Origin of the sequence: Caecibacter sp. AF58-12pH5A (genome assembly GCF_027681725.1) — a bacterium.
GTDB lineage: Bacteria > Bacillota > Negativicutes > Veillonellales > Megasphaeraceae > Megasphaera > Megasphaera hominis.
This window is the reverse complement of sequence record NZ_JAQDBC010000007.1, coordinates 412-58082: the sequence shown is the minus strand read 5'-3', so window position 1 is coordinate 58082 and position 57671 is coordinate 412. Positions and strand designations below refer to the sequence as shown.

Genomic DNA, 57671 nt, shown 5'->3' with positions numbered 1-57671 from the left:
GTTTGTATCTCCTGTAGTGTTTCTGCCTGCTTCTGAGCCGTTTCTTCCAGGATAGTGCGTACATTCTCTACGCCATTTGTCTGGCTCGTATTCAGGGCAGATAGTGTCTCCTTTATCACGTCGTTTTCTTCCGTTCTCTGAGTTATCATTTGCTCAACTGCTGCATCCAGCTTAGCGCTCACACCTGCGACATGAGTACGCACATCCTGTATCAGATGTGATTGCTGTTGAGCTGCGTCTTCTTGGAAATGGCGTACATCCTGCAAACCACTCAAATGGCTGGCATCTATCGTACTGAGCATTTTCTGCAGCTCGTCGGCCTTAACGTCTCCTTGAGTCATAATCTGTGCTGCCGACGCGTCCATTTTAGCGTTCATACCTGCCATATCACTGCTAATCCCTTGCAGCGCTTCTGTCTGTTTTCGCGCCGTTTCTTCCAGGAAAATGCGTACTCGCTCTACACCTTTTGTCTGGTTCGTATCCACGGCAGATAGTGCCTCTTTTAGCACTCTGGTTTCTTCTGTTCTCTGAACCATCGTTTGCTCAACTGCTGCATCCAGCTTGACGCTCACGCCTGCGACCTGGGTACGCACGTCCTGTAGCAGGTGTGCCTGCTGTTGAGCTGCGTCTTCTTGGAAATGGCGTACATCCTGCAGGCCGCTCAAATGACTGGCATCTATCGTACTGAGCATTTTCTGCAGCTCGTCGGCCTTAACGTCTCCTTGAGTCATAATCTGTGCTGCCGAGGCGTCCATTTTAGTGTTCATGTTTACCATATCGCTACTAATTCCTTGCAGCGCTTCCGCCTGTTTCCGCGCTGTTTCTTCCAGGGCGGCACGCAGGTCTTCTACTCCCTTTGCCTGGCTCGCATGAAGAGCGCTGAGTACCTGCTGTAACCCTTCAGCTTTTTCTGATCCCTGAACCATGATCTGCGCTGCCGACGCATCTACATTAGTGCCCACACCTGCAATCTCCTGGCTCATGCCCTGCAGCGTTTCTGTCTGCTTCTTAGTCTCTTCCTGTAGCGCCTGATGCAGTTTCTGCAATGCGATAGTATGGCTGTCAACGTTTTTTTCTACGTCTGCCAGCTTAGCGCATAGTTCCGGTATCATATTAATGTTTTTCATTAGTTCTTTCATCGTCGTAACGATCGACATATACTCACCTCTGCTCCACTGCCCCAGCAGTGCCGGCAGCTTCTTCATTATTGTGCGTTACGCCACATAGATTTCTTGCTACAGCCACTCTGGCCTATTGGAAATACCAGTTAGCTGGCAGAAGTATTGCTCCTGACCAGGTTTTCCTTGCTCTTGACGTCGTTTACTTCGTCTAAATCATCCATGACCACGCCTAACAAAATCAGCTTAGCTGCATTGTCCAACGTGCAGATTTCTTCATGAATACGCTGCAGCTTTTCTTCCTGCGTCTTAGCCAAATCAGCCGACGCATCCTGCCCTGCCAGGATATCCTCTAGTGTTTTCGTCTGCTTGGTATTTTTATCTTGCAACTCATGCCGTAAACTCTTCAGCTCCCGTGCCTGGCTGTCTGCCATTTCTTCCAGTTCCTTCAGTTGAGACTGCAGTTCTGGTATGGTATTGATGTTCCTGAATAGTTCACGTACTTTCTCGAATAAGGACATTTCTTCACCTCCGGTCAAATGCCTACGTGGTCGCCTACGATTTCGTAAAGGCCATGCTTATACATGAGCTGCAGTTTCATGAGTTCCTGCTCTTCGATAGACTTGTTTTCCATATCCCGAATGGCCTCATAATCGGCAATCGCCTTTTTCATGCTGGCCTCAATTTCCTGAATGCGGTTCGTAATTTCTTCGCGCACCATTTTTTGCTGCTCCGCTACAGTCTTTTGTATTTCTACAACTAAGCTCTGTTTAGCACTTTCAAATAAATCTTCACAGAATTTCTCAAAATTTTTCGCCCGCTTATCATCATCTGCTTCCTTTAAAATGACGGACAACTCCTTATCCGTCATAGTCAGGCGATCATGGATGACACCGCCAATATGACCAACTACGTCGTGTGTCAGTTTTTCCTTTTTCCGCCTTATATTGGCAACGTTAATATCAAATTTTCTGCCACCAAAGTCCTTTTGGTTGACCTTTTCTACAGACGCAATAAAGTCATCCATGGCACTATTGATTTCTTTAATTATAGCGGCTTCTTCCTTGCGAGCTGACTTATCGTATTTTTCCTTCATAACAGCCAGTTCATTGGCTATTTTTTGCGCTGTATCCTCTGTCGTGTTACGGGACGGCGAATAGCCACAGCCACCGCCGCCACTGCTACTACCAAAATCGCCAATACAACAGTCAACAACACAGCAAAAACCACAATTGCCGACACAACAACCCATATCTATTTCCTCCTTTTGGCCAGCCGTCGTAAGCGGGCAGCCAATTTCATTTCTTCCTGATGGTTACGCCCATATCGTCCTGATACAGTTTCACCAGCTTTTACATCGTGTGAAACACCGCTGTTCCCCATGATGACAGCATGGGGGCCTACGTGTACACCCTCAGCTACACATGAACTGCCCAGGACCTTAGCATACTTTTCTACGGTGACACGGCTGGATATGCCCGCCTCTGATACGATGAGGCAATGTTCTCCCAGAGACACGTCATGGCCGATGACCACTAAATCACCAATGGCAGTGCCTTGTTCTACAACGGTATTGCTGAAGGTGCCCCGCTGGATCACAGTATTCACGCCAACGGACACGTTGTCATCTAATATGACCGTGCCAATTCCGGCAAAGGAACAAGGTACGTTGTCCTTATACGGAAAAAAAGGAGCCGTACCGATTCTGGCACCGGGCTTCAGGATGCAGTTTTTGCCAATCATGACGTCTGAGCCGATGCTGACGTTCTCGCCAATATAGGTATTATCTCCAATCGTGACGTTATCCCCGATAGTGGTAAAACCCTCTATACGGACGTTATGCCCTATGTGGCAGTCCTTTCCCAGGCGTACCATGTCCGGCGTCAACGTGTAGGCCACAGGCAGACCATAATCCCGGTAATAGCCAGCCGCAACGAGCCGTTCTGCCAGTTCTACAGCTGCCTCATACAGGCCATGAACCGTATAAACCACCATTTTATCATGCCGTTGCACGAGCAAATGAGTCAGCACTACCTGTGCCTCTGTCCGTTCTATTTCTTTTTCCGTAAAGGCAATGGCAATATCGTCAACGGCTGCACAATCAGCAAAGGTAATCCCTTGTATATCCCAGTCGCCATCACCGCTAAAGCAATAGTTTTGCTCCGGCACCAAATCCCGTACTTTCATAGTCTTTCACCTAAACACTATCTTTTCCAAAACTGTTTTACGCCGATAGAAACCTTATCTAAGATGGACTTTCTTTGTCGTACAGGTCTTTTGTTGACCGTTTTATGCACAGGCTTTTTCCCCTGGATTTTAGCTACCAGTTGATCCAGCATTTCATTCGTCCGTTCATCCACATTATCCAGAGTCTTGTAGAGTTCTTCCCGGCAAAATTCAATATCCGTGCAGTTTTGCTTTTGCGTTTCAACCTTCTTAATACGCGCATCTACATCAGCTGTAGCCGTATTGACGAGCTCTTCGCTCTGGGCCTTGGCTTCGCGGACTGTGCGTTTCAAATGCAGTTCAATTTCCACAAAGCGGGCTGCGATTTCTTCGCTGAGCATGACCTTGTAATTTCGGATCAGATGCTCCTGAATGATGCGGTGTACCGCAAGGATATTCGTTTTTTCCATGATAAAGGGCAGGCACGCCGGCAAATCGCTGGGATCAATATGGTCCGTATCCTCATAATTTTCTGCAAAATGCCGGAGCGTTCTCTTTTCGCGGTTATCCAGCGTGTCATAGTCCAGACAAAGATTGTAGATATACGCAGCCGAATAGAGAATATTTTCTCTGGCAATCTTCGCATCATCGAAAAAGGCCTTGCCGGAAAGCTGCTTGATCAGATATTCATACTGCTGTTGCCAATCTTCTTCCGGATTATTGAGCTGATCCCAATGGGTAGCTACGATGTGTACCTTATTCTTATTTTTATAGGAAAAGTCAAAAACGGAAGCAATGGTTTCCTTTTCTTCCTTGTACATCTTTTGAGCATCGACGCATACCAGGACGGCGTTGGCCTGCTTGATATAGTTTTTCGTAATTTCCGAACGATACGGTACAGGGTCAGAAAGGCCTGGCGTATCGACGAAAACGACATGCTGTGGGAAGGCCTTATCCAAATTAGAAATACCTACTTCAATTTCCTTAACAAAATAGTGTTCCGGGCATTGGGACGATGACCATTTCTTCAATTCCGGTTTGATGCCATCGTTAGTCACATAGCGGGTAATCACTTCATGACCGATCCATTGATCCTTATACTTATCTGCCTGGAGCTCTTCGTATTCCTGTGTAAACGTGCTGGCCGCCGACGTTACGGTACTCCACAATTGTTTCCATTCTTCCTGATTGTAAAAGGTAACCTTGACGAAATCCTTTTCACTGCTTCGGAACTTGGTCAACGCTGCCGTTTCCGGCGTTACTGCCATTGAGGCGTATTCCTTGCCCAGAAGGGCATTGATCAGGGTAGACTTCCCTGTTTTAATAGTACCAACAAAAGCAATCTGAAAATCTGCCGTCGTGCACAGCTGCAAGAAGTTGTCCATTTTTTCGACAACATCGCGCTGGCGGTCTTCTGCAATATCTTCTAAACCGTACAGCGCCTTGTATTGTTCTACCTTGGTCACGTATTTATCAGCCATGTGATCCCAGGAAATTTTCGTATGAGGCACATGCTTTAAATTTTCTATAATACGAGCCATTTTCTGCTCTGGAATTTTTACGACGGCCTTATCAGTCAGGTTGTCGCGCTGGAGAAAGCTGCCACATTTTGCACAAAAAAATCGTTTTTCTTTCGTAAACCTGTCTGCCTGTATTACATTTTGGTAATGGCATACGGGACACTCAATTGCCTGTTTATCTGCCATAAAAAGCACCTCACCTTATGCTTGCTGTAAATATGTTAGAAGATCCTGTTCTTTCAGGGTATATGCCAGAAGATTATAATAGCCTGTTTTTAAACCCTGCCCCTCCAATTTGTAATTTATACCATCATAATTAATGCCATACGTTGCCACCAGGCCATCTTCCTTGCTTAAACCTGCAATAGCCGCCTTAATAGTAGCTGGCAAATCATAGGATGCACGGATATACGGTTTCAGCAGAGCCTGCACGATTTCATTAATCGCTGCATCAGCACACCCCAGCATGGTGAAACTGATATCCGGGTAATGTTCCTGATCCTTGTCTTGCTTTACAGGTTCTAAATTGTACTCTGCTGCCAGTTCCTGAATGATATTGTGAATATCAGCTTTGGCACGCTTGATTTCATACGGCAGGACCGCTTCGCCATCAATAAAAAGTTGCTCATTATCGCGGTCTGCATCAAAGAGCCGGATTGTATCCCTGCCCAGAACAAATAAAAAATTCATACACGTACGCCTCCCACAGACTGTACAATCAGCCCAAATCTTTCAGCATCTTGTTAATTTCTGACTCTTCCATTTCCGGATGGAGTTTTCTTTCAACAGCCGTCATCTGGTCCAGCGTATCATAGTACTCTGCCTGGGACATTTCCTTGCCGTTCAAAATCTTGCTCAAAGAATCAATTAAATCCGGGTTGTTTTCAATGGCCTTCGCTAATTCCGTGAAACGTTCTGACGTGAAATATGCCTGGTTGTTGACTTTCGTAGCCGCTGTGAGCAAGCCTTCAATATCATTATCAGGGAATTTTTCCTGTAAGGCCTGGGCTGACGCATCCATACCGCGCAGGATTTTATGTTCCACAGGAATTTCCTTCGATTTTTCTTCGTCTACTTCAAAATCATCTAAGGCATCCAGATATTCTTTGTACGTATCAAAATCGTCTTTCGTAATTCCCTGTTCCTCAGCCTGGATTACGCGATCCCCTAAATCCTCTGCTTTTTCTTCCTTCGTTACGCCCAAGCTGTGTGATAAGGCAACGATAGCGTTAGCAACTACGGAAAACACTACACTTCCTACTTGTAAAGCACCGGCAATGGTACCAGCAATAGAGCCCACTACGCCCAATACACTGCCTATTGCTCCAGCTATTGCCCCGGCAATTGCACCCAAAAATTTCATAATTCATTACCTCCTAAAAATAAAAAGTATGTTATCTTAGACAGTCAAAGTATTACCCGCCCTGATGGTAGATGCTTCCTCTCCTTGTTCCCTGAGGAATTCTTCCAAAACATCACCTGTTAATGGCCCCTCTATATGCAGTACGTAGTGAAACAGTTTGCCTACCTGTTCTTGCCTAATTTCAAATTGCCCCAGATCCATCCGCTTAAAGCGCTGGCCATTTTTAATGTCCCGTAACAACAGCAGATTTTGCAAAAGCTCTTGCACATCCATCTCGTGTTGGGCAGCGTAGGTATTCAAGTGTGTTTTTAACACATTCAAGGTCCGCTTGATATCGGTCTCCCGGTTACCGATCGTGCCGATTTTGCCATTTAACGCCCGGCCTGCATGGTTCAGGTATTTCAGCAAGACAGATAAATTGCTGCTGCCATAGCAATCGCCAAGCTTTTCTTTGATCTGGCCAAAGCGTTCCTTTACATCACTTTCAGGAATATCTGCATCATCTGTATCACTGATTCTCTCAACATAAATATTAACCGGATTATCTGTATTTTCTGTAAAGACGATAGCATGACCAATATCCAAAGAAGACAAATATTCCTTCTGTTTATCATTCATGAGCATCGTATCGCCTACTGCTTCCTTGTCATCGCGGGCCAAAATGCGGTGAATGATCTTCGTATTCGTGTTTTTCAGCACATCCGATGCGAGCTTATTAGGAATCTGATCTACAATGATCAAGCCTTCACCGTACTTCCGCACTTCTGCCAGGAGGTCCGTAAAGGTTTCGACGGCTACCTTCTTAGCGCCGCTATCGTCAAATTCGACCTTAGAAAGCAGGCGATGCGCTTCTTCTACGAGCGTAATGTGGCGGTATCCTGTCTGAGCCCGGTGCAATTTCTTGATCACCTCAGACATCCGGCTAAGGATAAAGCCCATGATGAGTGATTTCTCTTCTGGTGAGCGCACGTATTCTAGTTCCAGGACGACATTGTGCGTAGCCAAATACTCAAAATCTACCGACCGGGGACAATCCAGCATCATACCCTTAGAACCTACGGTCAGATTGGACAAGCGGCTGACCAAAGAGCCCTTATAATCACCGGCCAGGCGGTCGCCAAAGCCCTTCGTATCGACGACCGTTTCCATAGCCGCCAATAAATCCGAAAGCTGAGGAAAACTGTGTACACCGGGTGCGAAGGGGTCGGCAAAAAGTTCATTCGTGTTGGTCTCAACGTTCCAGCCCATGACTTCGTAGCATTTGTACATAGCTTCTTCCAGGAGCTGCGGCATAGATGCTTCCATCGGGAAGGATGACGTGAACGTGGCCTTCAGCATATCTACATGGCTCGTAATAAGCTCCCCTTCTACAAGCTCAAAGGGATTGAGGCGGAACGGCGCCAGCTGTTCATTACCTAAAGTAAAGACCAAAAGCTCCTTACCGAAGCGGGGATTATGAATGAGTGCCCGGTACTCGGTCTTGGCCGGTTCGATGACCATGAAGGGCACATCGGCCCCAGCCAATAATTTTTGGCACGTTGTCGTCTTTCCGCTCCCCGTTACGCCGGCTATGAAGGTATGCTTGTTCAGACTCTTCCGGCTGAGTTTAAATCGCATGTTGTCCAGCTTGCGTCCTTGCTGTACCAATACGCCTAAATCGACAGCATCGTCTTCGAGATCAGCCTTTTCATTGAGGCCAAAGTTGACAGCCCGCTTCAATACCAAGCCAGGCACTTCTTTTTGTGGCATGCCGGCTAAGAGGCTGATTTCCCGCGGTGTTAAATACGTATTTAGACCTAGGAGCTGTTGTGTCACATCATAAGGCCGGCCGAGAAGGACGTATTTATCAGACGATGTGCCGGGCATAAAGGTATTGTTGTTCTGATACGTGTTCAGAATGCGATAGCTGTTAGCATCGTTTAAATCGATGAGGCTCGCCTGTAGCGGGCTGTAGCTGGGGTTATTTCCCTGAAAGAGGGAAATAATGCCCACCTTGAGCCGGTTTGCTACGACAGGCTCTTTTGCCATATAGTAAATAGATGATTTATACAGGCATTTGCTATAAGCCGTTTTAATGCGCTGCAACAGTTCATCGTCAATGTATTTCATCATTTCCTGTACGCATTTATTGGCCCGTTCTACCGAAACGGCCTGGGAAAAGCCTTCATTCTTGCTAGTGCTCTTCGACGTCCCATGAGATTGGCTATCACTGGTACCTTTGGAATGGCCCGTCGTCGTAGCGTTGCTGCTATTTTTCCCACGAGAGGAAGAAGAGCCGCCACTACTGCTGCTCCTGCCTTGCGTATCTGTATTGGAAAGATTTTCCCCTGAGTTAGTAGACGTAGAATGCGAGTCATTCGTGCCCGATGTCGTCGCAGACCCTTTGTTCAAGGAATTCTGCACGTTAAACTTTGCCCATGCCGATAACCGGTTGTAGAGGCTGTACACTTCATCCCGCAGTTCTGTCGTCTGTTCCTTCGTGACAGGTTCACAGACGATGACCAGACGCCATTCTTGCCCCAGCATGCTGTTGATCAGACGGTCGATTCCCTGAAAATCGTGACCTTGGCCGGCTGCTTCCTCATCAATAGAAGGAATACCCGTAATGATGCCGGCATATTTGTACATGGCCGGCGAGTTGATAACTAAGTCCTTCAGCCGTTCTCCCTTGACGGGTTCAAGCTCACTGCCGTTAAAATTTCCTTTAAACGCTTCAGCAATATTTTCACCATAGCGCACAGCTGTCATCTTGGTTCCCAGAACCGGCTTGTTTTCATTGGCATTCCGCACAGCGCCCACATAGAGTTCAATACCTTTTTGCGTTCCGTTCAGGATATAGACAAAGTTAAAGGCATCATCATCCAAGGAAAGCAATACATTTTCAAAAGCTTCCCGGCGGGGATATTCCTCGTCATAAGAAATCTTGTTGACTCTGTAAAAGCAACATTCGTTAGTGCCTAACTCTCTACTGCCCGGAAAAGGCGATGGAATAATATTGGCACATACATCATCGCTTTTCAAAACATGGGAATACGAATAGAGATCAAATATTTCTTTCACATTTGTTTCATCATTAATCTCGCTTGCCATATGACCACTTCCTTATGATTACACTTTTTTCAACACGAACAGCTGCTTATCATTTGCCACCTTGTAGACTGCTTATGTTAATTTTAAAAGAACCTCCTGGTTTATCTGTAAAACAGAAATGCACAAAACATGTTATTTTATACACTATCGATGCTAAGTAGTCACATGACGATTTAGCATCAATTCCTTATTACGCTAGTTCGAATAGTTTTATTATACAAGGTAATGACAAGACTTGTCTACCGCAGAAAAGCCCCAGTGAACGCTAAATAAAAATATGACGGACTTATCAATCAGCTCGCTTATCAGCTAAAGTTCTTGGGCCATTTTTCGCATTCCGTTGTCTTTCCCTGCGCCTTATAGATTGTTTCAAGGCTTTCTGCACATACTTTTTCAGCATCGCCATGGAGTTTGTACCCTTTTTCATAATATTCTATGTTTTTTGTATAATCAGGTTTAGCCCTTTCCCATATTGTTATATTCATAAGGATATTCTAAACCAAAAAATTGCATACGGCAAGAAACTCAGATGCCCGCATAGCTATTGCTGTAGCTAATCCTGCCCTATGCCGCATCCATATTCGCACTGTCATAGGATTAGCAAATAAGGCGTACGTTTTATGCGTACGCCTTATACGGGCCAGGAGTCAGGCCCGTCGATATATCAGGATTCGTTGTATTGTTCCTGCATTTTCTTGATTTCTTCCTTCATTTCTTCGACAAATTCCGGCGGTTCCAGGGCCGTTACGTGGCTGCCTTGGGAGAGGAGGAACATGTTGATGCCGATGCCGTAGGTTTCGGCTTCGATGATCTTTGTGTCGCCTTTTTTCTCGATGATTTTGGCAGTCGGAATTTTGTCCAGGATGGCCTGGACGGAGCTGCCTGTGTAGGAGAATTTGATTTTTCTGTATTTGCCGGAGAACATGAACTGGATTTTTTCGCGCAGTTCGCCTTCGTCAAAGTCGTGTTCCTTATCGAGGACGAAGTGTTTCCTGTGTTCTACGATGCCGGCAATGCGGTCGACGCGGTAGTACAGGGGTACCCAGTCCAGGGTGTCGCAGCGATAGGCAATGAGGTAAAAATAGTAGTCCGAAAAGGTGATGGCTACAGGCATGATGCGCCGTTCTACCAGGTCACGCGAGGCTTTATAGTACGTGAGGGTTATTTCGATCCGTTCGTAAATGCAGCGCGTCAGGGTCCAAATGTGATCAATGACGCTCTTGCAGTCGCTGTTGACTTCGTTGTAGTGGTACATTTCCTTGGCAATGATCTGGTCGAGCATGGTTCTGTCGTGGCGGGATGTGAAGTTTTTCAGTTTATCCACAATGTCCAAGAGTTCCATTTTGCTAAAGGCCCGGCAGCCGATCATCATTTTGATGACGGCAATGAGTTCCTTGCTCAGGAGGAAATTTTCAAATTCCAGATAATACGATTTCGAGCTCGCAGCGTATTTCAATTCCGTATTGTCTACGAGATCGCGATGGTCGTATAAGAATGTTTTAATTTCCCCAATGTCGCAGGAAATACTTTTTGATGATACGCCGTATTCATCGGCCAATTTTTTTACTGATACATTTTCGCCCTTCATGACACGGAAAAAAATTTCCAGCATGCGGCTCTTCTTCGTGCCTGTGCTCCCCATAAGCTTCAAGCTCCTTCCGTTATTCTCTGCATCTATTGTATCATATACAACAGACACAGGACTGTCCCACTAAAATTATTAGCTATATTTTTTAGAAATATTTTATTCAGCCCATCTAATGGGAAGCCTTGCGGACAAATAGCTTTTGGGCATGCAAAAAAGCTGTGGGAACATGAGTGTCTCATGTCTCCACAGCTTTTTATTTATGTGTTAGTTTCCACCGTGGTAATTTGCCACGTCTAAACGGCTCAATGCTCTTTTAAGAGCCGCTTCTGCCCGTACCTCATCGATACCAGCCTGATGTTCCTGCAAGCGTTTTTCTGCACGTTTGCGGGCTCGTTCGGCCCGTTCTACGTCGATATCCTCCGGCTTTTCTGCAGCCGGCGTGATGACCGTGACGACGTTGTTGTTGACTTCCATGAAGCCTTGCGCAACGCTGACGCAGTGCCGCTTGCCATCTATTTCATAATAGAGCGGCCAAATACGCAGGGAGGCGATGAGCGGTGCATGGCTGGGCATGACGCCCAGATCGCCATCGAGGGCACGAACGAGGACAAAATCCACATCTTCGCTCAATACAGATGCATCGGGCGTGATGATTTCCAGGTGGAGTTTTTTGCCTGTTTCTGCCATGCCTTATTCCCCTTTCAGAGTCTTGGCTTTTTCGAAGGCTTCATCAATGTTCCCTACCATGTAGAAGGCCTGTTCCGGCATGTCATCGCATTTACCGGAGAGGATTTCCTTAAAGCCGGCAATGGTGTCCTTCAAGGGCACATAGCGGCCCGGCTGGCCTGTAAACTGTTCAGCAACAGCAAAAGGCTGGCTCAGGAAACGCTGGATCTTACGGGCCCGGGCGACTGTCAGCTTATCTTCTTCAGACAGTTCGTCGATACCGAGGATGGCGATGATATCCTGAAGGTCGTTATACTTCTGCAGAATTTCTTGTACTTCACGGGCTGTCTTGTAGTGATCTTCGCCGATGATGTGCGGGTCGAGAATACGGGACGTGGAATCGAGCGGATCCACGGCAGGATAAATCCCCAATTCGGCGATTTCACGGGACAGTACGGTCGTTGCATCCAAATGGGCAAAGGTTGCAGCCGGAGCCGGGTCCGTCAGGTCATCGGCAGGTACGTATACGGCCTGTACAGATGTAATGGAGCCGTCCTTTGTCGAGGTAATACGTTCCTGCAGGGCGCCAACGTCTGTTGCCAGTGTCGGCTGATACCCAACGGCGGACGGAATACGGCCCAGCAGAGCCGATACTTCAGAACCGGCCTGGATGAAACGGAAAATGTTATCGATAAAGAGCAGTACGTCTTTGTGTTCTTTATCACGGAAATATTCAGCCATGGTGAGGCCTGTCAGGCCGACACGCATACGGACTCCAGGCGGTTCGTTCATCTGACCATAGACGAGGGCCGTCTTGTTGATAACGCCCGATTCCTTCATTTCATTCCAAAGGTCATTGCCTTCACGTGTACGTTCACCAACACCGGTGAATACGGAGTAACCACCGTGTTCTGTTGCGACGTTGTGAATCAGTTCCATGATCAAAACGGTCTTGCCTACACCGGCACCACCGAAGAGGCCAACCTTGCCGCCCTTGGAGTACGGTGCAATGAGGTCAACAACTTTGATGCCTGTTTCCAGGATTTCCGTACCTGTAGCCTGGTCTTCAAACTTCGGTACAGGCCGGTGGATCGGCCAATAGTCATCAGCCTTTACTTCTTCATCTACTTTATCTACGGTCTGGCCGAGAACGTTAAAGATACGTCCCAGTACGCCAGGACCAACGGGAACCTTGATCGGGCTGCCCGTATTTTCTGCAGCCATGCCGCGGACGAGACCGTCCGTAGAGCTCATGGCTACGCAACGGACGACATCGTCGCCCAAATGCTGCATTACTTCTGCTACCAGATCAATCGCCTGGTCTCCTTCGCCGCCTGTTACATGGATAGCCGTATAGATAGCTGGCAAATCTTCTTCTGTAGAAAAGCGGACGTCGATAACCGGGCCGATAACCTGGATTACTTTCCCAAATTTATTGCTCATGAAGAGGCTCTCCTCCTTATTTAGATTTCACACTCTGCTATTGCAGCGCATTGGCGCCACTGACGATTTCTGTCAGTTCGTTCGTAATGCCGGCCTGACGTACCTTGTTGTAATGGACGGTCAGTTTTTCGATGAGGTCGCTGGCATTATCTGTAGCCGAGGTCATAGCAGTCATACGCGCGCCCAGTTCGCTGGCAGCGGACTGAAGCAGGCCGTTATAGATAGACATATCGATGTACTGGGGCAGCAAGGTCGATAAAACCTGCTGCGCATCAGGAGCAAACAGATATTCTTCGGACGGCCCGTCTCCGGCTACGCTTTCCGGAGCGATGGGCAAAAGCCGTGTACGCGTTACTTCCTGCGAAAGGGCCGATTTGAACTTCGTGTAAATGAGATACACTTCATCGACGGTCCCGTCGAGGAATTTATTCGTCGCTTCCCGTGCCAAAGCCTGGGCATGCGTGAATTCAGGCTTATCAGAAAAGCCCGTCCGTTTGTATTCCGGCGTAATCCGCAAATGCTTCAGGTATTCGACAGGCTTGCGACCCGTCACAATAAGGTAGGACACGGCCCGGGGTTTATCCCGCAGCACTTCGACCATTGCCTTGTTGATATTGGAACTAAAGGCACCAGCCAGCCCTTTATCGGCACCGATGATGATATAGCACGTCCGTTTCACTTCCCTCGTCTGGAACAAGGGATTGTTTTCACCGGGCGTTGCCGCAGCCAGACGCTGCAGCATTCCTTCGAGCTGTTCAGTATAGGGGGCTGTTGCCAAAGCGCGATCCTGTGCACGGCGCAGACGTACGGAAGAAACCATCTTCATGGCCTTGGTGATCTGCTGTGTGTTCGTAACGGATTTAATCCGTCGGTTTATTTCGCGTGCACTCGGCATAGCTTATTCCTCCTCTTTGACTAATTGATGATTTGCACCAAACTGTTTAGTGAATTCAGCAATAGCTTTCTTGAGGGTTTCTTCTGTATCTGCGCCGAGTTCTTTCTTTTCTTTAATGTCCGCGCCGACTTCCGGATAGTTAGCATGCATGAATTTCAGCAGCTGGTCTTCAAATTCCGTAACATCTTCTACCTGAATCGGCATGAGATAGCCTTTAACGGCTGCATAAATCTGAATAACCTGGTCTTCTACCGCCATTGGCTGGTACTGCGGCTGAATCAGCATCTGCATGGTCCGTTCACCGGCATCGATCTGGGCCTTCGTGTTTTTATTGAGGTCCGAACCGAACTGGGCAAAGGCTGCCAGTTCACGATACTGGGCCAGGCTCAGACGGAGTGTACCGGCAATCTTCTTCATGGCCTTAATCTGGGCAGAACCACCAACACGGGATACGGAAAGGCCGACGTTGATAGCCGGGCGTACGCCGGAGTTGAAGAGTTCTGTTTCCAGGAAGATCTGGCCGTCCGTAATGGAAATAACGTTGGTCGGAATGTATGCCGAAAGGTCACCAGCCAGTGTTTCGATAATCGGCAAGGCCGTAATGGAGCCGCCGCCGAGTTCGTCGGACAACTTCGCTGCACGTTCGAGCAGGCGGGAGTGTAAGTAGAAAACATCGCCCGGATAGGCTTCACGTCCTGGCGGACGACGCAGTAACAGGGACATGGCACGGTACGCCTGGGCGTGTTTGGACAAATCATCATATACACAGAGGCAGTCTTTGCCTTTATGCATGAAGTATTCAGCCATAGCGACGCCGGAATACGGAGCCAGGTACTGGAGCGGCGAGCCGTCAGAAGCCGTAGCGGCTACGACGATGGTATACGCCATAGCACCGTTTTCTTCCAGTGTCCGTACGACACGGGCAATGGTTGATGCTTTCTGGCCAATAGCGACATAGACGCAAATAACACCGCTATCCTTCTGGTTAATAATCGTATCGATGGCAATAGCCGTCTTACCGGTACCACAGTCACCGATGATCAATTCACGCTGGCCACGGCCGATTGGGACCATGGAGTCAATAGCTTTGAGGCCTGTCTGCAGCGGTACTTTAACCGGCTGGCGGTCAGCAATACCGTGGGCAATGACTTCAACGCGGTTATACTGGGCGGCAGAAATAGTTCCTTTGCCGTCAATAGGTTCCCCTAAGGGGTTTACGACACGGCCGATGAGAGATTCACCGACAGGTACGCTCATAACCTTACCGGAACGACGTACGGTGTCGCCTTCTTTGATGGATTCGACATCACCGAAAAGTACGGCGCCAACGTTATCTTCTTCCAGGTTCATGGCGAGGCCGTATACATCATTAGGTAATTCCAGGAGTTCCCCGGACATTACCTTATCCAAACCGTATATATGCGCTATGCCGTCCCCGACTTCCAGGACGGTGCCTACGTCGTCGACGTTCATTTCGACATTGTAGTCTTCGATTTGTTTTTTAATTATGGCCGTAATTTCTTCTGGCTTCATTTTCATTGTTCGTCTGTCACCTCATTCATTACGTCAGACTGTAACAGCGCGTGCTGCATATCCTGCAGCTGCCGGCGCAGACTGCCGTCTATTAGTCGGTCGCCAATCTGGACTACCATACCGCCGAGAATATGCGGATCGATGGTATAGACCGGGTCGATATGCTTGCCCGTCATTTTTTCCAGGGACGCAACCAGTTGTTTTTCTTCTTCTGCTGACAAAGGCTTGACGAGACGGATCTTGGCAACTTCGATATTCTGAGCTGCACGGGACAAATCGATAAACCCGTCAATAGCCGCGACGATCGCTGCATCTCTGCGCCGGTCGATCATGACGTAGAGGAACTGCATAATGAGCGGCGTTACGTCATCAGCAAAAATTTGTTTTAACGTGTCTTTCTTCGCTTCCGGTGTAATGAGCGGATGTTCCACGAATTTTAATAAATCCGGATTCATCTGTAGCGTATCCCGGATGCTGCGCAGCTGCTGGCCAAATTCGTTTATCTTGTCTTGCTCTTTTGCTATGTCGAACATAGCCTGGCTGTATTTGCTGTAAACGATTTCAGGAATCATCCCTGTTTACCTGCTGCGGCTTGCTTATCAAAGCTCTTCAGACATTCGGCCACCAGTTTCTGGTTCATATCCGTATCCATGTTCTTTTGGAGCAGTTTTTCTGCCACAGCCATAGACAGCGTTACTACTTCATTTCTCATTTCACGAATAGCCGCTTCTCGTTCGTTTACGATTTCAGCCTGGGCAATTTCTTTTTCCCGTGCGATCTGTGCGCGGATAGCGTCGAGCTGTGCCTGTGCTTCTTTATCAGCCTGTTTTACCGCTTTATCAACGATAGCCTGTGCTTCCGTGTGGGCCTTCTGCAGCTGTGCTTCATAGTCTGCTTTCAGCTTTTCTGCTGTAGCACGGGCTTCTTCAGCGCTGCTGATATCCGTGGCAATTTTATTTCTGCGGTCTTCCAATACTTTTAGAATCGGTTTGTACGCAAACTTTGCCAGAATAGCAACGAGGATGAAGAAGTTGACAAATTGGAAAAGCAGTGTTCCATTAGGATCGATCAATGCATTTCCCTCCTTTTATCCTGCAAGTGTATGCACTTGGCGATTATTTGAAAGGATTAGCAAATACCAATACGATCGAAATAACGGCAGCGATGATAGGCATGGATTCGATCAAGCCTACGGAAATCAGGAAGTTAACGAGGAGCTTGCCGCCCATTTCCGGCTGACGGGCAAGACCTTCCAACATTTTCGATGCGGCATGGCCGTCACCGATAGCAGCGCCCATAGCTGCCAAACCGATACCAATTGCTGCGCCCATTACGGATAATGCTAATACAAATTCTGTTCCCATAATTTAAAATCCTCCTTGATTGTGCGTGATTTTGAATTTCTACTCTTCTCCCATAGAATCTTTCAGGTATGAAGTTGTCAGAATGGTGAAGATAAAGGCCTGGATCAAGCCAATGAAAAGACTAAAAGCAATCCAAATCATCGGTACACCGGCCGGTACGAGATCGTATAGTACTTCCAGCAGAATTTCACCGGCCAGGATGTTGCCAAATAGACGGAAAGCCAAGGTTAACGGCTTGGTGAACTCTTCCAGGATGTTCATGATGAGGAACGGTGCAAAAGGTTCCATATAGTGCTTTAAATGCTTCTTAAGCCCCATGTTTTTCAGGGCAATGTAGTGGACCATAAAGGTCGATACCAAGGCCAGTGCCAATGTCGTATTCAGGTCATTGGTAGGCGATGCCAAAATGTGCGGACTCGGCAAAAGCCCTAATTCATTACCCACCAGGATGAAGAGAAACATGGTCAAGAGAACGGAGACAACCTGCCCCCACTTTGGCCCTAATGTTTCTTGAAATTGCTTCAACAAGGCTTCAATGATCATTTCCATCACATTTTGGATGCCTGAAGGGACCAGGGAATGGCCTCTGGTCGCAGCAACTGTAAGAATAATAACTATAGCTGCCGTAAGCCAGGTCATGTACAGCGTATCCATATTGACGTTCATACCCAATAGTTGAACGACCAAATGGTGACCCGTATGCAACTCCATGATAAGCGCCTCCTTTCCTTATTTATTTTTTCCGTGTGATAAAGCGGTATAAAAGGCCTGTGCGTAAATGAGGACCCGATACGTCAAAATGCCTGCCAGAGCGGCCCAGTAATTAATTGCCGGGAATTGCAAAATGACAATAAACATTAAGACGATCATCAAGATGCGCAAAGCCGAACCGCCCCGTATCACTGCCGCCGCCTGGGCAGGATCGAGCTTGAGTGCCTTGACTGAGCGGCTGCAAAGCATAATAAAATACAGAAGGTTCAGTCCGCAGCCAATGAGCCAGCCGCTGACGTACTGGCCTTTTCCCACAAGCACCAAACAGGCTGTGACGAAAAAGGCCAGGCCCGCCAGCTGCACCAGCGTGCGTTTTACATAACGTACAAAGTCTTCCATGGTTCTGCGTACCTTCCCTTTCAGGAGTGATGCCGGTGTGAATCTTCGTTCATGTAGCGCAGAGCCTTCTTATAAAGGCCCCAAAAGCCTGTAGCAGCGCCGAAAAATCCACCGATAATGAGGCCCCATGGCGTGGTTCCTGCATGCGTATCAATCCAGTAGCCACAAAAGATGCCGACACACATACTGACAAAAAGTGTCATACCCATGGAACCTGCCGTAACGGCAATATTCCATATATCCATATTGTTGTGGTCCTTTCTTTTGTGCATACTGTTTTGTCTCCCGGCTTCTCATTCGTATTTCCACCTTGCAGATATGAATGAATCAGAAGCTGCCAGGTAGTTATCCGTGGACTAACTTTACTTTTTTTCATGCTTGCTTTTCATTTATTCATATCACTGCTATTTTATCATGACGTTTTCGTAAAATCAATAAACTTTAAGGAATCGGCAAATAAACGGAAAAATGTATATTTTTCATGTATCCTCTTAGCTTATATTATTGTGAAAGTCGTCACTTAAACGTTAAACTCATCAGGTTTTTCCGTTGCACCGGCAAAGGCGTACAAAATGGCCTGGACGATACGGCGCGAAGCCTGGCCATCACCATAGGGATTGACGGCGTTGCTCATGGCAGCGTAAGCACCTTCGTTCGTCAGGAGTTCCTTCGTTTCTTTATATACATTATCATAATCCGTGCCGATGAGGTGTACCGTACCGGCATCTACGGCTTCCGGCCGTTCTGTCGTATCGCGCAGGACCAGGACGGGCTTGCCCAGGGACGGTGCTTCTTCCTGGATGCCGCCAGAATCGGTGAGGACGAGACAGCTATGATGCATGAGGTTGGCAAAGGGTTCGTATTCCATGGGGTCGATAAGGTGGATACGGTCGACGCCGGCCAGCTCTTCTTCGACTACCTTGCGTACGAGAGGATTGCGATGAACCGGGAAGACGACTTCCGTATCCTTGATTTCTTCTACGATCTGGCGCAACGCCTTGTAGATATGGCGCATGGGTTCGCCCAGGTTTTCCCGGCGGTGCGTCGTCAAAAGGATAATGCGGTGGTTCTTGAAATCCACATCTTCCAGTCCTTCAGCCGCAAAATCGTAATCGTCGTTAACGGTCTTCATAAGGGCATCAATAACGGTGTTGCCTGTGACATAAATGTTGTCCGGGTTTACACCTTCGCGCAGGAGATTGCCCTGTGCCGTCGGCGTCGGTGAAAAATGGATGGACGAAATAGCGCCCGTCAGTTTACGGTTCATTTCTTCTGGGAAAGGAGAATAGATATTCCCGGTCCGCAGGCCCGCTTCTACGTGGCCTACAGGAATTTGCTGGTAATATGCAGCCAGCGCACCGGCAAAGGTCGTCGTCGTATCGCCATGCACGAGGACGAGATCCGGTTTTTCCAGTTCCATAACCGTCTTGAGGCCTTGCAGCGCCCGCGTCGTAATATCGTAAAGCGTCTGGCTCTGGCTCATAATATTCAAGTCATAGTCGGGGTGAATCTGGAAAAGCTCCAGAACCTGATCGAGCATCTGGCGATGCTGGGCCGTAACGGCCACTACGGTCTGGATCTGTTCCGGATGTTTTTTCAGTTCCAGTACCACCGGCGCCATCTTGATGGCCTCCGGTCTGGTTCCGAAAACAGTCATTACCTTTATCATACTAAATCCTCCTTAAATCGAACAAATTCTACTCATTGTTTATGAGTAGAATTTGTCGTTTTATGCAGTATTCCAATTCGTTTTGCGGAATAAATGATCACTGCCAAAACAATCGCTACGGTCAGGATGCCCGTTTTGTAGTTTACACTGGCTACGAAGAGCGCAACGAGGCCCAGGACAGCGCTGACGCAGTACATGATCAGTACAGCCTGTTTCTGGGTCAGGCCCAATGCTAAAAGGCGGTGATGCAGATGACCTTTGTCCGGCGTAAAAATGGGCACACCGCTCATCTTGCGGCGGACAATGGCAAATAACGTATCTAAAATAGGCAGGCCCAGGGCGATGACCGGTACGACGAGGGCGATCGTCGCCGCTGTCTTGACCAGGCCCAGCACGGCCGTAACAGCCATGGTGTAGCCCAAGAGCATACTGCCTGTGTCACCCATGAAAATCTTGGCAGGGTTGAAGTTGTACTGCAAGAAGCCCAGGGCGGCACCAGCCATCGAAATGATGATCATGGCCGGCAGGTATTGGTTCATGCTGACGGCCATTAAAAACATGGAAATAGACGCAATAAACGAAACACCTGCGGCCAGTCCATCGAGTCCGTCAATCAGGTTGACCGTATTGGTAAAGCCGATGATCCAGAAAATAGTCACCGGAATGGCTACGATTTCCGGCAGGACGATGAGTGTCCCAAAGGGATTGGTCAGCCATTCGATCTGAATCCCAAAGGCCACGGGAATACAGGCAGAAACGATCTGCCCTACGAGTTTGACCTTCGCCGGAATATTGCAGATATCGTCCCAAATCCCGATACAGACAATGGCCGAGCAGCCCAAAAGCAGGCCCAGCATTTCGTGATTTAAGGGCATGGAATACAAGACGCCTGCCATGAAGCCAAAGTAAATTGCCAAGCCCCCCAGACGGGGAATGGTATGGGTATGGACCTTTCTGGGATCCGGTTTATCAATAGCGCCCACTTTAATAGCCAGCTTTTTTACGCTGGGAGTCAGGGCATAGGCCACGATCAAGGCTATAAAGAAGGGCACAAAGTATACAAGCACAACACACGCCTACTTTCCATTTATACTGTGATACATACGAGCTTTAGTTGGTCAGGCTCCGCATGGGTGCTGGAATCCGGCCACCGCGGGCAATAAATTCATCGTTGCGGAAGGTATTGACCGCAATGATCGGGGCATGGCCCAAAAGGCCGCCAAATTCTACGACGTCGCCAACGGTCTTGCCCGGTACGGGAATGACGCGGACGGCTGTCGTCTTGTTGTTAATCATGCCGATAGCTGCTTCGTCGGCAATGATCGCCGAAATGGTCGCTGCCGATGTATCACCCGGTACGGCGATCATATCGAGGCCTACAGAGCACACGCAGGTCATAGCTTCCAATTTTTCCAGGCTCAGGCTGCCCCGTTCTACGGCTTCGATCATGCCCTTGTCTTCGCTCACAGGGATGAAAGCACCGGACAGGCCGCCAACGCGGCTGGAGGCCATGAGGCCGCCTTTTTTCACGGCGTCGTTGAGAAGTGCCAGGGCGGCTGTCGTACCGCAGGCACCGCAGCTTTCCAGGCCCATTTCTTCCAAAATAGCCGCAACGCTGTCACCTACAGCCGGAGTCGGCGCCAGGGACAGGTCGATAATACCAAAGGGCACGTTCAGGCGGCGCGAAGCTTCCTGGGCCACGAGCTGGCCTACGCGCGTAATCTTAAAGGCTGTTTTCTTAATCGTTTCGGCAACGACGTCGAAGGGTTCGCCCTTGACGCTTTCCAGGGCCCGTTTGACAACGCCCGGGCCGCTGACGCCAACGCTGACGCAGCTGTCACCCTGGGTAACGCCATGGAAGGCGCCGGCCATAAAGGGATTATCTTCTACAGGGTTCGAGAAGACGACGAGCTTGGCGCAGCCTAAGGCATCGTGTTCTTTCGTCAGTTCCCCGAGGGTTTTAAAAATACGGCCCATTTCGGCAACGGCATCCATGTTGATACCGGCTTTGGTCGAGCCTACGGCGACAGAGCTGCAGACAAGATCTGTCGTAGCCAGGGCTTCGGGAATGGAAGCGAGGAGCTTGCGGTCCCCTTCTGTATAGCCCCGTTCGACGAGAGCCGAAAAACCGCCGATGAAATCGATACCGATTTCCTTTGCCGCTTTATCGAGTGTCTGGGCGACGGACACGTAGTCCGTAAGGTCGCTGCAGGCAGCTACGATCGAAATAGGTGTAACGGCAACGCGTTTGTTGATAATGGGCACGCCAAATTCATTGCCAATATCATTGCCAGTCTGAACGAGATGTTCGCCATAGCGCGTAATCTTGTCGTAAATATTACGGCACAGCGTCTTGCCGTCACTGCTGCAGCAGTCGAGCAGACTGATGCCCATCGTAATCGTACGGACATCGAGGTTGTTCTTTTGAATCATCTGATTCGTTTCTAATATGTCGTGAATAGTCAGCATGTCTTCTTCCCCCTAGCCGATGCGATGCATTGCATTGAAGATTTCCATGTTTTGTGCCCGGATTTCTACACCCAGCTGATCGCCCTTTTCCTTGAGCAGCTGCTGCAAGCCATTGAGATCGACGGCGGAATTTTCCAAATCAACGATCATTGCCATATTAAAAATGTTGTCGAGTATTACCTGGTTAATGGTCAGGATATTCACCTGATTTTCTGCCATAATATTGCTGACAGCGGCAATAATACCCGTACGGTCTACCCCTACTACAGTGATAACAGCCTTCATAAAAATGTCCACTCCTTTTTCTCTTCTCTGGAACAATATAAGAATATCCCCTCATTGCTCATTCTTACACATTATACCATAGATATACGGTGAAATTCTATGCTTTTGTAAAATGCCGCGTACAGCAGCCCCTTCTAAAACTGCTGTACCACGGCCTGTGTTCCATTTGTTTTGCTTATTTTCCCAAAGCCTTGCTGATCAGGGCCTTGCCTTCATCCAGGAGCTGTGCCGCCTGTTCTTCCGACACGAAGCTTTCGGCGTAGAGCTTGTACATATCTTCCGTACCGGACGGGCGGGCTGCTACCCAGCCGTCTTCCGTGCAGATTTTGACGCCGCCAATAGCCATATCACCATAGGGCGAACGGGACAATACAGCCGTAATGGGACTGCCGCACAAGGTCTTTTCCGTTACGTCTGCTTCGGTCAGGCTGCTGATTTTGGCCTTTTCTTCGAGATTTGCCGGCGCGTCACTGCGCATAGTATAGGGGCGGCCCAGCTTTTCGCACAATTCATTATAGTATTCAATAGGCGATTTGCCGGTTACAGCCTTGATTTCTGCTGCCAAGAGGCACATGATCATGCCGTCCTTATCGGTCGTCCAAAGGCTTCTGTCGCGGGCAACAAAGGAGCCGCCGGCACTTTCTTCGCCGGAGAAGGCGATTTTACCATCCTTATAGAGGCCGCCGAAGTATTTAAAGCCGACAGGCACTTCATAGAGGGGTACGCCGAGGAGCTTAGCCGAACGGGCCAGGAGATCCGTCGTCACGACGGTTTTGCCAATACCCAGGCCGTCAAAGTGACGGTGTGTCATGAGGTAATGAGAGGCAACGGTCAAATAGGCGTTGGCCGTAATCATGCCTTCCCGGCCGGAAACGATACCAAAGCGGTCGTAGTCCGGGTCGTTGGCCAAAATCAGGTCGTACGCCGTATCTTCTTTGATAACAGCAGACATGACGTATTTAGACGAGCAGTCCATGCGGACCTTGCCATCGTGGTCGTAATTCATGAACGTAAACTGCGGATCGTACTGGTCGTTGACGAAGTCGATAGCCAGCCCATAGGCCTGGGCAATACGGTGCCAATAGTTCATGCCGGAACCGCCCAGGGCGTTGACCAGAATGTGCAGGTTGGCATCCTGAATGGCATCCATATCAATGATGGACGCTAATTCCGCTACATAAAGGCCTTTATAGTCATAAGGCGTAACGAAACGGCTCTTTTTGGCCTCTTCATAGGGCAAACGCCGTACTTCTTCGTTTTTGCCGGCCAGGAGACGATTGGCTTCTGTTTCAATGGCCTTCGTAATATCTGATTCGGCTGGGCCGCCTGTGAAGGGGTTGTATTTGATGCCGCCATGTTCCGGCGGATTATGGGACGGTGTAATGATCAAGCCATCGGCAAGGTTTTCCGTACGGCCGCTGTTATAGCGCAAGATTGCCCGGGATACAGACGGTGTCGGTACGAAATCGTCTTCACTATCTACGTAGGCCGACACGCCGTTAGCGGCGAGGACTTCGAGGACCGTTTCATAGGCCAGCTTCGAAAGATAATGCGTATCTTCGCCGACAAAGAGCGGCCCTGTGGCGCCAAACTCCTTGCGGAAATTGCAAACAGCCTGGGCAATCGCCGCTACATGTGCTTCTGTAAAACTGCCATTACCAGCCTGGCCGCGGTGGCCCGACGTACCGAAGCGTACTTGCTGTGCTGCATCGGTTACATCCGGAAAAATCCGATGATACGCGTCTGCAATAGCGGCTAAATCAATATAATCTTCTTTTCTCACCTTGGTACCTGCTAATTCATGCACTGCCATAACATCACCCTGTTCCCTTAGTTTTGACAACTATTTAAAATTTCTATACAATAACTTCATACAAGGCAGACTTCCATTGTCTACCATATATTGTATGTCTTTAATTATAGCAAATAATCTCAAAATATTATATAGTTTTTCCATACGAAAGGATGCTCATCATGAAATATATCTCTTGGAACGTCAACGGCCTGCGGGCTGTCATGAAAAAAGGCTTTATGGATACCTTTGCAGCCCTCGATGCCGACGTCTTCGCCCTGCAGGAAACGAAGCTCCAGGAAGGCCAGATCGACCTGGACCTGCCGGGCTATGAACAGTATTGGAATTACGCCGACAAGAAGGGCTACAGCGGTACAGCCGTCTTCACACGCGTCCAGCCCCTGTCCGTCCGGTACGGCATGGGCATTGACGAACACGACCACGAAGGGCGCCTGATTACGCTCGAATTTGACGACACGTACTTCGTTACGTGCTACACGCCAAACAGCCAGAGCGAGCTCGCCCGCCTGGACTACCGCATGCAATGGGAAGACGATTTCCGCGCCTACCTGACGGACCTGAGTGCCAAAAAGCCGGTCATTCTCTGCGGCGACCTGAACGTAGCCCATGAAGAAATCGACCTCAAGAACCCAAAAACGAACCACAATAACGCCGGTTTCTCCGATGCAGAACGGCAAAAGATGACAGATCTTCTGGCAGCGGGTTTCACCGATACGTGGCGCTACTTCTACCCGGACGTAACGGGCGTTTATTCGTGGTGGAGCTACCGCTTCAAAGCCCGTCAGAACAACGCCGGCTGGCGTATTGACTACTTCATTACGTCAAAAGCCCTGGACGACCGTCTGGAAAAGGCAGAAATCTACACGGATATTATCGGCAGTGACCACTGCCCTGTAGGCCTTACGATAAAGTAAAAATAATCTTGCGTCTTACCGCCAACCATGATAGAATAATTTTAGTTTTGTCATGCGAGTGTGGCGGAATGGCAGACGCGCCAGACTTAGGATCTGGTGTCTTATGACGTAAGGGTTCAAGTCCCTTCACTCGCACCAATAAAGGCACTGTCTACATTTGTAGGCAGTGCCTTTTCTCTTTTTCCAGGTGCAAAAAATATTTTATCGGACTCTCCACGGGTTTTCTATAGGCGTGATCATTCAAAAACGATATAGCCTAATATTCCTATGTTGCATTTCTTATGCCTATTTGTTTTAGTTAGTATGTACCAAAACCATACAAACTATATCGGCATACCTCCCGCCTTTTTGTCAGTCCCGTATGCAATAAGTGGATCATTGCATATACATGCACATATTTCGTCAGTAAAATTCATAATTAACAAAAAAAGTTTATTCTTTATTTTCATTTTACAATTTATTTTTTTCTTGCCCTATATCTCATTTTCTTTGCATTTCCTGACACAAAAAAACGCTATACCCTGGCGTATCTGCCAAAGGCATAGCGTTTTTTGCTCCCTATATAGATACTGTTGCTCTGCTTCCCTTCAGAGTACCTATTGCTGATCTAATGTATCGGCCAGCTCTTTGCCCAGGGCCAGATCAGACGCCGGGTTTTGGCCTGTAATCAGTTCCCGGTCGTGGACGATATGACTCTGAAAGAGAGGGCCTTCGATAACCGTAGCCCCGGCAATCTGCAAGGCCTGTTCCACATGGAAGGGCATTTCCGTACCGTGTTTGACTTCACCGGGCCATTCTTCCCCATCAGAGAAGACGGTCATCGTATAGCCTTTGTAAATCCAATCCTTAGCTGCAGCCATGGCGGCCTGAGGCTGGCGGCTGACGAGGGCCTGTCTGTACGCCGCAGCGTCAGGCAAAGCAGAGAGCGCCGCTACCGGACCGTGGCAGATAAAGGCCGTCGGTTTTTGCTGTGCGTGGAAGTAAGCAAGTATCTTCCCTAATTCCGGATCCTGCATAAGATCTGTCATAGGGGCATGACCACCCGGGACAAACACAGCGTCGTACGCGGCTACATGCGCCAAGGCCTCGTGCAAGGAAATGACGGGCAGGTCTTCCGTAAAGGCGTACGCCTTAGCCCGGGCCGCATCATCGCCGCCAAAGAAATTCTTCGAATTGGAGCCCTGGTCCATATAAGGCCGCTGGCCATCAGGTGTGGCCAATACGATCCGATAGCCCCGTTCATGAAGGTATTCTGCCGGTACGGCCAGCTCATTGAGGAAAAAACCGACAGACGATGTCGTGCCATTGGCCATGGTCATTTCCTTCTGGCTCGACGCGACGACGAGAATCGTCCCCTTAGCTGTCGCATAGGCCGTCTGGCCAAAGGTAAAAGGCAGCCATGCTGCCAGAGCTACCAAAATTGCTGCAATATAACGCATTCTACCAAAATCCCCTCTCTTATTCTGCTTTTTCGATACGATCACTCATATATTTTTTACCCCAGTCGCACATGGCCTGCACAATGGGAGACAACGTGCGGCCGTAGTCCGTCAGGCTGTATTCCGTCTTCGGCGGCACGACAGGGTATACTTTACGCACGACAATGCCATCGGCTTCCAGCTCGCGCAGCTGCTGCGTCAACATCTTAGGCGTTGCCTGAGGCACAAAGCGCCGCAGCTCGCTGTAGCGCTGGGTTCCTTCCATGAGGTGCCAGAGAATGATGCACTTGTATTTCCCGGAAATGAGGGAAAGCACAGCCTCAACGGGGCAATGGAACAGATCCGTCTTGTGATTCATAAAAAACACCTCCTTATATAGGTTTTACGGTTTTATTTTACTCTCTAGGGGCAGGATAAGGAAGAATGCACTATATAGTGCTATAGTATCAAAAAAGATACTGTAATGTACAGGGAAAAAGCCCTTGCCGTACGCAGTAGAGATACGGGCAAGGGCTTTCTCAATATATGTACCAAAAGGAAGGTTATACTTTGAGTTTCTTCAGTTCTTCTTCCAGAACCGGCAAGGCGGCAAAGAGGTCACCGACAATGCCATAGTGGGCAAAGCGGAAAATCGGTGCGTTCGGATCGTTATTGACAGCAATGATGAGGCCTACATCCTTCAGGCCCAGGCGATGCTGGATGGCACCGGAAATACCGAGGGCCACATAAATGCTGGCCTGGATGCTTGCGCCGGTAACGCCGATCTGCTGGTCATAGGGAGCCCAGCCATTATCGACGAGAGGCTTCGATACGCCCAGCGGTGCGCCAATAGCGTCAGCAAAGGCTTTTACTTTTGCCAGGCCTTCTTCGTCGCCAACACCGCGGCCGGCACCGACGACAAAGTCTGCCGTCGTAATATCGGCATCGGGATCAAGAGGCGGTAAGGCTTCAAATTTCGTAACCTTCAGCGTAGGCGCCGGTGCGTCGAGGGAAACGGCTTCTTCCATGACTTCCCCGGTCCGGCCCGGATCAAAGATATTGTTGCGGAAAATGCGTTCGCCAATCGTTGCCAGCTGCGGCCGTGTCGTCGTCAGGATCTTGACGAATACCTTGCCTGTATAAGCTGGCCGTACCCATGTGAGGGAATCGCCATTTTCATAGGAGCAATCAATGCAATCCGCTACGAGGCCCAGGTTCATGGCTGCCGACAGACGTCCGCCCAGATCGCGGCCATCGTGGGAAGCACCGATGAGCAGTACATTAGCTTCGTATTTGCTGATCACACTGCGTACAGCAGCTGTATAGAGAACGCTGTCGAATACATCCAGTTCCGGATTAGTCAGGATAAAGGCTACGTCTGCGCCATAGCCAATGACATCCTTCGCTGCGTCGGCAGCACCTTTGCCTGCCAGGAGAGCGACCAGTTTGTCATTGCGGCTATCGGCGAGCTGCCGGCCCTTTCCCAGTAATTCCAGGCTGAGCTGGCTCGGTTTGCCTTCGACCAGTTCGATAAAGACCCAAATATTATTTTTCAGTTCCATGGTCCGTCCCTCCTTATAATACTTTTTTAGCTGTCAGTTCAGCAATGAGATTGTGTACGGCTTCTGCTTCGTTAGCGCCGGTAATCATGGTACCAATAGCATGTTTTTCCGGTGCAAAGAGTTCCGTTACTTTAGTTGCCGAACCGGCAGTGCCTGCTTCGGCCGGATCAAGACCAATGTCTTCCAGGCGCCAAACATCGAAGACAGCCTGTTTGGCATGCATCTTGCTGCGGATATTCGGTGTACGCGGCGTATTGGCTGTTTCCATAACCGAGCATACAGCCGGCAGCTGGGCTTCGACGGTCTGGAGACCGCCGTGATTCTTACGCGTAGCAACGAGAACGCCGTCTTTTACCGTTACCGATTCAGCATAGCTGACGAGATTGACACCCAAATGCTGGGCAATAGCCGGCGGAATCTGCCCTGTATCACCATCAGACGACTGTTTGCCCGTCAGGACGAGATCGACGTCGCCTACCTTCCGGATCGCCCGGGCTAAAATTTTACCTGTAGCCAGCGTATCCGAGCCGGCCATGCGTTCATCAGAAAGCAGAATGCCGTGGTCGGCACCGAGAGCCATGCCTTCGCGCAGCACATCGGCTGCCATGGCCGTCCCCATAGAAATGAGGGTAACCGTGCCGGAACCGGCAGCTTCTTTAATGTCAATAGCTGCTTCTACAGCGTTCAGATCGACCGGGTTGAGCATAGACGGTGCGCCAACACGCACGAGGTTATTATTCTTCGAGTCTATATCTATGCTGGAAACCGCTGGTACTTGTTTGATCAAAACAACGATATTCATAAGATTGCCTCCTTCTCCGTACATATTGATATATTATCTACCCATATTATCTCATATCTTTTTTATTTTATCAATAGATAATTATTATTATCTACTAATTTTCTTTGAAATTTTTGACAACAAAAAAAGCATCCCCAATGGATGCTGTGTCATATAACTATGCAATTGAAAACGACCTACACGTAGCCCCGTTCACAGAGGCTGACGTAGTGGCCATCGCCGATGATAATGTGGTCGAGAATGGGGATTTCCATAATCTCGCCGGCTTCCATCATGTACTGCGTCACGTCCAGGTCTTCCTGACTCGGCTCAGGATTACCGCTGGGATGATTGTGCAGCAGCACGACCGACGCGGCGTTGTACTGCAGGGCGTAACGGAACACATCGCGGGCCTTGGCCAGACTGGCATTAATTGTGCCTACCGTAATGGTCTGAAAGGCCAGGAGCTGGTTTTTCGTCGACAAATAGGCAGCGGAAAATTGTTCCTGTGGCAAGAAGCGCATATCTTCCATAACGTACTCGGCAATGACCTGGGGCGAACTGAAATCGGGATTATCCCGGCGCACACGGTGCCGGGCAATACGCCGGCCCAGCTCGACAGCAGCACAGAGGGTTACAGCCTTATCACGGCCAATGCCCTTGATTTTGCACAGGTCAGCCACGCTGGTTTCACCTAAATGGCCCAGATTTTCTCCCGGCAGGGATTGCAGCAGGGCCCGGGCCACGTCGAGGACGGAGCTGCCCGCCAGGCCTGTGCGCAGCAAAATTGCCAACAGCTCCGGATCTGTCAAAGCCCGTGGGCCGTGCTCCAAAAACCGTTCCCGAGGCATTTCTGCTGCCGATAGTTCTTTCAAACAACTCATTCAATCACCTTTGCTTTCTGCAACAGGGTATACACCTGTGACAGAGGCAGGCCGACGACATTCGAATAGGAACCGTTGATTTTGTCTACAAAACAAGCGGCTTTGCCTTGAATGCCGTAGCTCCCGGCTTTGTCAAAGGGTTCCTGTGTTGCGATATATCGTTCAATTTCCGCATCTTTTAATTTGCGGAACCAAACTTTGGTTTCAACGACCTTGGTGTACGTTTTTTTATCCCGTACGAGCGCAATGCCCGTAAAGACAGAATGCTTGTGTCCCGACAATTCGTGCAGCATGCGGATGGCATCCTTTTCGTGCTTCGGTTTGCCCAGAATTTCATCGCCCAAAGCGACGGCCGTATCGGCACCAAGAACCCATTGTCCCGGGTACTGGGCGGCTACGTCACGGGCCTTGCCTACGGCCTGGGCCAGGACGAATTTGGCCGGATCCTTCTTTTTCGGTGCCTGCTCTTCATAATGACTGGGGCTTACCATATAGGCAACTCCGATCTGCGACAGCAATTCTCTGCGCCGCGGTGATGCGGAAGCTAAGATTAGCATACAGTTCCTCCTCTATCCCTTGGGGACAGCTAAATACGACGGAATATAAAGCACGCACAGATAATCCCTATGAGGCTCAGCAGATTCGGTGCAAAGTGAAGGCCAAAACGGATCTGCATGATATAGAGATTGAGGTCTACGTTTTGTATAGAAAAGATTTCAAACTGCCTGGTAAGCAGGGGCATGAGATTGCCCAGGCTGACGCCGGAGCCCGTAAAGAGGTCTCCTGCCATGCCGCCCATGATGCCGCCGACCAGGATGAAAAGTATTAAGATCAATACTCCCCGTGTGCCTGACGCTTTCATGATCAATCCTCCTACTCCGTTTTATTATACCGTTTCTACATCGTTGGTGCAATGCTATGACAGAAGAGAACCGACCTTCTCAGCAAACTCTAATCTTAGAAAAAGTCGGTTCTCAGCTTCTCATTCTATTTTAATTTCATTTTAATTTTATTTTAAGCTTCTTATTTCTTTTCTTCCTTTTTCTGCATCTTGGCCCAAGTGTCGCGCAGGCCTACAATGCGGTTGACGACCATGTGGTCCGGCGTTGAATCCTGATCGATAACGAAATAGCCTTCGCGCAGGAACTGGAAGTGATCGCCTGCTTTGTAATCGGCCAAGGCGGCTTCGGCCTTGCTCTGGTATACAGTCAGGCTGTCCGGGTTGATCTGATCGAGGAAATCCTTGCTCGCCGTGCCTTCTTCTTCCTCTTCGTCAGTGCCGTTGAGGAGATAGTCGTAGACGCGTGTTTCTACGTCGACAGCATCGGCTGCGTTGACCCAGTGGAGCGTGCCCTTTACCTTACGGTTGGCGTTAGCACCGCTGCCGCTCAGGCTTTCCGGATCATGCGTACAATGGATTTCGACAATATTGCCGTCGGCGTCCTTCACGACGTCTTCGCACTTAATGATATAGGCATATTTCAGGCGTACTTCCTTGCCCGGTGCGAGGCGGAAGAATTTCTTGACCGGTTCTTCCATGAAGTCCTTGCGGTCAATGTAGAGCGTACGGCTAAAGGTCATGTGACGCGTGCCGAGAGCTTCATTTTCCTGATTATTTTCAGCTGTCAGGACTTCCGTCTTATCTTCCGGATAATCCGTAATGACTACCTTAACCGGGTCAATAACGGTCATCAGGCGCGGTGCTTTCAGTTTCAAGTCTTCGCGGATGCAGTATTCGAGGAGGGAAATGTCGACCGTGCTGTCAGCCTTAGCAACGCCAATGCGGTCACAGAAATCGCGGATCGCTTCGGGCGTATAACCACGGCGGCGGATACCGGCAATGGTCGGCATACGGGGATCATCCCAGCCGCTGACGATGCCCTTTTCGACGAGGATGCGCAGCTTACGCTTGCTCATGATCATGTGCGTCACGTTGAGGCGGGCAAATTCGATCTGCCGCGGCAGCTGGCCTTCGGGATCGTCCCAGTCCTGGATGCACCAGTCATAGAGCGGGCGGTGGTCTTCGTATTCGAGGGTACAGATAGAGTGCGTTACCCGTTCAATGGCATCGGAAACAGGATGGGCAAAATCGTACATAGGATAAATGCACCATGTATTGCCTGTACGGTGATGTTCGTGATGGAAAATACGGTAAATGACAGGGTCGCGCATGTTGATGTTCGGGCTGGCCATGTCAATCTTGGCGCGCAGTACCTTTTCACCGTCGGCATATTTGCCGGCCTTCATTTCTTCAAAAAGGCGCAGGTTTTCTTCGACACTGCGGTTGCGATACGGACTTTCCTTGCCCGGTTCGCTGAAGGTACCACGGTATTCCTTCATTTCTTCCTTCGTCAGATCGTCTACATAGGCTTTGCCCAGCTTGATCAATTTGACGGCATAGTTATACAGCGTATCAAAGTAATCCGATGTAAAATGGAGACGGTCTTCCCATGTAAAGCCGAGCCATTTGACATCGTTCATAATGTTATCCACGTATTCGACAGTTTCCTTCGTCGGATTCGTATCGTCAAAACGAAGATTCGTTACGCCGCCGTATTTTTTTGCCAAGCCAAAATTCAGGCAAATAGACTTAGCATGGCCAATGTGCAGGTAGCCGTTCGGTTCCGGCGGAAAACGCGTCACAAAACGCTGGCCGTATCTATTTGATTTGAAATCTTCTTCAATAAAATTTTCAATAAAATTTTTGGTCGTCCCATTTTCCATTGAAATATCGCTCCTTACATTGACTGTATCTTAGTATTTTTACGTTTTACTATTACCGATTGTACCATAAAAGACGCTGATGCACTAGAAGAGTAACGTTCTTTTCCTGGAAATATGCAAAAAATAAGGTTTCCTGCAGGCTCTTCTCACGTGTGCTATAATAAAAATAATCATTTTTTTACACCTTTGGAGGAATACCAATTATGATGATCAAAAAATTAATTACCTTTGAAGATCTCGGCTTTGTCCAGTGGGGCGTCCTGAATGAAGACGAAACAGGCGTCTACAGTGCCATTGCCTTAGAAGAAGCTTTCTTTACGCCCTTGCCGGAAACGCTGGAAGAATTCATCCGTCAGGGAAACGAAGGACTCCTGGCCCTAGCCGACGCCCTGGAACAGAACGAAAAAACCGACGCCGTACCGGCCCGTCCGATCAATACAGTACACGTCCTGTCGCCGATCCGTCAGCTCGCCAAAAATATTTTCTGTGTTGGTGAAAATTACTCGGAACACATCGAAGAATTCCATAAAGAAAAGCTCAAGGAACTGCCCAAGTTCCCCCAATTCTTTACGAAAGCCCCAACGTGCGTCATCGGTCCGGACGACGACATCGATCCGCACAAGAACGTCACGAAGGAACTCGATTATGAAGGCGAGCTGGCCGTCATCATCGGTAAAGAAGGCGCCGACATTCCCGTCAGCGAAGCCATGAATTACGTCTATGGCTTTACTATCATGAACGACGTCACGGCCCGGGACCTGCAGCGCAATCACGGCCAGTGGTTCCACGGCAAGAGCCTCGATACATTTGCACCCTTAGGCCCGTGCATCCTCTTGCGCGATGCCGCTCCCGATGCCTTTACGATTGTCACCAAGGTCAACGACGAAGTCCGTCAGGATGCGTCGACAGAAGAATTCATCTTCCCTATTCCGACGCTTATTTCTACGCTCTCCCAGGGCACGACACTCCAGCCTGGCGATATCATTTCTACTGGCACGCCCTCCGGCGTAGGCGCAGGCTTCAATCCGCCGCGCTTCATCCATTCCGGCGACACTGTAGAAATCAGCATTTCCGGCATTGGTACACTGAAGAATCAGGTAAAATAAGGAATCATATTACGGACGCTGCGGCCATGGCTGTGGCGTCTTTTTGATTTATATATCCTTCTTTTATTGCCCAGCTCCGCAACGATCCTTGCAGGGACATTTTTTACTAGTACCGGCGGCCCTGGCGTGCTACAATAAGAAAGATACGATTCTTTGGTTTCATAGGAGCAAGAAAAAAATGAACTTAGACGGCATTACCTTACATGTCATAACAGACGAACTGATTTCTATTATCCAGGGCGGCTCCATCTCAAAGATTTACCAGCTTGATGCACGCTCCCTGTATTTTCGCATTTTCAATACGTCAGGTATTCACCACCTGATCATTACCCTCGACGATTCGCCGCGCCTGTACTTATCGGACCGCGTGCCGCCCACGCCTGACGTGCCAACAGGCCTTTGCATGTTCCTGCGCAAATACTACGAAAACGGGCGCATCGCCTCGATCCACCAGCTGCACTTAGACCGCCTCATCGACATCGACGTCGACGTCCTAGACGTATCGGGACGCCTGACGACGCGCAAAATCCACGTCGAGCTCATGGGCAAGTACAGCAACGTCATCTTTACAGAAGACGGCACGATCATCGAAGCCCTCATCAAGACGGCCAAGGGCAAGACAGCCGTGCGGACCATTACGCCCCACGTACCGTACGAATTTCCACCCAACTTCATGCGCATGGATCCCTTTGCCTTTACGCCGGCAGAGCTGCAGGAAATGCTCGACCTGCCGTCTGACGAAACGCTCTCGGCGTGGATGCTCAAGCGCTTCAACGGTATGAGCACCATCGTCCTGAACGAGCTTTCATGCCGCACAGACGTACCGAAAACGACGCCCGTCGCGGACCTTACGGAGACACAAAAAAAAGCGTGGACCGAGGCCATTGCCGCCTTCGGCAAAGAGCTCGAAAACGTCCACGGAGCCTGGGTCTACACGCAAAAGGATAATAAAGAGGTCATCTTCCCTTTGGTTCTGCAAAGCCTGGCTACGTGCCCACGGCGTCACTTCGACCTCATCGAAGAATACCTCAGTGACTACCAGCAGGCCCACCGCAGCCTGAGCGGCGAACAGGAAGAGCTGAAAAAAAAGGTCGGCAAGCTCATTGAAAAGCAAAAGCGCAAGATCAAGCGCATTGCCGCCGAAATGAAAGAAACGGACAAGATGGACACGTACAAGCTCTACGGCGACCTGCTCATGATCTACGCCTATGAAAAGCACGATCATGAAAAGAGCGTTACCGTCCAAAATCTCCTGTCAGAACAACAGGAAGCCATCACCATTCCCTTGGAACCTGCCTATTCCATGACAGACAACGCCAACCGCTATTACAAGCGCTATACAAAGATGCGCAACCGTATCCAGAAATCGAGCGAGCTCCACGAGGAAAACGCCCGTTACCTGGACTATCTCTACTCACTCGAATACGCCCTGGACAATACGGGCACGAAGGAAGAAATTGCCGACATCAAAGCGGAAATGCGGCAAATGGGCCTCATCCGTTCTAATAACCGCGACAAGATGCGGCGCGAATTTTCCCAGGATATCCTCACAGTCCACGTAGACGGCCTGGAAATCTGGGTCGGCCGCAATAACCGGCAAAACGATTTCCTGACCTTCAAAAAGGCCCATCCCTACGACCGCTGGTTCCACGCCAAGGACAAGCCCGGTTCCCATGTCATTCTCGTCTGCCACCGCGCCGAACCGACGGACAAGCAGCTCACAGCCGCCGCCGAGCTGGCTGCCTACTACAGCAAAGGCCGCAGCGACAGCAAGGTCGACGTAGACTGCACGCTCGTACGCAACGTAAAGAAGCCGGCCCACGCCGCACCGGGCTTCGTCATCTTCGAAGGCCAGACGACGTACCACGTAGCACCGAAAAAGTGGGAATAATCCTACTCTTCTAACAGGTCTTCGAGCTCGCACCACCGTTCTGTGAGCTCATCCACCTTGGCCTGGGCCTGACGCTGTTCTTCCATGAGCTGCGCCACCGTTTCGTAATCACTGCCGGCTGCGGCGACGGCGGCGTTCAGACCCTTCAATAAACTTTCATAGCGCGGCAGTTCCTGTGTGATCTTAGCCAGCTCTTCCTTTTCCCGGGCCGACAACCCCTTTTTTACGGGTGCCGGCTTGGGCTGCTGGAACGGCGCAGGAGCTGCTGCTTTTTCTTTCTTTTCCGGTGCCGTATCCGTACGGTGCCGGATTTTTTCATCGAGGTAAGCGCTGTAATCGCCATAAAAACGGCTCCACGTGCCCGCTTCCAGGACAAAGAGCTTGTCTGCTACGCGATCGAGGAAATAGCGGTCATGGGAAACGACGAGGACCACGCCCTGATAGGTATCAAGGTACTGCTCGAGGACCGTCAGGGTCGGTATATCGAGATCATTCGTCGGTTCGTCCAAGAGAAGGACGTTAGGCTGGCTCATGAGCAGGCGCAAAAGGTAGAGGCGGCGCCGTTCACCACCGCTTAATTTGGCAATGTACGTGTACTGCATTTCTTCCGTAAAGAGGAACTGCTCCAACAGGCGCGACGCAGAAATGGTTTCGCCGTACAGGTTGGTCACGTAATGGCCTGCTTCCTGGACGTAATCGATGACGCGCTGGCCTTCGTCAAATTCCGGCAGCTGCTGGCGGAAGAAGCCAAAGCGCACAGTCTGACCAACGACAAGCTGACCTGCACTGGGCGTCAGATCGCCGGCAATGACCTTGAGCAGTGTCGATTTACCAACGCCGTTGGCGCCGATAATGCCGATGCGGTCGTGCTTGACTACGTGATACGTCACATCGTGGAACAAGGGCTGGCCACCGGGATAGGCAAAGGCCACGCCGTCCATGTCGATGATGGTCTTACCAAGGCGCACAGACGTATCGAGGATTTCCACACTGCCTGAGGGCTTGTTCGTTTCCATAGCACACAGGGCCTCGTACCGTTCAATACGGGCCTTTTGTTTCGTCGAACGGGCCTGGGCACCGCGGCGGATCCACGCTGTTTCCCGGCGTATCAGATTGGCCCGGCGTGCAGCCGCCGCCTCTTCCCCTTCAATGCGTGTCTGGCGCATTTCCAGGAATTGAGCGTACGAGCCGGTATAGGAATAGACGTGGCCCCGGTCGAGTTCGATCATGGAGCTGGCCACTCGGTCCAGGAAATAGCGGTCGTGCGTACTAAGGAGGATAGCCGACTTGCTATCGTGCAGGTATTCTTCGAGCCAGAAAATAGTCTGGTCGTCCAAATGGTTCGTCGGTTCGTCCAGGATCAACAGATCGCACGGCACGATAAGGGCCCGCGCCAGGCCGAGACGCTTGCGCTGGCCGCCGGAAAGGGTGTCCGTCTTGGCCCTATAGTCCGTAATACCCAGCTCCTGCAGGATGACCCGTGCCTGCTGTTCGAGCTCCCACGCCTGGCTGGCGTCCATTTCTTCCGTGAGTTTGAGGACGGCAGCGGCATCATCGCGGGCTACAGCGTCTTCATAGCGGCGAATGACATCCATGACGGGCAGGTCGCCATCAAGGACGCTTTCAAGCACCGTCTGGCCCGGCTGGAACTGCGGTTCCTGCGGCAGAAAATGAATACGCGCCTTCGGGTTGCGCCAAATAGTACCGCTGTCCGCTTCGGCTACGCCGGCAATGATTTTGAGAAGCGTCGTCTTGCCGGCGCCATTGAGTCCGATGAGGCCCGTCTTCTGGCCGGCATCGAGAGAAATCGTTACGTCAGAAAAGAGGACGCGCAGGCCATACGCTTTGGACACGCCCTCTGTTGTCAGTATATTCATAGTTTATTTCCTTCTTTGTTTAGAAATCGTATCATTTCTATTATATAAGGAAGACTGAGGAAATGCCAGTCACGAGTGACGAAAATCACAGGTATTGTATCCTTTTTTTCTCCACTTTCCTTTAGAAACGTTGCTATATAGCTGTAGATAAGGTACAATAAATAAATGTACATCTTGTAAATTTTCTTATCAAAGGAGTCGTTTCCATGTTTCAGACTAATATTGTCGTACTGAGCGCCTTCGCCCTGTATCTGCTCATGATGCTAGCTATCGGCGCTTATTATTATCGTTCCCAGCAAGGGCTGAGCGATTATATCCTCGGCGGCCGTACCTTGGGCCCATGGATTACGTCTATGAGTGCCGAAGCCTCCGATATGAGCGGCTGGATGCTCATGGGCCTGCCGGGCTTTGCCTACTCCATCGGCATATCTGCTTTTTGGACGGCCTTGGGTCTCTGTCTGGGGACCTTCTTGAACTGGCACTTTGTTTCGCGGCGCCTGCGTAATTATACAGAAGTCGCCAACAACAGCCTGACTATGCCGGATTACCTGAAAAACCGCTTCCACGATGAAAAGAATATTATCCGCCTCATTTCGGCCATCTTTATCCTTATCTTCTTTCTCATCTACACATCGTCGGGCTTCGTTGCCGGCGGCAAGCTCTTCCAGACCGTCTTCGGCATGGATTACTTCTACGCCCTGCTCCTCGGCGCCGGCGTCGTCGTCATCTATACCTTCCTGGGTGGCTTCATGGCCGTCTGCTGGACCGATTTCATTCAAGGCTGCATGATGTTCCTGGCCATCGTCCTCGTACCTATCGTAGGCATGCTTTCCTTCGGCGGTGCCGATGCGGTCATGACCCGTGTCGCTTCCGATTCGCCGCAGCTCCTGCAGCTCGTGCCCGATACGTCCGTGACCGGCGTCATTGCCATCATCTCAGCCATTGGCTGGGGCGTAGGCTACTTCGGCCAGCCCCACATTCTCGTGCGTTTCATGGCTATTGGTGATCCGCAGGAACTGAATAAAGCCAAACACATTGCCATGACCTGGGTTATTATTTCCCTGGCCGCTGCCGTTCTCGTCGGCCTCGTCGGTAAGGTCGTCCTCGATACTCCGCTCCAAGGGGCCGATGCAGAAAAAGTTTTCCTCGTCATGAGTGAACAGCTCTTCCCGCCCTTCGTAGCTGGTCTCATCTGGTCTGCCGTGTTGGCCGCCATTATGAGTACGGCATCGTCACAGCTTCTGGTTACGGCATCGGCCATTTCCAAGGACTTCTACAATGCCTTCATCCGCAAGGATGCCAGCGACAAGGAACTGATTCTCGTGAGCCGCATTACGGTTCTCGTCGTCGCTGCCCTGGCCATCATCCTCGGCCTCGACCCGAACAACTACATCCTCACCATGGTTGCCTACGCCTGGGCTGGTTTTGGTGCCGCCTTTGGTCCGTGCATCCTCCTTTCCCTCTTCTGGAAACGGATGACCAAAAACGGTGCCCTGGCAGGTATTGTCGTCGGTGGCCTGACGGTCCTCATTTGGAAACAGTTTGCCTGGTTCGGCCTTTACGAAATCGTGCCGGGCTTTATCTTCTCCCTCATTGCCATTTACGTCGTCAGCAAGCTGGATGCACCGCCCAGTGCAGAAATCCAGGCTGAATTTGACCAGGCCGTGAGCTTGAAGCAAAAAATCACTCTCCTCAAAGGAAACGACGAAAAATAATAGAACTGCAAAACAGCCGTATCAGGCCCGTCCTGGTACGGCTGTTTTTTATATAGGCCCGGCAAATCCGCGCCAGGGAACATTAGAAAAAGGGTCCAGACTGCGAAGTCTGAACCCTTTCTGTATGGCACCTGAGATGACAGGAAAAAAAGTGATCACTATTAATATTCCGGTTCGATTAAGCCATATTTGCCGTGTTTCCGTTTGTATACGACGTTAATGGCTTCCGTTTCCGAATTGAGGAAAACAAAGAAATCGTGGCCGACGAGATTCATCTGCAGAATAGCTTCTTCTACGTCCATAGGACGGGCAGCGAATTTCTTGACACGGGCAATTTCAAAATCTTCTTCCGGTACAGCCGGTCCTTCGACCATAGCATCATGGAAGGAGCCGCCCTTCATACGGCGGGCAATCTTTGTTTTATACTTATGAATCTGGCGGATCATCTTATCGTACACCAGATCAATAGCGGCATACATGTCATCGTTGGCTTCTACACCACGGAGGACGACGCCGTCTACCTTCAACGTGATTTCTGCAATTTTACGATCTTTTTCGACGGAAAGAAGAGCCTGCACATTCACTTCATTTTCGAAGTATTTCGTTACCTTTTTTTCATGTTTCAAAACGTAATCTTTTAATGCCGGTGTAATTTCCAGATTCTTACCTCTAACGATTGTTGCCATAAAAAATCCCTTCCTTTCGCGAGGAGCCTCATTTTTCAAACCATCCATGCTTAAGATTTGAATACTTCGCTCCTGATATATATAGTATTCCACATCACTTTGTTAATTCCTGCTAATCCGAGGAAAAAAATTATAATTATTTTTTCTTTCTCGAACGGTATTCCAATTTAGATATTGACAAGGCCCTGTCCCCGTGCTATGATACAGGACAGTAATTCCATAGTGTATTCATCCAGAGCAATCGAGGGAATGGCCCTATGACGTTGCGGCAACCCCCTACGTGGGAAGGTGCCAAGTCCAGCGGAATGTATCCGGCAGATGAAATGATCGCAGTAATTCTACCGTCAGCATCTGTTGACGGCTTTTTTTATGAAATAACGATCACTAGGAAAATTAAGTAAGGAGTTGATCTTGTGATAACTTTTGAGAACATTACCAAGACCTACGGCGGCAAAACACACGTCCAGGCTCTAAAAGGGATCTCGCTGACCATCAACGACGGCGAAATCTTCGGCATAATCGGCAAGAGCGGCGCCGGCAAATCGACCCTCGTCCGCTGCATCAACATGCTGGAAAAACCGACAAGCGGCAAAGTCATCATTGACGACAAAGAACTGACGTCCATGTCCGACAGCCAGCTGCGGGCCGAACGCAAAAACATCGGCATGATTTTCCAGCACTTCAACCTGCTTTCGTCGCGTACAGTCTTTGATAACATTGCCTTCCCGCTGGAACTGATTGGCGCTTCCAAGGAAGTCATTGCCAGCAAGGTCGAATCCCTCCTCGAACTGGTCGGCCTGACAGACCGGCAGTACAACTACCCGTCCCAGCTCTCTGGCGGTCAGAAACAGCGTGTCGGCATTGCCCGCGCCCTGGCCAGCGATCCGAAGATTCTCCTCTGCGACGAAGCCACATCGGCCTTGGATCCGCAGACGACACAGTCTATTTTGGAACTCCTGAAGGATATCAACAAGCGTCTGGGCATTACCATCGTCATCATTACCCACGAAATGGCCGTTATCAAAGCCATTTGCGACCGCGTCGCCGTTATTGAAGGCGGCGTCATTAAAGAACAGGGCCGCGTTATCGACATCTTTGCCAGCCCTACGTCGGAAACGATGAAGGAATTTGTCAAATCTGTCGTCAATATGGAACTGCCCCAGGGCATCCGCAAGCTCGGCGTGTCTGACCAGCCTGCACCGGACCGGGATATGCTCGTACGTTTCCGCTTCAAGGGCCTGGTCACAAACGAACCGCTCGTCGTCAACATTGCCCGCAAGTTCAATCTTGACGTAAGCGTCCTCTACGGCAATATCGACTACATCCAGGATGTGCCCTTTGGCTACCTCATCGTCGTCATCATGGGCGATATGGAAGCACAGGCAAAAGCATTTGCCTACATCAAAACACAGCCTATTGAAAGCGAGGTATTAGGATATGTCCCCAGAACTCATTAAACTGATGATACAGGGCATTGAAGAAACGCTCTTCATGGTCTCTGTTTCTACTATCATTGCTGCCATCATCGGCATTCCCCTCGGTGTAACGCTGGTTATTACCGGCAAGGGCCATATACTGGAAAACCGGTTCATCAACCAGATTTTCAGCACCATCGTCAATATCATCCGCTCTATTCCGTTCATCATCCTCATGGTAGCTATCATTCCGCTGACCCGTCTCATTGCCGGCACATCCATCGGCACGACGGCTGCGTGCGTACCGCTGACCATCGTCGCCATTCCTTTCCTGAGCCGTCTCGTAGAAACGAGTATCCGCGACGTCGATTTCGGCCTCGTCGAAGCAGCCGAAGCCATGGGCGCCTCGCCCTTGCAGATCATCCGCAAGGTACTCCTGCCGGAAGCGCTGCCGACGATCATCAACAATATCACCGTGCTCATCGTCAACCTCATCGGTGCGTCGGCTATGGCCGGTGCCATCGGCGGCGGTGGTCTTGGGGATATTGCCATCCGCTACGGTTACCAGCGTTTCCAGGCTGACGTCATGCTGGCAACAATCATCATCCTGGTCATCGGTGTCAACCTGATCCAGGGCATTGGCGACTTTGCCTCCCACAAGAAGAATAAAAAATAAGTATATATAAGGAGTGTTTTCAGCTATGTTTATTTCTCTCAAAAAGGCCCTCGTTTTCGCAGCGGCCGCCTCTATTTGCCTCTTCGCTGCAGGCTGCGGCAATTCCAGTGATTCCGCTTCGTCATCTTCCTCTAAGGACGCCAACAAAGAAATTACCGTCGGCGTAACACCGGGCTTCCATGCAGACGTCATGGAACAGGTTAAGAAAGAAGCTGCCAAACAGGGCATCCTCATCAAAGTCGTCGAATTCTCTGACTATGTCACACCGGACGTAGCCTTGTCCAACAAGGAAATCGACATGAACTCGTACCAGCATAAGCCGTACATGGACAACATGGTCAAGGATAAAGGCCTGAAGCTCGTCTCCATCGGCCAGACCGTCGTCGCTCCTATCGGTCTCTACTCCCATAAGATTAAGAGCCTTGACGAACTGAAAGACGGCGCTGTCGTCGCCATTCCGAACGACCCGACCAACGGTGCCCGCGGCCTCCTGCTCCTGCAGAAAGCCGGCCTGATTAAAGTCAAAGACGGCGTCAAATATCCGACTCCGGCAGACGTAGCAGAAAACCCGAAACACCTGCAGTTCCGCGAACTGGAAGCCGCTCAGATTCCCCGTTCCCTCGATGACGTGGATTTGGCTGCTGTCAACACGAACTATGCTCTTGAAGCCGGCATCGATCCTGTCAAGGACGCCCTCTTCCGTGAAGACAAGGATTCGCCGTACGCCAATATCATTGCCGTTCACGAAGACGACAAAGACAACCCGACGTACAAGAAGATCGTCGAAATCTACAATTCCGAACCGATTCGCAAATACATTGAAGAACACTACAAAGGTTCTCTTATCCCGGCCTTCTAAGCCGGCTGCTCCGGCCTGCACCAGCGTGCAGGCCGGTTTTGTTCACCTGTAGACATCCGGAAAGTGTGTAGTATAATGAGTACATGCTCTTTCGAGCACCTGAGGAGGAACGACTATGACTACAAACGATATACAGAAACTTGAAACCTATGGGCAGGCCCATGAACAGGCCCTGCTCGACATGCTGACGCAGATTACGAGCCTGCCTTCGCCGACCGGCGCAGAAGCGGAAAAGGCTGCTTTTATCCTGGAATACCTGCACAATCTCGGTGCCAGTGACGCCCACATCGACCAGGCGGGCAACGTTGTCTGCCCGTACCAAATTACCGGAAACGGCAAACATCCCCTCTACGGGGCCCACATCGACACGGTATTTCTCCAATGCCCGGAAATTACGCCGCGCATAGAAGGTAACCTCTTTGCTGCCCCGTCGTGTGGCGACAACAGTGCCAACGTGGCCAGCCTGCTCTGCTTTATTACCATGCTCTATGAAGAACACATAGATCTCCCGGACGGCGCCTATTTTCTTTTTAATACAGGCGAAGAAGGCTTAGGCAACCTGCGCGGCATTCGCCAGTTCATGGCCGACCACAGCAGCGAAATCAGCGAAATGGTCGCCGTCGACTGCAACAGTGACACGTGTATCCACAAGGCCGTAGGCTCACACCGCTACGAAATCAACGTGGCGGCACAGGGCGGCCACAGCTGGAGCGGCTTTGGCAACACCAGCGCCATCGCCGGCGCCGCAGCCATTATTGACGACCTGTACCACCTGTCCGTACCGAAGGATCCCAAGACGACGTACAACGCCGGTACCATCGAAGGCGGTACGACTGTCAATTCCATTGCCGAACACGCCATGTTCCGCATCGACCTGCGCTCAGAGGATAAAGACGCCTTAGACGCCGTGGATAAGGAATTTCACCAGATCCTGAAGCAAAATGCAAAAGAAGGTATTGAAATCAGGGAAACGCTCATTGGCGAACGGCCCTGCAGCAGTGGCGTCGATACGACGGCTCTCTGCCAGCGGCTTGAACAGATTCGGGCAGCCCGCGGCCTTGCCACAGACTATCAGGCTGGCAGTACGGACGCCAATATTCCCCTCAGCCTGGGGATTCCGGCCATTTCCTTCGGCACCTGCATAGGCCGCCGTGCCCACACGGTCGAAGAGAATCTGGACATCGATTCTCTCGTGCCGGGCTTCATTCAGCTGGCCCAGTTTATCCTCTCCAGGCCGCACTAACGATATAACACCGAAAGGGGTCATTTCATGGTTCATAATATGACAGAAGGGAACCCGATCCGCCTGATTCTTATCTTTACGGTTCCCCTGCTCATTGGCAACGTTTTCCAACAGTTCTACAACATTGCCGACGTCATCATCGTCGGCCGCTTCATCGGCGTCCACGCCCTGGCGGCCGTCGGTGCTACGGCGCCGCTTTTCATGGCCCTCCTGGGCCTTACTATCGGCCTCGCTTCGGGCCTGACGGTCATCATGGGCCAGCGCTTTGGTGCTGGCGACAACGACGGCGTGCGCCGTTCCTTTGCCATGTGCGTCATCCTATCCGTGGCCATTACGCTGCTGCTCATGGCTGGTGCCGCTGCCTTCATGCCCTTTCTCCTGTCACTCATGAACATCTCAGCCGACCTTTACGCTGATTCGTACAGCTACGTCATGATCGTCGCCAACGGACTCATTGCTATGATGCTCTACAATCTCCTGTCCTGTGCCTGCCGGGCCTTAGGCGACAGCCGGACGCCTCTTTATTTTCTCATGCTGTCGTCGGTCCTCAATGTCATCCTGGCCCTGGTCTTCATCATCCGCTTTGGCTGGGGTGTGCCGGGCTCGGCCATTGCCCTCGTTGCAGCCCAGGCCGTATCGGCCCTGCTCTGCCTCATTTACATGCGCCTGCGCTTTCCCATGCTGCGCCTGAAACGGCAGGATTGGCACTGGGACACGGCTTTCGCCTGGCAACACCTGCGCATCGGCCTGCCCATGGCGGCCCAGTTTCTCATCATTTCCCTGGGCATCATTGCCATCCAGTCTGTGTGCAACACCTTCGGTGCCGAGACCATTGCCGGCTTCGTCTCGGCGACACGGATTGAACAGCTGGCCATGCAGCCCATGATTTCCCTGGGCATTGCCATGGCTGTCTTTTCCGCCCAAAACTACGGTGCCGGCCGGACTGACCGCATCCGCCGGGGCGTACGCCAGTGCTCCCTCGTGTCCCTCGCCTTTTGCGCCTTAGCGGCTATAGCCATGTTTACGCAGGGCCGGGAAATTATCGGCATCTTTACAACGGAACAGGACGAACAGCTCCTCGATGCAGCCTGGCTCTACCTGACCATGTCAGTACCCTTCTACGTATTTCTGGGACAGATTTTCGTCTACCGCAACGCCGTCCAGGGCATGGGCATTTCCATCGTCCCCCTGGCAAGCAGCCTTATCGAGCTGGTCCTGCGCGCCGCCTCAGCCTTTATCCTGGCAGCGTCGTGGGGCTATTTTGGCATTTGCTGTGCCAGCCCGATCTGCTGGATCGCAGCCTGCCTCTTTACGTCAGGCTGTTACTTCTACATTATGCACAACCTGCCCCGCTTCCGCTAAGGAACCGGTCCCAGTGTTGGCTGCACGCATAAAAGAGACCCCCATGCTCATACTGAGCATGGGGGTCTTTGCGTAGCCAGTTGCTATTCCATTAACGCCTTGCGGCATTTCAGGTCTTTGCCGCTTACGTCTTCGATGTAGCTGTAGAGCAATTGTTCCAGCAGGGCCAGGTCCTTGCGCGGCAGCTGCATAGGTGCTGCGTGCTGCCAGTCATAAGTGATGAGAGCCTGCCAAAGGCGGCGTACAGGTTCGCCGACAGGTACAAGCGGCATATTTTCTTCGTCGTGATCACTGAAGTAATAGCGTATCTGTCCGTCCGGTGCTTCGCCAGGATAGCGGTAGACGCGGACCGTTTCCGTATCAGGCTGAAAGCCGGCACAGGCCGTAAGCTGCCAGCCGGCAATGATCGTCGCCACGCGTACGTTGCGCGCAGCAATAGCCTCGATATAGCGCAAGATCAAGTCGTACATGCTATCGTCAGGCGCTTCCGGCGGCACTAAGGCCAGGACCATTTCCGTGAAGACCTGGGTATAGACGTAGCGATCCCACGAAAGATCGGCCAGGAGGCTGCTGCCACGGCTTTCGTATTCCGTAATAAAGTGGCTCCCTTGCCGTTCGTAGCCTTCAAAGGTCACAACCGAGAGCTCTACAAGACTGCCAAACCCCTGGTTATAGCCTTTTTTGCCCTTCGGTACGAGAAATTGCAGGAGCCCGGCCTGGCGCGTAAAAATCGTCAGGGAGAGCTGGCGGGAATAGCCCTTGCGCAGGCGCAGGATGATGCCGTCGTAGTGGTGCGTCTTCTGGCCATAAAAGTTAGTCCTCACCATGTTTTTCTTCCTCTGCTTCTGGTGGCGCTTCTTCCGGCATAGGCGTCGCCTTCAGGCGGGAAATGCGGAAGCCCTGGACCTCCATGACCTGAAAGCGGTACGAGCCGATACGCGTTTCTTCCTGAACGGCTGGCGTATGGCCTAAGAGGTAAAAGACATAGCCGCCGATGGTGTCGGCATCGACATCCTCTTCTACAGGAATGTGCAGCAGGTCCTGCACGTCTTCCAAGAGGACCGTACCGGCAAATTCGTAGGCCCCGTTTTCAAGGGGCTGGATTTCTTCCTTTTCCACAGTATGCTCGTTTTGGATATTGCCTACGAGCTCTTCCAAAATATCTTCCAGGCCGATGAGCCCGACAGAACTGCCGTATTCATCGACGACGATGGCCAAATATGTACGGCGCCGCCGCATGAGCTGCAGGAGCTGGGCTGCCGGCATGATTTCCGGCACCATGAGGATGGGCCTGTTGATAAGGCGCAGGTTGCTCCGCTTATGGATGTAGGCATCCATGAAATCCTTAATGTGCACGAGGCCAATAATGTGATCCTTATCGCCCTGGCAGAGGGGATAGCGCGTATGCCGCGACTGGCGCAGCGTCTTCAGATGCTGGTTCATGTTCTCTTCTACGTAGAGACAGACCATATCCTGCCGGGGCACCATGATTTCCTTGGCCAGGAGGTCGGCAAAGTCAAAGACGTTGTCAATGAGCTCGCTTTCTACCGTATCGAGCTTCCCTTCCTTATGGCTGGCCGTAACGAGCATGCGGATTTCATCTTCCGAGTGGACCATGTCGATTTCATTGGTCACATCGAGATTCTGCCGCCGCAGGATGACCTGGCCGAGCCAGTTACCGCAGGCAATAAAGCCATAACAGAGACGGCTGCACCAATAGAGAAAATGGCTCACCCGTTTGAGACTTTTTTCCGGGCTCTGGAGGCCTACGGACTTCGGTACGAGCTCGCCAAAGACCCAGAGGCAGAAACAGACGGCAAGGACCAGGCAAATGTTGACGATAATCGCCGCCCAGCCCGGCATAACCTGCCACAAGAGGGGCTGCAGATGATACAAGACATAGGCGATAACCGCGCCGGAGGCCATGCCGGCAGTGACCATGCCAACCTGGGCCGTACCTAAGAAGAGGGCCGGTTTTTCGTATAATTTCAGCAGAAACGGTGCCTTCCGGTCGCCATTGCGCGCCATTTCCTCAACGGCCTCACGGCGCAACTGGACAAAGGAAAACTTGCCCATAACGCAGAGGTTGCTGACGATAATGCAGGGAATGAGGAGCAACAGGTATTCTGCCAAATCTTGCCATTGCATATCTATGATAAATCTCTCCTTCTATTCGTTCTTATAGCCGAATTCACTGAGGGCTGACGGCTGGTTACGCCAATCCTTCTTCACTTTGACCCAAATATCGAGGAAGACCGACGAACCCAGGACGTTTTCGATTTCCTGGCGGGCCAGGCGGCCGACTTCCTTGAGGACCGTACCGTTTTTGCCAATGACGATGCGCTTTTGCGAGTCCCGTTCGACGTAGACCGTTACGCGGATATAGACCTTATTGTGGCCCCGGTCCTTCATTTCATCGACATAAACGGCAATGGAATGCGGCACTTCCTCGCGCATGCACTGGAAGAGCTTTTCCCGCACGATTTCCCCGGCCAGGAGCCGTTCCGGCTGGTCTGTAATCATGTCGTCCGGGAAATACTTCGGCCCTTCAGGCAGACACTTCTTCAGCTCCGTCAGGACAGCGTCGACGTTGTCTCCGGTGAGGGCCGAAATGGGAATGATTTGGGCAAAAGGATAGAGCTCCTTATATTCCGTAATCTTTTGGAAGATTTCTTCGTGGCTCATGAGGTCTACCTTGTTGATGACCAGGAAGACCGGTACCTTGACGCCCTTTAATTTATCGAGGACGAAGAAGTCGCCCGGGCCCTTCTTTTCATTACCCGAAATGAGGAAGAGAACGGCGTCAATATCCTGCAGAGACTGGTATGCTGCTTCGTCCATGAATTCGCCCAGCTTGTGCTTAGGCTTGTGAATGCCCGGCGTATCGAGAAATACGATCTGGCATTCGTCGTCTGTGTGAATGCAGAGGATACGGTTCCGCGTCGTCTGGGCCTTATCGGAAACGATGGACACCTTCTGCTTAATAATATGGTTAATCAATGTGGACTTGCCAACATTCGGCCGGCCCACAACGGCAACAAAACCGGATTTAAACTGTTCGCTCATAATTACTCCTTCATCGTAGTGTCAGCAAAAGCTAACGGTAATAATTTCTGCAATGGATAGACCTCATAGGAACCATCAGGCCGTGCCAAAATCACTTCGGGGATCTTGAATTCTGCCATAACCTGACGGCACGCACCACACGGGGCAGTCAGGTCCTTGTTGTCGCCGGTAATGGCAAGGGCCACAAAATGACGGCAGCCACAGACGACGGCGTGAAAAATAGTATTCCGTTTGGCACAAATAGTCAGGCCGTACGACGCATTTTCTACGTTACAGCCTGTAAGATGGTACCGTCAGCACCGAGTACGGCGGCGCCGGCGTGAAAATTGGGAATAGGGCACGTAGGCCTGCGCCTGCGTTTCCCTGGCTGCTTTGATGAGTCGCTGGGCGTCTGCCGCGGCGATCACAAGTCTTCTCCCGGGCGGACATAGCCCAGCCGCGTGAGGATAAATTCTTCTTCCTTGCGCATTTCTGTCTTGTCATCCGGTTCCATATGGTCGTAGCCCAAAATATGGAGCATACCGTGAATGGTCAGATAGGCCAATTCCCGTTCAAAGGAGTGGCCGTATTCGTCAGCCTGTTCCTGCACCTTATCAAGAGAAATGACGATATCTCCCAAAAGTGCCGTATCAGGGCCATCGTAGCCGTCTTCTTCCCCTTCGTTGAGGGCAAAGGACAAGACGTCTGTCGGCCGGTCTATATTGCGGTACTGCTTGTTCAGTTCGTGGATATATTCGTTATGACAGAGGAGAATGCTGATTTCCGCATTAGGACCGAGGCCATAGACCAAGGCTGCTTCCTGGCAGACCCGTTCGATGACTTCTTCATTTTGTTCCTGTTTGTCAGCTTCGTCGCGGTAGTTAATGTTGATCTTCATTTGTCTTCCTCCTTGTAATAATCGGCATAGGCGCGGATAATACGGCCTACCATATCGTGACGGACGACGTCAGCGTCTGAAAAATGAATGACGCCAATGCCCGGTACGTGACTGAGTATTTTTTCTGCTTCCGTAAGGCCTGACTGCTGCTGGTTCGGCAAGTCGATCTGCGTTGTATCGCCGTTGACGACGACGCGCGAGTGATTGCCCATACGCGTGAGGAACATCTTCATCTGTTCCCGCGTCGTATTCTGGGCTTCATCGAGGATGATAAACGACTCTTCCAGAGTACGACCGCGCATGTACGCCAAGGGCGCTACTTCGATGATGTTGCGGGCAATGAGCTTTTGGAACTGATCATAGCCAAAGAGATCGGCCAAGGCATCATACAACGGCCGCAGATACGGATCGATCTTTTCCTGCAGGTCCCCTGGCAAAAAGCCCAGCTTTTCACCGGCTTCGACGGCAGGGCGCGTGAGAATGATCCGTTCGACTTCCCTGTTTTTCAGATAGTACGACGCCAAGGCGACGGCGAGATACGTCTTGCCTGTCCCGGCCGGTCCGATACCGAAGGTGACGAGGTTGCGGCGGATGGAGTCGACGTAGCGCTTCTGGCCGGCCGTCTTCGGTTTGATCAGGCGGCCGCGGGCAGAAATGCTCACCGTATCGGCGTAAATATCACGCAGCTCTTCTTCCCTGCCCTGGCGGATCATATCCGATGAATAGCGGACGTGCTGCGTCGTCAGGTACGTGTTTTCCCGGTTCAGCTCGCGCAGGATAGCAACGACCTTCATGGGCGGCATGATGACCTCTTCGTCACCGATAAAGAGCAGTTCATTGCCGCGGGCTGTCATGCGGCAGTCGGGAAACTCCTTCTGCAAAATGCGAAAGAATTCGTCTTTTGCTCCCAGCACATTGCGGGCTTCCATACTATCTGTAAAAGTCAGTCGTTTTTCCATATGTTGGCGTCATCTCTCCTTTTCCGGATTGCTCATAAATTTGCGTACAGCCTTGCCGTGCAGGTAATCGCATTTCTTCCCTTGCCACGTGTCACGCTGTACCAGCTCGGCATCGATCATATCGCGAATACGCCACCAGCCCATGCCCCAGTTGGCAAATTCCGTTGCTTCCTGCGGCGCCCGGCCGATGAGGCGCTGAAAAACGATATCCTGCCGCGTGTATTCGAGGAAGGTCACGACGCGGCGCACGTAGTCCTCTACGGAAATCAGCCCGACCTGACCGTCGTGATACCAGTCGGCAAGGACTGTATTCTTAATGACGTACAAGGCGTGCAGCTTGATTTCGTGGGACGGCAATGCCGATATGATCTTGGCCGTTTCGACGACATCCTCTTCCGTGTCACCGGGCAGGCCAATGATGACATGCGTGCAGTTGCGGAAGGGATAGTCCTTGAGCATAACCATGGCTTCAATATACTCGGCCAGTGTATGACCGCGGTTAATTTTCTGTAAGGTTTTGTAATTCGCCGTCTGCAGGCCCAGCTCGACGAGAATATCTACACCATACCTTTTCTTTACGTCAGCCATAATGTCGAGATACGTTTCATTCAGGCAATCCGGCCGCGTGGCAATAGCCAAGGCGACGATGCCCGGCCGGCACGCTTCGATGAGGTACTGGCGGAAGCGGTCCGGCGGCAAGTACGTATAGGTAAAATTCTGGAAATAGGCAATGAATTTCTTTGCCTTGTATTTGGGCCCAATGTGGGCAATGTTGGCTTCGATCTGCTTTTCAATGGTCATAGACGCTGGCAGGTTTTCGTAGCCTGCGCCAATGGAGCCACAAAACACACAGCCCCGCACCCCCAGTGTGCCGTCGCGGTTCGGGCACGTATCGGGAATACTGATAAGGAGCTTATATACTTTTTCTCCGTACGTTTCCTTTAAAAAGGTAGAATATACGTTATATCGTTCCATGAATGTCCTTTCTTAATCCACAGCCGGTGTACGCGGAATAACCTGCCACGTGACGCCGTCTTTTTTCTTTTCTGCCAGGAGCCACGCCGGACCTTCCGGTACAGCTGCCGTACTGATGAGCTCAGCCTTCGCGGCAGCACTGACGGGCCAAATGCGGTAGCGCATTTTCAGATCCCGCCAATTGGTAAAATGATAGTCCGCAAGGTACGCCTGCATCCGTTTTTCGTCCCGGAAGAGGCTGTCCGTTTCCGACCGTGGCGCTTCGCTCCAGCCGAGGAAAGACGGCTGCAAACGGAAGGAAAAGACCGTCAGCATATCGAGAGCCAAGAGTTCCTTCGCTACGGCCAACGTACCTTCATCGAGGCGTGTACAGGTCGTGAGGAAGTGCCAGAGAAATTCGCACAGCGCCGCGTCGGCCACGGCAATGCGGTCCTTCCCCTGGGCCAGCCAGGCTTCGGTCATGGCGGCGTAAAAGGCAAAGACGTTATCATCGTAAAAACGGCTCACATAGGCCAGGACGTGCGTAAACTTACCGGAATTGTACGTCCGTTCAAAGACGTCTTCAAAGACCTTGAGGAACTGTACCTTTTCGTAAGGGAGCCACGTCGTAGCCAGGACCTCGTAGGGGCCGCACGGGTCAAAGCGGTACTCTGCCAGATAATCACGGCGAATGCCTGAGCCCTTGAGGAGCTTTAAGAAGCCGATTTGCAGCTTATGCGGTTTCAGGCTGTAAATGTCGTTGAAGGACTGCTGCAAATGGCCGTAATCTTCGTAAGGCAGGCCGACGATGAGGTCCAGATGAAGATGAATCGTCCCCAAAGCAGTCAGTCGTTCCATGATTTCCGTAATACGCGGCCAGTCGTTATGACGGTGAATCGCCGTCAAGGTCGGCTCATACGTCGACTGAATACCCATTTCCAGCTGTACCCGCCCCTTAGGCGCCTGGCTGAGCAGGTCCAGGTCGGCATCGCTGAGGACACCGGGCTCGATTTCCAAATGGAAATTGACAGGCTTTTCGACTCCGATCATGTATTCCAGAAGGGGCCGGTAATGACTGGGATTGCAATTGAACGTGCGGTCTACGAATTTTACCTGATGGACACCGGCAGCGACAAACTGCTCGAGCTCGCTAATGACCAAGGGGACCGAGCGGAAACGTACGGCATCATCATTGCCGGAAAGGCAATACTGGCAGTGGAAGGGACAGCCCCGGGAGCTTTCGTAGTAAATAATGTGATGCTCCAAGGCTGACAAATCTTCACCGGCATAGGGAAAGGGCAGCGTATCCAAATCAGCCACCTCGCGGAACCAGGGAACCCCTGTAATTTTCCCGTCTACGCGGCCCATAACGCCCGGTACAGCCGTCGCGTTCTCACCTGCTTCCAGGGCACGCAGAAAAGCCGGCACCATTTCCTCCCCTTCACCTTGGAGGACGTAATCGATGTCGGTACAATCGCGCAGCGTCTCTGCTGCCGTATAAGAAACCTCCGGGCCGCCTACAAAAATCACGACGTCAGGCAGAACCTGACGGATGAGCGTGATGATGCGGCACGTCATTTCGATATTCCAAATGTAACAAGAAAAGCCAATCACGTCGGCGTGAAAAGCATAAATATGGCGCAGAATATCGTAGGCATTGTGATTAATCGTATATTCTGCCGTAACGACGCCATTGTAGCCCAGCTTTTCACAACTCGTACGCAAACAACGCAGAGCCAGAGACGACTGGACATATTTGGCATTTAAGGTGGTCAGAAGGGTCTTCAAGGTATATTCTCCTTCATAATCTAAGATACCTAACATTATACTACATGCAGGAAAAAGAGTGAAGCTAACACAGCTTTCCCTGGGGGGGGAAAGTACCCGTTGTTTATACAACAGGGGATAGAGGCGAAACGGAGTAGCCCTAAAAGTGAATAGATACATGAGGCCGCGAGGGAGAGAGGCCACCCAAGTAGCAAGATACTTCCTGCGGGCAACAGGGAATAGAGGCGGAACGGAGTAGCGTGGCTAAGACATGACGATAGAAGCTCATTTCAAACCGTAAACCAGTATGTCCAAACACTCCATATTCATCAATACAGCTCCTTTTTCACATCTGTCTTTATTGAGAAAGGCGCAAATAATTTTGTTTTATGTCCATTTGTATAATACTAAATTATCCATCTGTTTATCTTCTACTATAATGATATATTTTATCGTTTATAGTAATTAAAATCTTATTTCTGATATAAAATAAACTATAGTATTTTTAATTCTTTAATGGTATAAAAATTTCCATAAGTTCTTTTAACGTATTTTTATAAAATAAAATAGCTTTATATGGAATAAAATAGGAGTTTTATTGAATATTATGTAATAAAATAAATTTTATATAAGAACAAATATTTGTAGAGTAAAAATAAAACTTATTATAACTTGAATTACTAATTTATAAGAGTTATTATGTAGTTAAGAAAGAATTTAAATTATTTCAATATATATTACTAATGATATAAACCATAACATTACAGTGTGAGAGGAGTGCTTGATTATGAGAACGACTAATTCAAAACGCCTGAGAAGGCAAATCCTGACAAGCCTGCTCGTTGCAGGAACTATAGGGTTGGCAGGTATGGCCGGAACGGCGCAGGCGGCGATTGTGACGGATCAATACGATACGACGAAACCCATTGCAATTGATAACACGACAGAAGCGACGACGTTTTATGGCAATAAACTCCTAACGGAAAACCTGACGATTACCGAATTAAAAGATAATACGCTGCATCCGACGACCGGACAGTGGACCGCTTTAGGCGGCGGCCTCTATGGCGAAGGATTTTTCAGTGCCGAACAGCTGGCTCCGGTGAGTCAGAAAATCACCTTTGATAACGCGACGATTTCCGGAAACAAGGTTATTGCAGATTATGATTATGCCCGCGCCGGTGGTGGCGCCATGTTCCTAAAGGGCACAGATGCTACCTTTAAAGATGTCTCAATTACGGATAATACGGCTGAAGGCAGATTTGCTTACGGCGGTGCTGTCTATACGGACTATAAGGGCAATACGGCCATCGTCGATGGTAAAAAATATCCCTATACGATCCCTACAACAGTTACCTTCATCGCCACAAAAGACGGTGCCTATACGGGCAATGATGTCAAAGCTATCGATGGCAATTACCAGCGCGTCGATGACATTGGTAATGCCCACATCGCTACGACCAGCGGTGGTTTCCTCGCCATGGATCCGAATACGTCCGCTACGTTTGATGTGGAAAATGACGCAACCCTGACTATTGGCAAGACAACGCCGGCCACGAGTAATGAAGACACCATTTCCAGCTTCGTTCCCATGGTGGGCTTTACGGCGAGTCTGGCTACGCCGTACATGACGAAAACCGGTACAGGTACACTGACGATCAACAGCAACCTGAACAAATATCACGGTCTCTTCACTATCGATGGTGGTACGGTAAACCTGGTTCCGGATTTGCTCATCGACAATACGTATACCGTACAGCAAGGTACGCTGAACATGGGTAATGTTACCGTTAGTGACCTCGATGCCAAATACACCGTAGGCGATATTCCGCATACAAATAACGGCGATGGTACGCTGACCGTAACTTCTGATGAAGGAAATCCCCGTAGCGTCCCCAACGGGATTGGCTCGTTAGTCACAGCCGCAGGGACGACGACTACGGCGCAAAACGTGACCGTCAACCACGGTGCGTCCCTCAATGCCCAAGGCCTCCTGACTATTTCCGGTAACCTTGAAGCCGACGCCGCTACGGTTACGGCAGCGAATGCCACCATCGGCGGCACCGTTTCGGCAGCCAATAAAGCAGCCGTTTCCTTAGGCGGCAGCAATCTGAGCCTGAGCAAGATCAACGTCGACAACACGAGCGGTGTTACCCTCACAGGTGGTACACTCGCAGCACCGACGCTCTCCGACGCCATCACCGGCGGCGGTAAAGTAACTCTCGACGGCTCGGCTACGTTAGCAACAACGGCAAATCAGATCTTTACAGACGCCAACACGATTGCCACGACAACACCGGCGGATAATGGACTTACGACGGGCGCAGCGGATTCCCTCGTGTTCAAAGCCGGCACCTTGTCCCTGGGTGATAACTACAGCTACAAATACTTGACGAACATTCAAGGCATCCTGAGCAACCTCGGCAATACAGGCCTCGTCATGACGGGGAACCTCGTTGACTCCGGCAGTGTCCAAGGCACGGTCAGTGTCGATACAGCCAGCGCCATCGGCAGCGATACGTCCCTCGATACAGTTAGTGTCACTACGGGAAACACGAACCTCGTCGTCGGTGATGCAGCTGCTACAAACGACAATACAACAGGCGTAGCCGAAGGCTTCAGTGTTTCAGCTCTCACCCTTGGCGATGCTAAGAGTGTCACCGTCACCAACGGCCAGGACCTCACTCTCGGCGGCAGCACGACAACCGATGTCATTCAAACAACCGATAATGCCCAGGCCAATGTGGCTCTCAACTCGGGCAGTACCCTGACGATCGGCAACAGCGCCGTAACAGACAATCAGGCACTTAACGTCAACGCTACAGTCGCCGCTACGGATAGTACGGTTACGACCAACGGCCAGACCACCGTCACGGGCGACGTCAGCCTGACAAACTCGCAGCTCACGGCTAAGACGGGTTCCGTCACCTTGGCTGAGGGTCTCACGACGAGCGGCACGTCCAGTATTTCCGGTACGGTCAACGTCACAGGTGATGTCAACGTCAACGACGGCGGTACCCTGACGACGAACGGCACGACTACTGTTGATGGGAGCCTCTCCACGACCAGCGGCAGCACGGTTACAACGAACGGTACGACCACCGTTTCTGGCGACCTGCCAACAGGCAGTGGCAGTACCGTAACAACGAACGGCATCACTACCGTTTCCGGCGATCTGACGACAGGCAGTGGCAGTACAGTAACAACGAATGGCACCACCAATGTAGCCGGAAGTGTCAACCTTGCCGGCACGAATCTCCAGGCCCAGTCCGGTACGGTCAGCGTCGCCAAAGACCTGAACACATCTGGCACGTCTACCATTACCGGTAACGTAGCCGTTGGCGGCGACATTACAGCAACAGGTGACAGCGGAACAGCGGTCTTGAATGTCGGTACTGATACGACAGCAGCTCAAATCAGTGCTGACAGCATCAATATGAACGGTGGTACCTTTATCCTTGACCCGGTATGGCAGGAAGGACAAGAAATTGGCGACGGATCTAAAGCCGCTCTTAGCAGCGTATCTGACTCGAAGCTGGTTGTCGGCCAGAACTCTACCCTCACCTTGGGCGCAAAGGATACATCCATCGCTGAAAAGGCTTTTGCTGACACGGGCCTCTCTTGGGGCAGCGACGGCATTCTTTCCGCCCTCTACGTCAATACCAGCCAGGACCTTAAGACGAATAGTATCGTCGTCGACAGTGCCGGTACAGCCAACAGCGGTCTTGAAGCTGGTAACTTCAAGATGGGTGCCAATTCCCTCATGATGGTCAACGGCAATGCCGTCTCCGGCAGCCAGCCCGCAGCCCTGACCAACGTCCAGAGTGTCAGTATCGATGACGGTGCCAAGCTCTATATTGATGGTGCTACGAGTGGCACGACGTACAACATCCTGAGTGGTACGGACGTCAAATCCAACAACGCTTGGTACAGCGATTCTGGTGCAGCCTCGCCGTCAAACGTCCTCGTCCACAACAAGCTCCTCAAGCTCGTCGGCGCTGATGGCAACGGCACGAGCCAGTTCTCCGTCAAGGCAGAAGCCCAGGACGCCAGCCAGGTCTATGGCAACAGCCTCGTAGATCCGGCCGTCGTCACGGCCGGTGTAGCCGCGAACGGCAAGGCAGCCGGCTTCTTTAACACCGCTGCTAACGACCTGATCAACCCGACGACAGCACAACAGGCAAACGCCATCAACAGCGCCGCCGCTATGACAGAACTTGCAGGCGTGCAGCACGGCCTGTATACAGCTAATAACCTCTTTGATTCGGCAGTGATGAACCACCTGGCCGGCCTCGACCGCAGCGATCAGGACACGGACATTTGGGCACACTACCTCCATGCGAAGGAAGACATCAGTGGTCTGGGTCTCACAGGCCTCGGCGGAGCTACCTATGACGCACAGTACAACGGCGTCATCGTCGGCTCGGACTTCTACAAGAAACACAACGCCGTAGCCGGTGCCGCATTCACGTACATTGATGGTTCCATAGACGGCAATACGGCAACGGCAGCGACAAGTAATGACGCTGACTACTACGGACTGAGCCTCTATGGCCGCCTCCTTAGAGGCAAGACGACGTACTTGGGCGACATCTCCTGGCTCCACGGCAAGAATGATATTACCCAATACAACAGCCTCAACGAACTGACGGGATCCGTATCGTCGAACGCCTTCAGTGCCGGCGTCCGGGCTGAGCAAAATTACAAGGCCGGAAAAGGCACTCTTACACCGCACGTAGGACTCCGCTACGCACACCTCGACTTCGGTGACTACACAGATAGCTTGGGAATTCACCACGACGGCGACACAGCCAACCTCTGGCTCGTACCGGTCGGCCTGCGC

The 57671-nt window shown here is 50.8% G+C and carries 53 protein-coding genes, 1 tRNA gene and 1 riboswitch (1 of these 55 running past the window's edge); of the genes, 12 read left to right on the top strand and 42 right to left on the bottom strand.

What is annotated here, in order from left to right; translation table 11 throughout:
* From PGX44_RS05225 to PGX44_RS05110, 24 genes are all read right to left on the bottom strand, one after another.
* Nucleotides 1–1205 carry the 5' portion of a hypothetical protein gene (locus PGX44_RS05225; protein WP_498854512.1) on the bottom strand. It extends 184 nt beyond the left edge of the window, so the window shows 1205 of its 1389 coding nt (coding positions 1–1205); the start codon lies at nt 1203–1205; its stop codon lies beyond the left edge, outside the window.
* Nucleotides 1206–1267: 62 nt separating this feature from the next.
* Complete coding sequence (locus PGX44_RS05220) at nt 1268–1639, bottom strand: hypothetical protein (RefSeq protein ID WP_498854511.1); 372 nt, start codon at nt 1637–1639, stop codon at nt 1268–1270.
* Between the two features lie 14 nt (nt 1640–1653).
* On the bottom strand, nt 1654–2370 hold the full coding sequence (locus tag PGX44_RS05215; protein ID WP_498854510.1) for a hypothetical protein: 717 nt from the start codon (nt 2368–2370) through the stop codon (nt 1654–1656).
* Nucleotides 2371–2372: 2 nt separating this feature from the next.
* Nucleotides 2373–3305, bottom strand: a complete 933-nt coding sequence (locus tag PGX44_RS05210) for a DapH/DapD/GlmU-related protein (protein ID WP_498854509.1) — start codon at nt 3303–3305, stop codon at nt 2373–2375.
* Between the two features lie 17 nt (nt 3306–3322).
* Entirely contained in the window at nt 3323–4990 is a 1668-nt protein-coding gene (locus tag PGX44_RS05205; RefSeq protein ID WP_498854508.1) for a dynamin family protein, read from the bottom strand.
* A gap of 15 nt (nt 4991–5005) precedes the next feature.
* Nucleotides 5006–5494, bottom strand: a complete 489-nt coding sequence (locus PGX44_RS05200) for a hypothetical protein (RefSeq protein ID WP_498854507.1) — start codon at nt 5492–5494, stop codon at nt 5006–5008.
* 28 nt (nt 5495–5522) lie between these two features.
* Nucleotides 5523–6167 (bottom strand): hypothetical protein, encoded by a 645-nt coding sequence (locus PGX44_RS05195; protein WP_498854506.1) that lies wholly within the window; start codon nt 6165–6167, stop codon nt 5523–5525.
* A 36-nt stretch (nt 6168–6203) separates the two neighbouring features.
* Nucleotides 6204–9257, bottom strand: coding sequence for an ATP-binding protein (locus tag PGX44_RS05190; RefSeq protein ID WP_498854505.1), 3054 nt, complete (start codon nt 9255–9257; stop codon nt 6204–6206).
* A 664-nt stretch (nt 9258–9921) separates the two neighbouring features.
* A complete protein-coding gene (locus PGX44_RS05185) occupies nt 9922–10899 on the bottom strand; it encodes a helix-turn-helix transcriptional regulator (RefSeq protein WP_498854504.1) in 978 nt (325 codons plus the stop codon).
* Nucleotides 10900–11109: 210 nt separating this feature from the next.
* Nucleotides 11110–11532, bottom strand: coding sequence for a F0F1 ATP synthase subunit epsilon (locus tag PGX44_RS05180; RefSeq protein WP_186502619.1), 423 nt, complete (start codon nt 11530–11532; stop codon nt 11110–11112).
* 3 nt (nt 11533–11535) lie between these two features.
* Nucleotides 11536–12954, bottom strand: a complete 1419-nt coding sequence (atpD, locus tag PGX44_RS05175; RefSeq protein WP_498854503.1) for a F0F1 ATP synthase subunit beta — start codon at nt 12952–12954, stop codon at nt 11536–11538.
* A gap of 37 nt (nt 12955–12991) precedes the next feature.
* A complete protein-coding gene (atpG, locus tag PGX44_RS05170; protein ID WP_186502617.1) occupies nt 12992–13849 on the bottom strand; it encodes an ATP synthase F1 subunit gamma in 858 nt (285 codons plus the stop codon).
* A gap of 3 nt (nt 13850–13852) precedes the next feature.
* Nucleotides 13853–15388 (bottom strand): F0F1 ATP synthase subunit alpha, encoded by a 1536-nt coding sequence (gene atpA, locus PGX44_RS05165; RefSeq protein WP_498854502.1) that lies wholly within the window; start codon nt 15386–15388, stop codon nt 13853–13855.
* On the bottom strand, nt 15385–15954 hold the full coding sequence (locus PGX44_RS05160) for a F0F1 ATP synthase subunit delta (RefSeq protein WP_498854501.1): 570 nt from the start codon (nt 15952–15954) through the stop codon (nt 15385–15387). Before PGX44_RS05160 ends, atpA begins: the two co-directional genes overlap by 4 nt.
* Nucleotides 15951–16454: a F0F1 ATP synthase subunit B gene (gene atpF / locus PGX44_RS05155; RefSeq protein WP_498854500.1), complete on the bottom strand. Its 504-nt coding sequence runs from the start codon at nt 16452–16454 to the stop codon at nt 15951–15953. The genes PGX44_RS05160 and atpF overlap by 4 nt, the downstream gene beginning before the upstream one ends.
* 43 nt (nt 16455–16497) lie before the next feature.
* The gene (atpE, locus tag PGX44_RS05150; RefSeq protein WP_186502613.1) at nt 16498–16746 is read right to left on the bottom strand and encodes a F0F1 ATP synthase subunit C; all 249 of its coding nucleotides are present in this window, start codon (nt 16744–16746) and stop codon (nt 16498–16500) included.
* A 39-nt stretch (nt 16747–16785) separates the two neighbouring features.
* Entirely contained in the window at nt 16786–17457 is a 672-nt protein-coding gene (gene atpB, locus PGX44_RS05145; RefSeq protein WP_186502612.1) for a F0F1 ATP synthase subunit A, read from the bottom strand.
* Nucleotides 17458–17475: 18 nt separating this feature from the next.
* On the bottom strand, nt 17476–17856 hold the full coding sequence (locus tag PGX44_RS05140) for an ATP synthase subunit I (RefSeq protein ID WP_498854499.1): 381 nt from the start codon (nt 17854–17856) through the stop codon (nt 17476–17478).
* Between the two features lie 20 nt (nt 17857–17876).
* Nucleotides 17877–18128 (bottom strand): AtpZ/AtpI family protein, encoded by a 252-nt coding sequence (locus tag PGX44_RS05135; protein WP_498854498.1) that lies wholly within the window; start codon nt 18126–18128, stop codon nt 17877–17879.
* Between the two features lie 248 nt (nt 18129–18376).
* On the bottom strand, nt 18377–19525 hold the full coding sequence (wecB, locus tag PGX44_RS05130; RefSeq protein ID WP_498854497.1) for a non-hydrolyzing UDP-N-acetylglucosamine 2-epimerase: 1149 nt from the start codon (nt 19523–19525) through the stop codon (nt 18377–18379).
* Between the two features lie 32 nt (nt 19526–19557).
* The gene (locus PGX44_RS05125; protein ID WP_186502608.1) at nt 19558–20592 is read right to left on the bottom strand and encodes an MraY family glycosyltransferase; all 1035 of its coding nucleotides are present in this window, start codon (nt 20590–20592) and stop codon (nt 19558–19560) included.
* Between the two features lie 43 nt (nt 20593–20635).
* On the bottom strand, nt 20636–21994 hold the full coding sequence (locus PGX44_RS05120) for a PFL family protein (protein WP_186502607.1): 1359 nt from the start codon (nt 21992–21994) through the stop codon (nt 20636–20638).
* A gap of 12 nt (nt 21995–22006) precedes the next feature.
* Entirely contained in the window at nt 22007–22279 is a 273-nt protein-coding gene (locus PGX44_RS05115) for an ACT domain-containing protein (protein ID WP_186502606.1), read from the bottom strand.
* Between the two features lie 175 nt (nt 22280–22454).
* The gene (locus tag PGX44_RS05110) at nt 22455–24092 is read right to left on the bottom strand and encodes an alpha-D-glucose phosphate-specific phosphoglucomutase (RefSeq protein WP_498854496.1); all 1638 of its coding nucleotides are present in this window, start codon (nt 24090–24092) and stop codon (nt 22455–22457) included.
* 161 nt (nt 24093–24253) lie between these two features.
* Here PGX44_RS05110 and PGX44_RS05105 point away from each other — a divergent pair, with 161 nt between their 5' ends.
* The gene (locus PGX44_RS05105) at nt 24254–25006 is read left to right on the top strand and encodes an exodeoxyribonuclease III (RefSeq protein WP_498854495.1); all 753 of its coding nucleotides are present in this window, start codon (nt 24254–24256) and stop codon (nt 25004–25006) included.
* Between the two features lie 54 nt (nt 25007–25060).
* Nucleotides 25061–25144: transfer RNA gene (locus PGX44_RS05100), tRNA-Leu, on the top strand.
* 458 nt (nt 25145–25602) lie between these two features.
* Here PGX44_RS05100 and PGX44_RS05095 read toward each other — a convergent pair.
* The 8 genes from PGX44_RS05095 to PGX44_RS05060 form a co-directional block, all read right to left on the bottom strand.
* Nucleotides 25603–26445, bottom strand: coding sequence for a type 1 glutamine amidotransferase domain-containing protein (locus PGX44_RS05095; RefSeq protein WP_498854494.1), 843 nt, complete (start codon nt 26443–26445; stop codon nt 25603–25605).
* A 19-nt stretch (nt 26446–26464) separates the two neighbouring features.
* Nucleotides 26465–26803: a winged helix-turn-helix transcriptional regulator gene (locus PGX44_RS05090; protein WP_186502602.1), complete on the bottom strand. Its 339-nt coding sequence runs from the start codon at nt 26801–26803 to the stop codon at nt 26465–26467.
* Between the two features lie 184 nt (nt 26804–26987).
* Nucleotides 26988–27986 (bottom strand): electron transfer flavoprotein subunit alpha/FixB family protein, encoded by a 999-nt coding sequence (locus PGX44_RS05085; protein WP_186502601.1) that lies wholly within the window; start codon nt 27984–27986, stop codon nt 26988–26990.
* A 13-nt stretch (nt 27987–27999) separates the two neighbouring features.
* Nucleotides 28000–28788, bottom strand: coding sequence for an electron transfer flavoprotein subunit beta/FixA family protein (locus PGX44_RS05080; protein WP_498854493.1), 789 nt, complete (start codon nt 28786–28788; stop codon nt 28000–28002).
* Nucleotides 28789–28964: 176 nt separating this feature from the next.
* Entirely contained in the window at nt 28965–29651 is a 687-nt protein-coding gene (gene radC, locus PGX44_RS05075; RefSeq protein ID WP_498854492.1) for a RadC family protein, read from the bottom strand.
* Nucleotides 29648–30208, bottom strand: a complete 561-nt coding sequence (locus PGX44_RS05070) for a Maf family protein (RefSeq protein WP_498854491.1) — start codon at nt 30206–30208, stop codon at nt 29648–29650. The genes radC and PGX44_RS05070 overlap by 4 nt, the downstream gene beginning before the upstream one ends.
* 29 nt (nt 30209–30237) lie before the next feature.
* The gene (locus PGX44_RS05065; protein WP_186502597.1) at nt 30238–30513 is read right to left on the bottom strand and encodes a DUF4321 domain-containing protein; all 276 of its coding nucleotides are present in this window, start codon (nt 30511–30513) and stop codon (nt 30238–30240) included.
* Nucleotides 30514–30674: 161 nt separating this feature from the next.
* Nucleotides 30675–32375: a glutamine--tRNA ligase/YqeY domain fusion protein gene (locus PGX44_RS05060; protein ID WP_498854490.1), complete on the bottom strand. Its 1701-nt coding sequence runs from the start codon at nt 32373–32375 to the stop codon at nt 30675–30677.
* A gap of 203 nt (nt 32376–32578) precedes the next feature.
* On the opposite strand from PGX44_RS05060, the gene PGX44_RS05055 reads away from it, so the two are divergent.
* Nucleotides 32579–33481 carry a fumarylacetoacetate hydrolase family protein gene (locus tag PGX44_RS05055; protein WP_498854489.1) on the top strand — a complete coding sequence of 301 codons (903 nt, stop codon included), beginning with the start codon at nt 32579–32581 and terminating at the stop codon, nt 33479–33481.
* 178 nt (nt 33482–33659) lie between these two features.
* Nucleotides 33660–35372, top strand: a complete 1713-nt coding sequence (locus tag PGX44_RS05050) for an Rqc2 family fibronectin-binding protein (protein WP_498854488.1) — start codon at nt 33660–33662, stop codon at nt 35370–35372.
* 2 nt (nt 35373–35374) lie between these two features.
* Here PGX44_RS05050 and abc-f read toward each other — a convergent pair whose 3' ends face one another.
* Nucleotides 35375–37249 (bottom strand): ribosomal protection-like ABC-F family protein, encoded by a 1875-nt coding sequence (abc-f, locus tag PGX44_RS05045; protein ID WP_498854487.1) that lies wholly within the window; start codon nt 37247–37249, stop codon nt 35375–35377.
* Nucleotides 37250–37455: 206 nt separating this feature from the next.
* Between abc-f and putP the strand changes: the two genes are divergently transcribed.
* Nucleotides 37456–38964, top strand: a complete 1509-nt coding sequence (gene putP, locus PGX44_RS05040; RefSeq protein ID WP_498854486.1) for a sodium/proline symporter PutP — start codon at nt 37456–37458, stop codon at nt 38962–38964.
* Nucleotides 38965–39125: 161 nt separating this feature from the next.
* Here putP and hpf read toward each other — a convergent pair whose 3' ends face one another.
* Nucleotides 39126–39650, bottom strand: coding sequence for a ribosome hibernation-promoting factor, HPF/YfiA family (hpf, locus tag PGX44_RS05035; RefSeq protein ID WP_498854485.1), 525 nt, complete (start codon nt 39648–39650; stop codon nt 39126–39128).
* 225 nt (nt 39651–39875) lie between these two features.
* Nucleotides 39876–39975: riboswitch (SAM riboswitch) on the top strand.
* 88 nt (nt 39976–40063) lie between these two features.
* Here hpf and PGX44_RS05030 point away from each other — a divergent pair.
* The 5 genes from PGX44_RS05030 to PGX44_RS05010 all read left to right on the top strand — a co-directional run bounded on the left by PGX44_RS05030 (nt 40064) and on the right by PGX44_RS05010 (nt 45205).
* The gene (locus PGX44_RS05030) at nt 40064–41107 is read left to right on the top strand and encodes a methionine ABC transporter ATP-binding protein (protein ID WP_289002227.1); all 1044 of its coding nucleotides are present in this window, start codon (nt 40064–40066) and stop codon (nt 41105–41107) included.
* Entirely contained in the window at nt 41088–41741 is a 654-nt protein-coding gene (locus PGX44_RS05025; RefSeq protein WP_186502589.1) for a methionine ABC transporter permease, read from the top strand. Before PGX44_RS05030 ends, PGX44_RS05025 begins: the two co-directional genes overlap by 20 nt.
* Before the next feature lie 25 nt (nt 41742–41766).
* The gene (locus PGX44_RS05020; protein ID WP_498854484.1) at nt 41767–42600 is read left to right on the top strand and encodes a MetQ/NlpA family ABC transporter substrate-binding protein; all 834 of its coding nucleotides are present in this window, start codon (nt 41767–41769) and stop codon (nt 42598–42600) included.
* Nucleotides 42601–42715: 115 nt separating this feature from the next.
* Nucleotides 42716–43843: a M20/M25/M40 family metallo-hydrolase gene (locus PGX44_RS05015; RefSeq protein WP_498854483.1), complete on the top strand. Its 1128-nt coding sequence runs from the start codon at nt 42716–42718 to the stop codon at nt 43841–43843.
* 27 nt (nt 43844–43870) lie between these two features.
* Nucleotides 43871–45205, top strand: a complete 1335-nt coding sequence (locus PGX44_RS05010; protein WP_498854482.1) for an MATE family efflux transporter — start codon at nt 43871–43873, stop codon at nt 45203–45205.
* An 83-nt stretch (nt 45206–45288) separates the two neighbouring features.
* Here the strand turns inward: PGX44_RS05010 and recO are convergent, their stop codons facing one another.
* The 4 genes from recO to PGX44_RS04990 are packed head-to-tail and all read right to left on the bottom strand — an operon-like array spanning nt 45289 to nt 48513.
* Complete coding sequence (gene recO / locus PGX44_RS05005; RefSeq protein ID WP_498854481.1) at nt 45289–46032, bottom strand: DNA repair protein RecO; 744 nt, start codon at nt 46030–46032, stop codon at nt 45289–45291.
* Nucleotides 46019–47353, bottom strand: coding sequence for a hemolysin family protein (locus PGX44_RS05000; RefSeq protein ID WP_498854480.1), 1335 nt, complete (start codon nt 47351–47353; stop codon nt 46019–46021). The genes recO and PGX44_RS05000 overlap by 14 nt, the downstream gene beginning before the upstream one ends.
* Nucleotides 47354–47374: 21 nt before the next feature.
* Nucleotides 47375–48271, bottom strand: coding sequence for a GTPase Era (era, locus tag PGX44_RS04995; protein ID WP_498854479.1), 897 nt, complete (start codon nt 48269–48271; stop codon nt 47375–47377).
* 2 nt (nt 48272–48273) lie between these two features.
* The gene (locus PGX44_RS04990; RefSeq protein WP_498854549.1) at nt 48274–48513 is read right to left on the bottom strand and encodes a cytidine deaminase family protein; all 240 of its coding nucleotides are present in this window, start codon (nt 48511–48513) and stop codon (nt 48274–48276) included.
* On the opposite strand from PGX44_RS04990, the gene PGX44_RS04985 reads away from it, so the two are divergent.
* Nucleotides 48460–48594 (top strand): hypothetical protein, encoded by a 135-nt coding sequence (locus tag PGX44_RS04985; RefSeq protein ID WP_498854478.1) that lies wholly within the window; start codon nt 48460–48462, stop codon nt 48592–48594. The two genes, PGX44_RS04990 and PGX44_RS04985, sit on opposite strands and share 54 nt — an antisense overlap.
* 80 nt (nt 48595–48674) lie before the next feature.
* On the opposite strand, the gene ybeY is transcribed toward PGX44_RS04985, so the two are convergent.
* Genes ybeY through PGX44_RS04965 form a run of 4 tightly spaced genes read right to left on the bottom strand, consistent with a single transcriptional unit; the run spans nt 48675 to nt 52849 of the window.
* On the bottom strand, nt 48675–49148 hold the full coding sequence (ybeY, locus tag PGX44_RS04980; protein WP_498854477.1) for an rRNA maturation RNase YbeY: 474 nt from the start codon (nt 49146–49148) through the stop codon (nt 48675–48677).
* Nucleotides 49145–50107, bottom strand: a complete 963-nt coding sequence (locus tag PGX44_RS04975) for a PhoH family protein (RefSeq protein WP_498854476.1) — start codon at nt 50105–50107, stop codon at nt 49145–49147. The genes ybeY and PGX44_RS04975 overlap by 4 nt, the downstream gene beginning before the upstream one ends.
* A 9-nt stretch (nt 50108–50116) precedes the next feature.
* Nucleotides 50117–51082: a tRNA modification radical SAM protein MnmL/YtqA gene (gene mnmL / locus PGX44_RS04970; protein ID WP_498854475.1), complete on the bottom strand. Its 966-nt coding sequence runs from the start codon at nt 51080–51082 to the stop codon at nt 50117–50119.
* 12 nt (nt 51083–51094) lie between these two features.
* Nucleotides 51095–52849 carry a B12-binding domain-containing radical SAM protein gene (locus tag PGX44_RS04965; protein WP_498854474.1) on the bottom strand — a complete coding sequence of 585 codons (1755 nt, stop codon included), beginning with the start codon at nt 52847–52849 and terminating at the stop codon, nt 51095–51097.
* Nucleotides 52850–53615: 766 nt separating this feature from the next.
* Here PGX44_RS04965 and PGX44_RS04960 point away from each other — a divergent pair.
* Nucleotides 53616–57671 (top strand): beta strand repeat-containing protein (locus PGX44_RS04960; RefSeq protein WP_498854473.1); only part of this gene is annotated, 4056 nt, incomplete at its 3' end.

Excerpts from the sequence above, each read along its gene's own strand:
- atpE (WP_186502613.1), bottom strand. The coding sequence starts at position 16,746 with ATGGGAACAGAATTTGTATTAGCATTATCCGTAATGGGCGCAGCAATT.
- PGX44_RS04985 (WP_498854478.1), top strand. The coding sequence starts at position 48,460 with ATGACGGCAGCCACAGACGACGGCGTGAAAAATAGTATTCCGTTTGGC.
- PGX44_RS05070 (WP_498854491.1), bottom strand. The coding sequence starts at position 30,208 with ATGCTAATCTTAGCTTCCGCATCACCGCGGCGCAGAGAATTGCTGTCG.
- atpA (WP_498854502.1), bottom strand. The coding sequence starts at position 15,388 with ATGAAAATGAAGCCAGAAGAAATTACGGCCATAATTAAAAAACAAATC.
- PGX44_RS05180 (WP_186502619.1), bottom strand. The coding sequence starts at position 11,532 with ATGGCAGAAACAGGCAAAAAACTCCACCTGGAAATCATCACGCCCGAT.
- PGX44_RS05000 (WP_498854480.1), bottom strand. The coding sequence starts at position 47,353 with ATGCAATGGCAAGATTTGGCAGAATACCTGTTGCTCCTCATTCCCTGC.
- PGX44_RS05060 (WP_498854490.1), bottom strand. The coding sequence starts at position 32,375 with ATGGAAAATGGGACGACCAAAAATTTTATTGAAAATTTTATTGAAGAA.
- PGX44_RS05190 (WP_498854505.1), bottom strand. The coding sequence starts at position 9,257 with ATGGCAAGCGAGATTAATGATGAAACAAATGTGAAAGAAATATTTGAT.
- PGX44_RS05220 (WP_498854511.1), bottom strand. The coding sequence starts at position 1,639 with ATGTCCTTATTCGAGAAAGTACGTGAACTATTCAGGAACATCAATACC.
- PGX44_RS05010 (WP_498854482.1), top strand. The coding sequence starts at position 43,871 with ATGGTTCATAATATGACAGAAGGGAACCCGATCCGCCTGATTCTTATC.
- PGX44_RS04975 (WP_498854476.1), bottom strand. The coding sequence starts at position 50,107 with ATGGAAAAACGACTGACTTTTACAGATAGTATGGAAGCCCGCAATGTG.
- PGX44_RS05050 (WP_498854488.1), top strand. The coding sequence starts at position 33,660 with ATGAACTTAGACGGCATTACCTTACATGTCATAACAGACGAACTGATT.
- PGX44_RS05095 (WP_498854494.1), bottom strand. The coding sequence starts at position 26,445 with ATGCGTTATATTGCAGCAATTTTGGTAGCTCTGGCAGCATGGCTGCCT.
- PGX44_RS05195 (WP_498854506.1), bottom strand. The coding sequence starts at position 6,167 with ATGAAATTTTTGGGTGCAATTGCCGGGGCAATAGCTGGAGCAATAGGC.
- atpD (WP_498854503.1), bottom strand. The coding sequence starts at position 12,954 with ATGAGCAATAAATTTGGGAAAGTAATCCAGGTTATCGGCCCGGTTATC.
- PGX44_RS05210 (WP_498854509.1), bottom strand. The coding sequence starts at position 3,305 with ATGAAAGTACGGGATTTGGTGCCGGAGCAAAACTATTGCTTTAGCGGT.
- PGX44_RS05200 (WP_498854507.1), bottom strand. The coding sequence starts at position 5,494 with ATGAATTTTTTATTTGTTCTGGGCAGGGATACAATCCGGCTCTTTGAT.
- recO (WP_498854481.1), bottom strand. The coding sequence starts at position 46,032 with ATGGTGAGGACTAACTTTTATGGCCAGAAGACGCACCACTACGACGGC.
- hpf (WP_498854485.1), bottom strand. The coding sequence starts at position 39,650 with ATGGCAACAATCGTTAGAGGTAAGAATCTGGAAATTACACCGGCATTA.
- PGX44_RS05110 (WP_498854496.1), bottom strand. The coding sequence starts at position 24,092 with ATGGCAGTGCATGAATTAGCAGGTACCAAGGTGAGAAAAGAAGATTAT.
- mnmL (WP_498854475.1), bottom strand. The coding sequence starts at position 51,082 with ATGGAACGATATAACGTATATTCTACCTTTTTAAAGGAAACGTACGGA.
- PGX44_RS05205 (WP_498854508.1), bottom strand. The coding sequence starts at position 4,990 with ATGGCAGATAAACAGGCAATTGAGTGTCCCGTATGCCATTACCAAAAT.
- atpG (WP_186502617.1), bottom strand. The coding sequence starts at position 13,849 with ATGCCGAGTGCACGCGAAATAAACCGACGGATTAAATCCGTTACGAAC.
- putP (WP_498854486.1), top strand. The coding sequence starts at position 37,456 with ATGTTTCAGACTAATATTGTCGTACTGAGCGCCTTCGCCCTGTATCTG.
- PGX44_RS05015 (WP_498854483.1), top strand. The coding sequence starts at position 42,716 with ATGACTACAAACGATATACAGAAACTTGAAACCTATGGGCAGGCCCAT.
- PGX44_RS05185 (WP_498854504.1), bottom strand. The coding sequence starts at position 10,899 with ATGGGGAGCACAGGCACGAAGAAGAGCCGCATGCTGGAAATTTTTTTC.
- PGX44_RS05120 (WP_186502607.1), bottom strand. The coding sequence starts at position 21,994 with ATGCTGACTATTCACGACATATTAGAAACGAATCAGATGATTCAAAAG.
- PGX44_RS05135 (WP_498854498.1), bottom strand. The coding sequence starts at position 18,128 with ATGCACAAAAGAAAGGACCACAACAATATGGATATATGGAATATTGCC.
- era (WP_498854479.1), bottom strand. The coding sequence starts at position 48,271 with ATGAGCGAACAGTTTAAATCCGGTTTTGTTGCCGTTGTGGGCCGGCCG.
- PGX44_RS05090 (WP_186502602.1), bottom strand. The coding sequence starts at position 26,803 with ATGAATCACAAGACGGATCTGTTCCATTGCCCCGTTGAGGCTGTGCTT.
- PGX44_RS05080 (WP_498854493.1), bottom strand. The coding sequence starts at position 28,788 with ATGAATATCGTTGTTTTGATCAAACAAGTACCAGCGGTTTCCAGCATA.
- PGX44_RS05085 (WP_186502601.1), bottom strand. The coding sequence starts at position 27,986 with ATGGAACTGAAAAATAATATTTGGGTCTTTATCGAACTGGTCGAAGGC.
- PGX44_RS05160 (WP_498854501.1), bottom strand. The coding sequence starts at position 15,954 with ATGATTCCTGAAATCGTTTACAGCAAATACAGCCAGGCTATGTTCGAC.
- PGX44_RS05020 (WP_498854484.1), top strand. The coding sequence starts at position 41,767 with ATGTTTATTTCTCTCAAAAAGGCCCTCGTTTTCGCAGCGGCCGCCTCT.
- PGX44_RS05055 (WP_498854489.1), top strand. The coding sequence starts at position 32,579 with ATGATGATCAAAAAATTAATTACCTTTGAAGATCTCGGCTTTGTCCAG.
- abc-f (WP_498854487.1), bottom strand. The coding sequence starts at position 37,249 with ATGAATATACTGACAACAGAGGGCGTGTCCAAAGCGTATGGCCTGCGC.
- PGX44_RS05025 (WP_186502589.1), top strand. The coding sequence starts at position 41,088 with ATGTCCCCAGAACTCATTAAACTGATGATACAGGGCATTGAAGAAACG.
- PGX44_RS05115 (WP_186502606.1), bottom strand. The coding sequence starts at position 22,279 with ATGAAGGCTGTTATCACTGTAGTAGGGGTAGACCGTACGGGTATTATT.
- PGX44_RS05065 (WP_186502597.1), bottom strand. The coding sequence starts at position 30,513 with ATGAAAGCGTCAGGCACACGGGGAGTATTGATCTTAATACTTTTCATC.
- wecB (WP_498854497.1), bottom strand. The coding sequence starts at position 19,525 with ATGATAAAGGTAATGACTGTTTTCGGAACCAGACCGGAGGCCATCAAG.
- PGX44_RS05215 (WP_498854510.1), bottom strand. The coding sequence starts at position 2,370 with ATGGGTTGTTGTGTCGGCAATTGTGGTTTTTGCTGTGTTGTTGACTGT.
- atpB (WP_186502612.1), bottom strand. The coding sequence starts at position 17,457 with ATGGAGTTGCATACGGGTCACCATTTGGTCGTTCAACTATTGGGTATG.
- PGX44_RS05105 (WP_498854495.1), top strand. The coding sequence starts at position 24,254 with ATGAAATATATCTCTTGGAACGTCAACGGCCTGCGGGCTGTCATGAAA.
- PGX44_RS05140 (WP_498854499.1), bottom strand. The coding sequence starts at position 17,856 with ATGGAAGACTTTGTACGTTATGTAAAACGCACGCTGGTGCAGCTGGCG.
- ybeY (WP_498854477.1), bottom strand. The coding sequence starts at position 49,148 with ATGAAGATCAACATTAACTACCGCGACGAAGCTGACAAACAGGAACAA.
- radC (WP_498854492.1), bottom strand. The coding sequence starts at position 29,651 with ATGAGTTGTTTGAAAGAACTATCGGCAGCAGAAATGCCTCGGGAACGG.